This window comes from Lactococcus cremoris subsp. cremoris NBRC 100676 (assembly GCF_001591705.1).
Lineage (GTDB): Bacteria > Bacillota > Bacilli > Lactobacillales > Streptococcaceae > Lactococcus > Lactococcus cremoris.
This window is the reverse complement of the sequence record NZ_BCVK01000003.1, coordinates 1-57671: the sequence shown is the minus strand read 5'-3', so window position 1 is coordinate 57671 and position 57671 is coordinate 1. Positions and strand designations below refer to the sequence as shown.

Below are 57671 nucleotides of genomic sequence, written 5' to 3'. Positions count from 1 at the left end.
TTCACAGATTATACACAACCAAATACAGCCTTGAAAAATGGTGATATTGATTTGAATGCTTTTCAACATTATGCTTTCTTAAAAGCATGGAATAAAGCAAATAATGGTGATTTGGTGGCCATTGGTGATACTGTAATTTCGCCAATCAGTGTCTATTCTAAGAGTCTTAAGACTTTGTCTGATATCAAAGAGGGCGGAACTATTGCAGTACCAAATGATGCGTCAAATGAAAGTCGTGCGCTTTATGTCTTGAAGTCTGCCGGCTTGATTAAATTGGATGTTTCTGGTCAAACGCTCGCGACAGTCAAAGATATCACTTCAAATCCGAAAAATTTGGTTATTAAAGAACTTGATGCTTCACAAACTGCGCGTGCTTTAGATTCAGTTGACGCCGCAGTTATCAATAATAATTATGCCGTTACTGCAGGTTTAAAGAAAGCTGATGCAATTTTCACTGAGCCTGTCAACAAAGATAGTCAACAATGGATTAATATAATTGTTGCTAACAAAAAAGATGCAAATAGTAGCGTTTATAAAGATGTTGTCAAAGCTTATGAATCAGAAGCAACCAAAAAAGCCATCGCAAAAGCATATCCGGATAAGAGCACCATTCCTGCTTGGGGCTTGAAATTAAAATAATTTCTTTTGCACTTAATTGTTTATCAGCATCACAGGAAGTTAGAGTTACTGACGAAATTTCCTATTTTCTGATGAATGGATGAGTTTTCCTGAGAAGTAAATGAAAGTTCTCTGACAGCTTTGTCAGTAGAAATTGGAGAAAATTTTGAATCCTAAAAATCGAAATATTATCATTGCTGTTGCTGTTCTTATTCTTGTTGCGCTGGTTGCCTTCTTTAGTTTGAACCATCAAGGCGGAGTGAAAGCATCTGCTGGCGAAAAAACAGTCAAAGTTGGAATTATGAGTGGCGACAAACAAGATCAGGAAGTTTGGAAATCAGTAGCTAAAACCGCTAAAGAAAAATACGATTTGAAGCTGAAATTTGTTTATTTTTCTGATTATAATCAGCCAAATGAAGCTCTTCTGTCAGGAGATATTGATATCAACGCTTTTCAGTCTTATAATTATGTAAAAACATGGAATAAGGCGCACAAGAGTGATATTGTTGCCGTAGGGAATACTTATATCACACCTATGCATATTTATTCAAAAGAAATTAGCAAATTGTCAGATTTAAAAGAGGGTTCAACGGTTGCTATTCCTAATGATGCTTCAAATGAAAGTCGGGCATTGTTTGTACTCCAAAGTGCAGGTTTGCTTAAATTGACAACTAGTGATTCAAGTAAACTGGTGGGCTTACCAGATATCACAGAAAATCCTCATCAATTGAAATTCAAAGAAGTGGATGCAAGTCAAACACCACGTGCTCTTGATTCAGTTGCTCTTTCGGTGGTTAATTATAATTATGCGACAGCCGCTAGTTTGCCAAAATCTGAATCAGTCTTCATGGAGCCACTTAATAAAACTTCTGCTCAATACATCAACTTTATTGCTGCGACAAGTAAAGAAAAAAATAATAAAGTTTATAAAGAAGTTGCCAAAGCCTATGCTTCAAAAGCAACAGAAAAAGCAATCAAAGAACAGTATCCTGATGGTGGAGAATTGCCCGCTTGGGACTTGAAACTTTGAATAAATACTCTTCAGCAGCTGAGGACAAAAAATTATTAAGCTCCTAGAAATTGTGAAAGAAGAAAAATATGGGGAAATTAGCGATTGTAACGGGAAGCGGACAAGGTTTTGGGGAAGGTATTGTCTATCGGTTAGCAAAAGATGGATTTGCGGTTGCCGTAGCAGATATTAATCCTCAAACAGCAAAAAATGTTGCAAAAACTTTGATAGATAAAGGATTTGAAGCTAAAGCTTACGTGCTTGATGTTGCGAACCGTTCGGCAGTTTTTCAGCTTATTGAACAAGCGGTGAGTGATTTTGGTGAACTTGCTGTATTTGTTAATAATGCTGGGGTTGCTTTTATTGATAGCATTATAGATTCTGATTCAGAAAGGGTTGAACGACTATTTGATGTCAATATCAAAGGTACTTATTGGGGAATACAAGCAGCAGCTACCCAATTTAAAAAACAAGGTCATGGCGGACGAATTATCAATGCGTCTTCGCTTGCAAGTGTTGAAGGTTCTGCCTTGCAAAGTGCTTATTCTGCTTCAAAATTTGCAATACGTGGATTGACACAGTCGGCAGCGAAAGAACTTGCAAAAGACCATATCACAGTGAATGCTTATAATCCTGGAATTGTACGTACCGCTATGCGAGATGAGATTGATAAAAAACGGCTCAAATCAAAGGAATTAGCATTGAACAGCAACGACAGAATTGTTTGAATGAAATCTACCTCGGACGTGAAGGAAGACCAGAAGATGTTGCAGAAGTTGTGGCCTGGTTCGCTTCAGATGCAGCAGAATATATTACAGGACAATCTATCTTAGTGGATGGCGGGATGAGATTCCATTAGCAAGAAGGAAAAAATATGAATGTAAAAAATCGAAGAATATTAATTACGATTATTATTCTTGTATTCATTATTATAGTAGGCGGGATTTTTGCCTTTTCTCACAGTGGTAATAAATCAAAAGTTTCTTCAAAAATTGTAAAAATTGGATTGATGCCTGGTGGTAAACAAGAAGATGTCATTTGGAAACAAGTTCAAAAAAATGCTAAAGACCAATTTGGGATTACATTGAAATTTGTCAATTTTACTGATGGAGATGAGCCTAATAAGGCTTTGGTCAACCATGAAGTAGACCTCAACGCCTTTCAACATTATGCTTATTTGAAATCATGGAATAAAGCTAATAATGGAAATATTGTGTCAATTGGTGATACAATTATTACGCCGATTCATTTATACTCAACGAAATACAAAAAGGTCGATGAAATTCCTGATAAAAGTACGATTGCCATTCCAAATGATGTCACAAATGAAAGCCGCGCACTTTATGTTTTAAAAAATGCGGGACTCATTAAACTAGACACCTCTAGAGGAGTATTAGCAACGGTCAAAGATATCAGAGAGAATCCCAAAGGATTAATTATCAAAGAAATTGATGCCAGTCAAACACCACGTGCGCTTGATTCTGTTGCTGCAGCAGTCATTAATTATAATTTTGCTATTTCGGCAAAAATTTCTGATAAAGAATCAATTTATCAAGAACCATTAAATGAAGATTCGGCTCAATGGATTAATTTTATTGCAGCAAATCAGTCTGATAAAAATAATAAAGTTTATAAAGAAGTCGTCAAGGCTTATGAACAAAAAAATATCGCTGATATCATCAAAAAAGAATATCCAGATGGAAGAGAACTCCCCGCTTGGAATTTAAAATTGTAAATAAGAAAACTCGTCTTTGACGAGATTTTCTGTCAGTATTAACAAAGCTGAATTTTACTGACGAAAGTTAAGGAAAAGCTTTGTCAGCACTGACAGAGAATGAAAAAGATAAAGGAAGTAAGTATGACAGCAATTATTGAATTAAATAATCTTTCTGTGCAATTTCATCAGAAAGGACGATTAGTCACAGCAGTTAAAAACGCCACTTTACACATTGAAAAAGGGGATATTTATGGTGTGATTGGTTATTCTGGAGCTGGGAAATCAACTTTGGTTAGAACCATCAATCTGCTTCAAAAACCAACCGAAGGTCAAATTGTGATTAATGGTGAGAAGATTTTTGATAGTGCAAATCCCGTGAAGTTTACAGGTGCAAAATTACGTGAATTTCGTCAAAAAATTGGGATGATTTTTCAACACTTTAATCTTCTGAGTGAGAAAACTGTTTTTAATAATGTGGCTTTTGCTTTGCAACATAGTCAAATCGAGGATAAAAACGGGAAAAAACGTTATCTCACAAAGAAAGAAAAGAACGATAAAGTCACTGAATTATTAAAATTGGTTGATTTAGCAGACCTTTCTGATAAATATCCGGCACAGCTTTCTGGAGGCCAAAAACAAAGAGTAGCGATTGCGCGTGCTTTGACTAATGACCCCGAAATTTTGATTTCAGATGAAGGAACCTCAGCCCTCGACCCGAAAACAACCAATCAAATCTTGGATTTGCTCAAATCCCTTCATGAAAAATTGGGAATTACAGTGGTTTTGATTACTCATGAGATGCAAGTGGTTAAGGAAATTGCTAATAAAGTAGCCGTTATGCAAAATGGTGAAATCATTGAACAAAATTCTTTAATTGATATTTTTGCGCAACCTAAAGAAGCTTTGACCAAACAATTTATTGAAACAACAAGTTCGGTCAATCGATTTATTGCCAGTCTTTCTAAGACAGAACTTCTGGCTCAATTAGCAGATGATGAAGAATTAATTCACTTAGATTATTCAGGTTCAGAACTTGAAGACCCAGTGGTTTCTGATATTACGAAAAAATTTGATGTAACGACTAATATTTTCTATGGGAATGTTGAATTACTTCAAGGTCAACCTTTTGGCTCATTAGTCTTGACCTTAAAAGGTTCAAGTGAACATCGAGCTGCCGCAAAGGCATATTTTGTTGAAAGACATTTGAAATTTGAAGTTTTAGGTAAAATTGAAAGGACGGTAGACTAATGGCAGAATGGTTTGCACATACATTTCCTAATGTAGTTTATTTAGGATGGACGGGCGAGACAGGTTGGTGGACAGCAATTGTTCAAACGCTTTATATGACATTTATTTCGGCACTTATTGGTGGCTTATTGGGATTGATTTTCGGAATTGGGGTTGTTGTGACTGCTGAAGATGGAATTACACCCAATCGACCATTATTCTGGATTTTAGATAAGATTGTCTCTATCGGACGCGCTTTTCCCTTTATTATCTTATTGGCAGCCATTGCGCCCTTGACTAAAATATTAGTGGGAACGCAAATTGGTGTAACAGCAGCCTTGGTTCCCTTGGCCTTTGGAGTTGCTCCTTTCTACGCTAGGCAAGTTCAAGCATCACTTGAGTCTGTTGACCACGGGAAAGTAGAGGCAGCTCAGACGGTGGGGGCAGATTTCCTTGACATCGTCTTTACTGTTTATCTTCGTGAAGAACTGGCAAGTTTGATACGGGTTTCAACGGTTACCTTAATTTCCTTGATTGGTTTGACCGCAATGGCCGGTGCGATTGGGGCTGGTGGACTTGGAAATACTGCTATCTCTTATGGTTACAACCGATTTGCCAATGATGTCACTTGGTTTGCTACGATTTTGATTTTGATTTTTGTTTTATTGGTTCAACTTGTCGGGGATTTCTTGGCAAGACGCGTTTCACATCGATAATTAAATAAATAGACTTAAGTCTATTTGATTAAAGGAGAAACAATGAAAAATAATTCTGTAAAAATTGTTGTTGCGACTGGAATTGGTGCCGCTCTATTTGTAATTATTGGCTGGTTGATTAACATTCCTACGCCAATTCCAAATACTAGTATCCAATTACAATATGCTGTACTTGCCCTATTTTCGGCCTTGTTTGGCCCTCTTGCTGGCTTTCTAATTGGATTTATTGGTCATGCCCTCAAAGATTCATTTCTTTATGGGGCTCCTTGGTGGACTTGGGTTTTAGGCTCAGGTTTGATGGGACTATTTCTAGGCTTTGGAGTAAAAAGAGAAAGTTTGACTCAAGGGATTTTTGGAAATAAAGAAATTATTCATTTTAATATTGTCCAATTTTTGGCAAATGTAGTCGTGTGGGGTCTAATTGCTCCCATTGGGGATATTCTGGTTTATAGTGAACCGGCTAATAAAGTCTTTACACAGGGAGTAGTTGCAGGTTTAGTTAATGCCTTAACGATTGCTGTAGCCGGTACTTTATTGCTCAAACTTTATGCTGCGACACGAACAAAATCAGGAACGCTTGATAAGGAATAAATATTTTTAACATCAGATGTGCTAGAATAAAAGCAGCAAATACTTGCTGCTTTTGCGCTTGTATCCTTAGAGTGAGACCATTGTCTAAGAATGTTTGTAATTAATAAGAAGGGTGAAAATGGAACCATTAATCTCGTTCAAAGATTTTACATTTAAATATGATTTGCAAAAAAATCCAACATTAAAAAAGATAAATTTAGAAATTTTTCCTGGCGAAAAAGTACTGATTGTTGGACCATCTGGTTCAGGAAAATCAACCATTGGCTCATGTCTGAATGGAATATTGCCTCATTTGTACAAAGGGGAAGCAAGCGGGGAATTATCAATTGCTGGCTTACCTTTTGGGACTTCAATTACTGAACTATCAGAAAGAGTATCCACTGTGCTCCAAGATACTGATGGACAATTTATTGGCCTAAGCGTAGCTGAGGATATTGCTTTTGCTTTAGAAAATGACGGTCTGATTCATGATGAAATGGTCAGCAAAGTTGCCTAGTGGTCAGAGAAAACCGAAAGCAAGAGCCTTTTGAATCATCGTCCTCAAGACCTGTCAGATGGACAAAAACAAAGAGTTTCTTTGGCGGGAGTTTTAATTGATGAATCACCAATTTTACTGTTTGATGAGCCTTTAGCCAATTTGGAACCACAAACTTGTGGAGAAACAATAGCTTTAATTAAAAATATTCATGAAGAAAAGAATGTGACGACAATTATCATTGAACATAGAATTGAGGAAGTTCTATCACTCGGAATCGATAAAATTGTGGTTGTCAATGAGGGTGAAATTGTTGCGATTGGTAGCCCTGATGAGTTATTGAAAACAGAAGTTTTCAGAGAAAATTCTTTACGTGAACCCCTTTATTTATCAGCATTAAAGGCTGTAAAAGTGGCTGACTCACTGACAAATTTTTCTGATTTGAAAACGTTAGATGCCCCAAATCTAAAAAAAATACTGACAGATTTTACAAGCTCTTATAAAGTGACTGACAAAGCTGTCAGTAAAAATAATATCCTGTCAGTAAAAAATTTGACGGTAAATTTTGGTAAACATGAAGTTCTAAAAGGAATAAATTTAGAGATTCAAGAAGGAGAAAAAATTTCGATTGTTGGGAAAAATGGCGTTGGGAAATCGACCTTTGCGAATGCGCTCTGCCATTTTGTCGAAGCCAGTGGTGAAATTTTGTATCGTGGGCAATCAATTGTTAATGATTCTATTTCGGAACGTGCAGCAAAAATTGGTTATATTATGCAAAATCCAAACCTTATGATTTCGCAAAATATTGTCAGTGATGAGGTGGCCTCTGGTTTGAGACTTCGTGGGTTTGATGAAGGAGTCATTAGTGAAAAAGTTGAAGAAATTTTACAGGTTTGCGGACTTTATCCATTTAGAAATTGGCCAATTTCTTCTTTGAGTTATGGGCAGAAAAAAAGAGTAACGATTGCCAGTATTTTAATTTTGGAGCCAGAAATTTTGGTTCTTGATGAGCCAACTGCTGCTCAAGATTTAAAAGCTTATCGTGAAATCATGGATTTTCTTGACCAACTTAATCATCGTCTTCATTTGACAATGATTATGATTACGCACGATATGTATTTGATTACAGAATATACAGATCGGACTCTAGTTTTTGCTGACGGGAAAATTGTTGCTGACGAAAGTCCATTTGAAATTTTAGAAAATGAAAATTTTGTTAAGATGGGAAATCTGAGACAACCCAGTCTTTATCAACTTGCGAGAAAAGCTGATATTAGTCCAATTTCACTGACAAAAGCTTTTATTAATTTTCAAAATCAGGAGAGATTAAAGCATGAATAATCAACTTAAAGTCTTAGGCTATCAAGCCGGAAGTGGTTTTATTTATCAACTCAATGCGACTGCCAAGCTCTTGTTTTTTCTTTTGATTTCCATCAGTAGTATGGTCACTTATGATACAAGATATCTGGCTTTTGTGGCTCTCTTTTCTATGCTCCTCTTTTACTTTTCGAAGATTCCTTTTTCGTCAGTCAAACGAGTCGCTCAGTTTGCCGCCCTTTTTGCTTTCTTAAATCTCCTATTTGTGTTTGTTTTTGACCTCGGCTATGGTGTAAGACTCTATGATTCTAAAACGATTATTTGGGGGCCTTTAACTTTAGAAGAACTTTTTTATCTCTTTAACCTCGTCTTGAAATATTTTTCGACCATTCCACTTGCCTTATTGTTTATTTTAACGACTAATCCGAGTCAATTTGCTAGTAGTCTGAACAAAATTGGTCTTCCTTATCGTTCCTCATATTCGGTATCATTGGCTTTGCGCTATATTCCTGACATGCAAGAAAAGTTTTTAGCTATTCGTAATGCTGGGCAAGCTAGAGGAATGGATTTATCAAAAAAGTAGGTCTTTTTTCTCGAATAAAACTAAATGTTCAATTGTTATTGCCTTTGATTTTTTCTAGCTTGGAGCAAATTGATACCATTTCAACAGCAATGGAATTACGACGATTTGGGAAAAAGAAAAAAAGAAGTTGGTATTCATATCAACCCTTAAAAGTAAAAGACTACTTTGTTATCTTACTCGCACTTTTAGGAGTGGCTCTTGTAATCCTTTTGTTTTTTGTTAATCAAGGGCGATTTTTTAATCCCTTTCATTAAAAAAGCCTGCACAAGTTATCCTTTGTAAGTCTAATAGCGAATCTGGAGTCCATATTAGCTATTTTTATCGTATTTTACTAAAAGTCTTCTTTCCGCTCAAAAATTCAAAACTCCCTTCTCAAACTTTGAAAAGGGAGTTTACCTTTGTTCTGAGGCAAGTTTTTTGCTTTTTGTTATCTTGCAAAAATGAGTGGAAAATGGCATAATAGGACTTGTAAAAAACTTTTGACAAGCCGATTGTTTGCAAAAGCTTATAAAATTTGAATTAAATCTATAACAAAGAACTTCCAAAAGAATTAGAAGGGAAAAACATGGAAAATAAAATACGTGAATTGCGTCGTTTGTCTCATCTTTCACAAGAGGATGTTGCTCATATCGCACATGTCTCGCGGCAGACGATTAATGCAATCGAAAATGACAAATACGACCCTGAGTTGACTCTTGCTTTCAAACTTGCCGAAACCTTAGGGACAACCGTTGATGAGCTTTTTAACTATCAACCAACCGTTGTGAAAAGGAAAGAAAACGATGTATTTTGGTGCGAAAAATATCAATGTGTCTTATGGAAAAGAGCAGGTATTGAAAAACGTAACGCTGTCGATTGAAAAAGGAAAAACGACAGCTATTATTGGAGTCAATGGTTCTGGAAAATCAACGATATTAAAAGCCCTAGGGCGCTTGATTAAAGCAGAAGGTCAGGTTATTTTTGATAATCAGCCCTTAAGCAATCATTCAAATCGGGAGATTGCTCGCATTTTAGCCCTATTGCCTCAATCAATTACTGCTCCCGCAGATATTACAGTCTATGAGCTTGTTAGTCTAGGACGTTTCCCACATCAAAAACTGATGCAACAACGTTTATCAAAAGAAGATATTACTTTTATTGAGGAATTAATGAGGGAAACAAATGTTTGGGATATTCGTGAAAGTAAAGTATCAGAACTTTCTGGTGGGCAAAAACAAAGAGTATTTATCACAATGATTTTAGCCCAAGATAGTGAGATTATTTTACTAGATGAACCCACAACATATTTGGATTTAGCTCATCAGTTGGATATTTTGTGTCTGCTTAAAGATTTAGCGACAAAGCGAAATAAAACCATTGTTTACGTTATTCATGACTTGAACCATGCCGCTCGTTTTGCCGACAACCTAGTTCTCGTCAAAAATGGGAAAGTGGTCGAGCAAGGGACTGTTGATGACTTATTTACTCAAAAAACATTGAAAGAATGCTTTGGATTGGACGTTACTTTAGGATGTGATACCTTTACCAAAAAATTAATGATTACTGGGGTGAAAGATGCCTAAAAAACATTTTCTGACAATCTTTTTTGCCCTAGTTTTTTCTTTACTTTTTTTGTCAGTTCTTTATCTGATGCTAGGAAACAAAAATGTTCCACTGACAGAGTTATCCACAAATAAAATAGTTTTACAATTACGCTTACCACGATTGATAAGTCTTTTTCTAACCGGATTTCTCCTGTCGGTCAGTGGATTTCTAGTTCAAATTATGACCAGAAATCCAATTGCCGAAATGTCTACTCTAGGAATTTCTGGTGGTTCAAGTCTGGCTTTATCTCTTTTGTTGACTTTGGATTGGTCGACAAATGATGGAATTTCAGTCATGGTTTCATCACTAGGAGCATTTATTGCTCTAGCCGTCGTCATGCTTTTGACTGCCAGGACACATTTTCAGCCCTTAAAAGTTGTTTTAGTTGGAACATCAGTCGGACTTTTTGCAACGAGTTTAGCGAGCTCAATGACTTTTGCTAGTCATGATACGCAGGCTTATTTTCGCTGGATTGTCGGTTCTTTTTCTGGTATAACCAATACTAAAGTTCTTTTAATGGCAGTCGTGAGTCTGTTTTTTCTCCTACTCTTGCTCCTATTCTCTAAACAAATTTATTTATTAAACTTTGGAGACGAGCTGGCCCAATCTTTTGGAGTTTCCGTAAATTTTGTCCGTCTACTCATTATGTTTTTAGTTGCTCTTGCTTCGGGTGTGACCGTTGCCTCAGTTGGAGTGGTTAGCTTTGTTGGTCTGATAGCTCCACATATTGCCAAGAAAATTGTTAGAACGAATTTTTGGCAAAATGTGATTTTGTCCGTGCTGACAGGGATGGTTTTGCTTGTTTTGGCAGATTTGGCGGCTAGGAATTTATTTAAACCATACGAATTTCCAGCAGGAAGTTTAACCATGCTTCTGGGGGCTCCTTTCTTTTTGTGGGTCATTACAAAGGAGGCGAAATAAATGAAAAGAAAATTCACTTTACTTTTTGTCCTTCTTTTGGTTTTGATTGTGGCTGATTTGACACAATTTTCGACTAATTCTCAAATCCTATCTATTTTGATTCCTAATTTCCGTTTACCAAGATTAATAACTATTTTGTCAGCAGGGATTGCCCTTTCATTATCCGGTTATATCATTCAAAATATCACAGAGAACCCTCTTGCTGATAGTGGAACAATTGGGATAACTTCTGGTGCATCAGCAGGAAGCGTCGCCTTTTTATTAATTGCTGATCATTTTAAATTGACGGGCATTTGGAATTTTTCTTATCCCCTATTCGCCTTAATTGGTGCCCTTCTTTCTTTTGCTTTAATTTATATTTTTGCTCTGAGAAAGCAAGTGAGCTCTGTCCGAGTACTCTTGACAGGGATTGCAATTACAGCTTTTTTCCAAGCCCTGATTACGATTGGTCAACTTTCTGTCAATGCATTTGATTTTCAGAAAGTGGCAGTTTGGCTGTCAGGAGATATTTGGCAAACGGGAACCACTTATCTGATAATTTGTATTTTATTATTAGTCATCGGATTGATAATTCTCCCTTTTTTCCTCAAAAAACTTGAAATTTTATCCTTGGGAGAAGAAATGGCGACGGTTTTGGGACTTGATGTTCCCAAAACTAAAATCTATCTATACTTGCTGGCTTTACTTTTTGCAGCTGTTGGTGTTTTATTGGTTGGTGGATTAGCCTTTGTTGGTTTGATTGCTCCGCACATTGCACGTGAAATTGTTGGATTTAAATCACGGAAAAGCCTAATCGCAACAGCTCTTTCAGGGATGATTATATTATCTTTTGCTGATATTATCTCCCAAATGATTATAGCTCCATCAAGTTTACCTTTAGGCTTTGTTGTCGCCTTTATTGGGGCTCCATATTATATTTATCTTATTCAAAAAGTTTAAGAAATTAATTTACTTTTGTAAATTTCTTATAAAAAAATAATGGTTTATTTCTATAAAATGACCTAAAAATAGAGGAGATTCTTTTGAAAAAAGTACTCACAACCCTAATTGCTGCAGGAGCTTTACTTACTTTAGCTGCCTGTTCTCCAAATTCATCATCAAAAAAATCAACATCGAGTGAAGACAAAGTGACCTTTCACGCTTTGAATGGTGATGTTAAAGTTCCTAAAGATCCAAAACGTATTGCCGTTCAAAATTACCCAGATGAAGTGGCTTCATTAGGTGCAAATGTTGTTGGAACAGACTCATGGGCTTTCCCAAATACCTTCTTATCGAAAGAACAAAAAAAGAATATGGTTGATTTGGGAGCACCAAAATTCAATATGGAAAAATTGATTGCTCAAAATCCTGATTTGATTATTACAGTTGATAAAGACCAAGTGGCTGACTATCAAAAAGTGGCACCAACTGTTCTCGTTAATTATAAAGATCTTTCAGGAATGAATAAATCACTTGATTACTTTGCTAAACTTCTTAATCGTGAAGATGAAAAAGCAAGTTTCCTTAAAAACTTTAAAAAAGAAGCTGATAAACAAAAAGAAAAATTGGCTAAGGTTGATGTTAAACCAGCTAAAAATACCATTTCACTTCTTGAACTTCAAGGAGATAAGGTTTATGCCTTTGGAGATAATTTTGCTCGTGGAGGACAAGCCTTAACAACTGGTTTAGGCTTTAAAGAATCAAGCAAAATGTCCGAACTCTCAAAAGGGGTGGGTTATGCCGAAGTAAATACAGAAAGCTTGGGCGAATTTGATGCAGACTATATCTTTATTGATTTTGCAGAGAAAGATAAAGAACAATATGCTGCTCTAAAAAATAATCCGGTTTGGCAAAATCTTAAAGCGGTTAAAGAAGGACATGTCATCACAATGGACTACGACAAAGTTTACTTCTTTGGCGGACCAACAGCGGCTAAAAAAGAGCTGTCACTCTACACTGACGCTATCATTAAAGCTACAAAATAAAAAGAAAAAGTGTATAATCAACTTATACACTTTTTTTGTGAAAAATTAAGGACTTTATGACATGAATATTAAACAATTACGGTACGTCGTCGCCATTGCTAATAGTGGAACTTTTCGTGAAGCCTCAGAGCAACTCTTTGTTAGTCAACCCTCAATGTCAATTGCAGTAAAAGATTTAGAACAAGAACTTGGCTTTCAAATTTTTGAAAGAACAAATACAGGCGCAACTTTGACTATTGAAGGCGAACGATTTTATGAACAAGCACAAACTGTTTTACGTAATTTCGAAAGCTTTGAATCGAAATATTCTAAACCTAAAGAATCAGACAAAACATTTTCAGTTGCTAGCCAACATTATGATTTTTTAGCACCGGTCGCCGTTGAATTTGAGAAGAAAAATCCCGAAATAAAGAATTTTAGAATTTTTGAATCTACCACTTATAATATTTTACAAGAAGTTGCACAAGGGCATAGCGAACTTGGGGTAGTTTATCTGAATAAACAAAACCGCTCAGGGATTTTAAGAATGCTCAATAAACTTGAATTAGATTATGAAGAGATTTTCTTATCGCAAACGCATATTTATATTCGCAAAGGACATCCACTCGCTCAGCGCGAGACGATTTCAGATGATGACTTAAAACCGCTAGATCGTGTTCGATTTACCCAAGAAAATGAACAGTTTCTTTACTATTCAGAAGATTTGGTTGAAACTTTTGAAAATACATTGATTTATAATGTTACTGACCGAGCTAGTTTAAACGGTATTTTAGAACGAACAGACGCTTATGCGACAGGTCTTGGCTTTATCGATAAAGCAAGTGTTCACAACGTGACTGTTGTTCCTATGCAAGGGGATAATGGAAATAGTTTGATTTTAGTCAAACACCGTGGACATTTACTTTCAAATGCGGCAACTTCTTATAAACGCAGCCTTGAAGTTTATTTTGAAAACTATGAATTCTAAAATAAAAATACTCTCTGATTTATTTATCAGAGAGTATTTTTATTAGGATTACTACCCGAATTGCTAGTTGATTATTTAGCCATGACTTGATACCCGATAGAATATCTTAAAGTCTCTGGTTCCAGTGATTTAGCTGATTTTAACAGTAAAGAATACGCTAAAAGTATCATCTCTAATTTCAATTGAAAACCTTGAGGCGAACGACTTTTACAACGCTCAGCTCCTAGATTTGTCAAAAAAGAGAAAACTCGCTCAATCACTTTTCTACGTTTTTAAAAATTAGGGAAAAGGATTTTCTTTTGCTTCATGTTCTTCCTGACAGGTGTCATTAGATCAATTCCTTCTAATTCCAGCCTATCATGCAGTGACTGACCTAGATATCCCATATCTCCAAGGACTGTTGGTGTCCCAAATTGACTCAACACTTCCTCGGTCATTGAACTATCAGCCATTGAAGCAGGAGTAATTGTGTAGTCTATGACATAGCCTGATTCACTGACTAAAGCATGACATTTACATCCATAGAAGTACTGCCCCTTTGTAGCATTGTAGCCAACATTTGCATAATCTCCAAGAACTTTGCTTCTGAAATTACGAATAGGCTGACACAAAGGAATGGGGAAGCTGTCAATAATGGATACACTCATTCCTTCAACCTCTTTAAAGACGATTGCTTGGCGAATGACTTGGATACTCGGTAAGAGGGCATTACAACGGCGGACAAAGCGAGAATATTCTAGGAAATTAGGAAATAAACTTTGAGCCAATTGGTGCTTAGCTTTAAGCGTTTCACTAAAATGCAGTACGCCCCAGAGGTAACAAGCGATAACTAAGCAATCTGATGTTGCGAGATGGACGTTCTTTCGGTTTTGAACCTCAAGGGGAACACTCGTTTGATAAAGCGTCTCAATGGTTGTCAGTAAATAAACAAAAACTTTTGGAAGTGTGCTATTATAAGTCATATAAGTCGTGCGCTTTCTAATGCTTAGTGGTTTAAGATTAGGATAGCACGACTTATTTATTTTCCAATGAACTTAACTAGCAATTCGGGTAGGATTACTAAAACTTCTTACTGAGCTTTTTGTTTTTGGGCTATGCCAATGAGAATCATTGCAAGCAAGATGATAACAATTCCTCCGATAGGCGTAAAGACAACACTAGAGGTTTTGGAAATTTGGCCTCCTACAAAAGAACCAAGAGTAATTCCAATGTTAAAGGCTGCAATATTGAATGCAGAAACCAGAGTAATATCTTTTGGAGTGAATTTTTCGGCCAGTTGAACAACATATAATTGTAAACCAGGAACATTCATAAAAGCAAAGAGTCCCAAGAGTAATGTTGCAATCAATCCCAAAGGTTGAGAAGCTAAGCTTGTACTGATAAAAAGAAAGAGTAAGCTTAAGGCAAGAGCCGCAAACATTTTTTGCAAAGCAGGAAGGATATTTTTATTTGCTAGATGTCCACCTAGTGAATTACCAATGGCAACCATCACACCAAAGGCAACTAAAATAATAACGACTGTACTTGCTGAAAATCTAAAAGTCCCTTCAAGTATGGGGCTAAGATAAGTGTAAGCAGCGAAAGTTCCACCATATCCAAAAGCAGTGATAAAGAAGGACATCATAATTGATTTATTCGTGAAAATTCGTGCAAGTCCACTCAAGTTGATTTTTCCAGGGATTGGAAGACCTTTAGGAACAAGAATACTTGTAGCTATCAGTCCAATCAATCCAATGACAACAATGAAAATAAATGACATGTGCCAAGTAGAGTGTTGACCAATGAAAGTTCCCAAAGGAACACCGATAACTGTAGCAACTGTAAGTCCTGTAAACATTAAGGCAATCGCTGAAGCTCTTTTTTCAGGACGAACAACATCAGCGGCAATAACTGTGGAAATGGACATGAAGATCCCATGGGCAAGTGAAGCTAGCACCCGTCCAACTAAAAGTAAAATAAAAGTTGGGGCAAAGGCTGAGAGTAAATTACCAAGGATAAACAAAATCATAATGGCAACCATCAAAGTTTTTCGATTCCAAGTTCCTGTGAGAATAGTTAGTAATGGTGCACCAACCGTTACACCTAGCGCATAAAGAGAGACTGTTAAACCGGCTTGCGATAAACTAATATTAAAAGTGTTCACAATCATTGGCATTAAACCAACGCTGATAAATTCGGTTGAACCAATTGCAAAAGCATTAATCGCTAAAGCAAGAAGTGTAAGACTAGGAGAGATTTTTTTCATTATATTTCTTTCTTAAAAATTAAAAGTATCTGGGTTAGGGCCAACACGAAGGGCTTCATTTAATGAGTTTAGGGCCTTCATATCTTCTTGGTCAAGTGCAAAATCAAATATTTGTCGATTAGCAATCATTCGCTCACTCTTGATTGATTTGACATTGACTAAAATCTCTTGCTGAATATCCCAACGAAGAATAATTTGGGCAACAGATTTTCCATGTTTGTCAGCAATTTTTTTGAGCATTTCATTGTCTAATAGTTGACCTTGCATCAAAGGAGACCAAGCTTGGACCTTAATATCATGAAGTTTCAAAAATTCACGAAGTTCTTTTTGTGAAAGCTTAGGGTGAAGTTCAATTTGATTTAATACTGGTTTTATTTCAGCATAGCTAAGAAGTTCTTCTAAATGATGTTTTTGAAAGTTGCTGACACCAATCGCTTTAACTTTTCCCGCTTTATATAAATCTTCCATTGCTTTCCAAGCTTCTTTGTAAGCATAATTAGTGCCAGGCCAGTGGATAAGATATAAATCAAGATAATCCAAATCTAATTTTTTCAAACTTTCTTCAAAGCTTTGAATTGTTTCTTTATAAGAATGATTGTCTCCCCAAAGTTTTGATGTGACAAAGAGATCTTCACGAGTAAGCCCTGTCGAGGTCAAACCTTCTTTTATTCCTTGACCAGTCCCTTCTTCATTTTCATAAATTTTAGCTGTATCAATTAAACGATATCCATTGATAATTCCGTTCTTTACCACTTCAGCAGTTTCTTCATTCGGAATTTGAAAGACTCCTAAACCGAGTTCTGGAATTTCAATTTGATTATTAAGTTTCATTTTTTGCTCCTCATCTATTTTGTTTTGGCAGAAAATTAGTATATAATAAATAAAACCTCTTGAACAGTACCTACTTTTTTGTGTCATACGTACTAAAAAGTAATAATTGGATAGAATAAGGAATTAGAAAGGAAATTAATTTTGAAAAAAATTTATAATATAGGTGTGGAAGCGACAATGGATGTTATTGGTGGAAAATGGAAACCAATTATTTTGTGTAATTTAAGACATCATCCAAGTCGTCCAGGAGAATTGAGAAGACTAATTCCAGGAATCAGTCAAAAAATGCTGACCCAGCAATTAAGAGAATTAGAAATTGATAATATTATCGTGCGTAAGGTTTATAATCAGGTCCCACCTAAGGTTGAATATTCACTAAGTCCTTATGGGGAAACTTTAAATGGCTTACTAGATATTCTTTGTTCATGGGGCGAAGGCCATGTCCAAACTTTAAAAAGTAAAGGTGAAGAAGTTCAAATTTTAGAATAATCTAGTGAATAATGAGTAGCTGATAGGTAAGAGGAGTTAGGAAATGTATCAACCAAGATTCAACAAAATTCATCATATTGCAATCATCGCCGACGATTATGAAAAAGCTCGTCATTTCTATGTTGATATTTTAGGATTTTCAATTATTCGAGAAAATCATCGGCCAGAAAAAGAGGATGTTAAACTTGATTTAAGACTGAATGATGAAACAGAACTTGAATTATTTATTAAATCAGGAGCGCCCGAACGTTTAACTTATCCAGAAGCAAAAGGATACCGACATCTCGCTTTAACAACAACAAATATTGAAGAAGATCGAAATTATTTGATAAGCCAAGGGGTAAAAGTAGAGGAAATTCGGCAGGATGAGATTACTGACAAAAAAATGCTCTTCTTTTATGACCCAGATGATTTACCAATAGAACTTCATGAGTAATTTTTTGAAAAAATCAGATGAAGGAAAGATTTTTATTTTTGCTGACGCTTCTGTCAGTAAATAAAAGGGCTTACAGAAAATAAAAGCTAGAAAAAAAAGAAAAAATGTAGTAAAATTAACTTTGTAAATGAACGAACTAAATGTCGTTCAAGTAAAAAATAAACGGAGAATACACAAAATGCCAAAATTAGTATTTGCACGTCACGGTGAATCTGAATGGAATCTTGCTAACCTTTTCACAGGTTGGGCTGACGTTGACCTTTCTGAAAACGGAACTAAACAAGCGATTGAAGCTGGTAAATTGATTAAAGAAGCTGGAATCGAATTTGATATTGCATACACTTCAGTATTGAAACGTGCGATCAAAACAACTAACCTTGCTCTTGAATTTTCAGATCAACTTTGGGTACCAGTTGTTAAATCATGGCGCTTGAACGAACGTCACTACGGTGGTTTGACAGGTTTGAACAAAGCTGACGCTGCTGCAAAACATGGTGATGAACAAGTTCACATCTGGCGTCGTTCATATGATGTATTGCCACCTGCAATGGATCATGATGATAAATATACAGCTCACGGAGACCGTCGTTATGCTGGTCTTGAAGATTCATTGATTCCTGATGCTGAAAACCTCAAAGTTACTTTGGAACGCGCTCTTCCATTCTGGGAAGACCAAATCGCTCCAGCTTTGAAAGAAGGAAAAAATGTCTTCGTTGGTGCTCACGGTAACTCAATTCGCGCCCTCGTTAAACAAATCAAAAAACTTTCTGATGACGAAATTATGGATGTTGAAATCCCTAACTTCCCACCACTTGTTTTCGAATTTGATGACAATTTGAACGTTCAAAATGAATACTATTTGGCTCCAAAAAAAGCTTAAACATAATTGAATAAGCCATATAATGCTCTGATTTGTCAGTGGAATTTCTACTGATAAATCGGAGCTTTTTTGTATTCAATTTAATAGTTTGTGAGTTTTTAGACAAATTAATTGATTCTTCATTTTTTTCTTGAGATAATTTAATAGTAAAGTTTTAAACAAAAAAAGGAGAACATCATGTCACTAATTGGTAAAAAAATAGAAGAATTTTCAACAGATGCTTATCTTGGTGGGAAATTTATTAAAGTTTCTGACAAAGATTTTTATGGGAAATGGAATGTACTTTGTTTCTATCCAGCGGACTTTTCATTTGTTTGTCCGACAGAGTTAGAAGATTTGGAAGAAACATATCCTGAATTGAAAAAACTCGGAGTAGAAGTTTACTCTGCTTCAACAGATACTCATTTTGTTCATGCTGCATGGCATGACCATAGCGATGCAATTTCTAAGATTACTTATCCTATGCTTGCGGACCCTTCACAAAAAATTTCACGGGCTTTTGATGTTCTTGATGAAGAAGCTGGACTTGCTCAACGTGGAACATTTATTATTGACCCTGATGATGTGATTCAAGCTTTTGAAATTACAGCAGATGGAATTGGGCGAGATGCCAGTCAGTTAATTGATAAAATTAAGGCAGCCCAATATGTCCGCAATCATCCAGGTGAAGTTTGTCCCGCTAAGTGGAAAGAAGATGGGGAAAGCCTTCATGTAGGAATTGACCTTGTAGGAAAAATTTAAAATAAATAAGTGAGTCTTGACTCACTTTATTTGTCTTGAAAAATTTAATGACAGAAAGGTTTAATATGATTTTAGATGAAAATCTGCGTTCTCAGTTACTGCCGTATATGGATTTATTAGAAAATCCAATTATTTTAAAAGTGGACGCAAACGATAGTGAAAATGGACAAAAAATAAATGAATTTACAGATGAACTGGCAAGTTTATCAGACTTGATTTCAAAAGAGAAAACAAATCTGAATCATAAACCGGCTTTTTCAATTGAAAGAGAAGGTGTTTCAGGGGTTGCTTTTTCAGGTCTTCCTTTGGGTCATGAGTTAAATTCATTGGTTTTGGCCCTTGTGCAAGTGAGTGGTCGACCACCACGTATTGAACAAGAATTAATTGAACAAATTAAGGCTATTAAAACTTCACTTCATTTTGATACTTATGTCAGTTTAACTTGTCATAATTGTCCAGATGTGGTTCAAGCTTTAAATACAATGACCATTCTCAACCCTAACATTAGTCATACCATGATTGAGGGAGGCATGTTCCAAGCAGAAGTAGAAGCAAAAGGAATTATGGCTGTTCCTGCTGTCTTTAAAAATGCCGAAGAATTTCATAGTGGACGAGCAAGTCTTGAAGAATTGTTGGAAAAAATTACAGGTCCAGAAAGTTCGGATAGTTTCGCAGAAAAAGAACCTTATGATGTTTTGGTAGTAGGAGGGGGGCCAGCTGGTGCGAGTGCAGCTATTTATGCGGCACGTAAGGGAATCAGGACAGGATTGATTGCCGAGCGCTTTGGAGGCCAACCTTTAGAAACTTTAGGGATTGAAAATCTGATTGGAACACCCTATATAGAGGGTGTTCAGCTTGGGCGTCAGCTTGAAGAACACGTGAAAAAATATCCAGTAGATTTGATGAATCTGCAAAAAGCAGTTAAACTTGAGAAAAAAGATTTAATTGAAGTAAGTCTTGAAAATGGTGCAACCTTGAAGAGTAAAGCTGTTATTCTCTCAACTGGCGCTCGTTGGCGGGATTTAGGAATCCCAGGAGAACAACGCTTTAAGAATAAAGGAGTGGCTTATTGTCCTCATTGTGATGGTCCGCTTTTCTCTGGTAAAGATGTGGCAGTTATTGGTGGAGGAAATTCAGGGATTGAAGCAGGGATAGACTTAGCTGGTTTGGTCAACCATGTCACTGTTCTTGAATTTTTACCAGAACTTAAAGCAGATAAAATCTTACAAAAAAAACTTGCTAGTCTAACTAATGTTACTGTTTTGACCAATGTGGAAACTAAAGAGATTTTAGGAGATGAGCAAGTCACGGGGTTGAATTATCAAGTTCGAGGCTCTAAAGAAACGATTCATTTAGAGCTTGCCGGTGTCTTTGTTTTGATTGGTTTAGTTCCCAATACTCAGTGGTTGGAAGGGACAATTGATTTGACAGATCGTCATGAAATTGTGACTGATAAGGTTGGAGCAACAAATATTCCGGGTGTCTTTGCAGCAGGAGATTGCACAGATACTGTTTATAAACAAATTATTGTGTCAATGGGAAGTGGAGCGACTGCTTCCTTAGGTGCCTTTGATTATTTGATAAGAAATTAAGTTGTTTTTCTTAAAAAGGAAGCTTGTCTGAGTTTCCTTTTTTAGTCTTTTCATTTTTCTTGATTAAGTTGCGTTTCTCGATTAAACTAGAACTAATCAAAATTGTAAGGAAAACTTTTCATAAATGTGGTAAAATGTTTAAGTACAAATTTTGAATTAAAAAATTATTTATAAAACTCATTCTTGGAGTCCAAATGTCAGTTAATAAAAGAAAAAACGATAAGCGCAATAAAGTCGATCAGTCTAAAAAAACAAATAAAGAAACAAAAGTATTAAAAGATCCAACAAAATTAATCCCAAAACGCATTAATCTTCTATTTTTCGTTATTTTTGTTCTGTTTATGATTTTAATCGGAAAACTTTTTCACATGCAAGTTTTGAATTCTCATTTCTATGCCGAAAAATCAATTAGCGCCGGTGGCGATGTTCAGATTATCGAAGGAGCTCCGAGGGGAAATATTTACGATGCAAGTGGTAAAGCTTTAGCAACAACAATCCCTGTCCAAGCCGTTGAATTCACACGTAGTCAAAATGCGACAGCAGATGAAATGTATCAGGTGGCAAATAAGCTAGCAACTATTTTATCTAATGATATTGATGTTGCTGATTTGACAACTCGTGACAAAAAAGATTATTTCTTGGCTAATGCTAAAAATTTGGAAAAAATCGCAAACAAGCTAACTGATAAAGAAAAGAAAGATAAACAAGGCAATGATTTAACTGGCTCACAAATCTATGAGATTGAGCTAAGTAAAGTTAAAGATAGTGACTTGAACTTTACGGCGGAACAAACTTTTGCCGCAAAATTATTCAAAGAAATGAATAGTACAAGTACTTTTAATACTACTAAAATTGCAACTGGAAGTATTACGGCAGAGCAACAAGCGACAATTGCGGAGCAAGAAGGAGATTTTCCAGGAATTACGATTGGAACTTCTTGGGATCGCTCTTATGCTCAAAATTCGCTAACTCCATTAATGGGGACTATTACTTCACAGAAATCGGGGATTCCGGCGGAAGATTTAGATGCCTATCTTAAAAAAGGTTATCAACGTAATGACCGTGTGGGAACTGGACTTCTTGAGAAAGGCTACGAAAGTGAACTTCAAGGAACGCACAGTATTAGCAAAGTCAAATTTGATAAAAATGGTGATGTTTCTGGAACAAAAACAATTCAAAAAGGAAAACGTGGGGATGATTTAAAATTAACGATTAACCTAGATTTCCAAAATGCTGTCAACGATTTGGTTAAAACACAATTGGACCAATTAATTGCCCAAGGTTATGGTCAGTATAACAGAGGGGCTTATGCTGTTGTTCTCAATGTTAAAACAGGTGCAGTACTAGCCCTATCTGGATATAACCGTGACCCTAATACAGGAGTAATTACGGATAATACACTTGGAACTTTCCAAAGCGTCTTTACGCCAGGGTCTGTTGTGAAAATGGGAACATTGACTGCTGCTTGGAATGCAGGGGTGATTTCGGGAAATGACACTTTAACTGCGCAGTCTATTCAATTTAAAGGTTCACCTCCTATCAATGACTGGTGGGGAGATGCTTCACCAATGGCTTTAACGGCTGTTGAAGCCCTGCAATATTCATCAAATACTTATATGATGCAGTTAGCAATGAGAATGTTAGGGGCTCCTTATACTGGTGCTGGACAATATCTCAATGATAGTAACCGGGTTAAAGTCTATGAGCAGCTACGAAGCGCATTTGCTTCTTACAGTTTAGGGACTTCAACAGGATTCGATATTCCGGGAGAGTCCACAGGATTTATTCCTTCAGCAAAATCTAAAGATGCTTCTGGGGTTAATGTATTGTATGAATCATTTGGTCAGTATGATAACTATACTCCACTTCAATTGGCAGTTTATGCTGCAACTTTAGGAAATAATGGAACGCGCTTAGCGCCACACATCGTCCAAGGGATTTATGAGGGCGGAAATGATCGACAACCAGGAACCTTAATTAAAAATATTACGCCTAAAATTATGGATAAGGTTAATATTACTCCAGACAATATGGATGTTCTTCATCAAGGGATGTATGCTGTTGTTCATGGTGCAGGTGGTTTGACTACTGGTAAGCCAATGAGCGCTGCAACGGTTTCTATTTCTGGTAAAACGGGTACTTCCGAAAGTACGAAAATATTAGGAGATGGTAGTCAAGTTATCGTAACAGCAAATAATGCAGTTGCTTTTGCTCCGTCAGACAATCCAGAGATTGCGATTGGAGTTGTGTTGCCAGATAATACTGAAAGTGATGCTTCTAGTGGTACGAAGGCAAACCAAAGCATTGTCACTGGAATTACCGATTTATACTACTCAAACGAAGCTTTTCGAACAAATTAAAATAAAAAAGCCCTCTTGAATGAGGGTTTTTCTTTTAAAAATCTTGTCGCATTTCCTTTTCATTTTAAGCCTTTTATAGTAAAATTAATAAATTGAATAAAATATTTACAAGTGAAGAATTGGTGAAATATGTATTATCCAGAACCTATTGCTCGCCTGATTGAGTCATTTTCAAAATTACCCGGAATTGGGAAGAAAACGGCGACACGGCTAGCTTTTTATACGATTGGCATGGAAGATCAAGATGTCAATGAATTTGCGAAAAATCTCTTGTCAGCAAAACGAGATTTACGCTTTTGCTCTATTTGTGGGAATTTAACAGAAAGTGATCCTTGTGCTATTTGTACTGATCCCACACGTGATAGAACAACGATATTGGTTGTCGAAGAATCTAAAGATGTTCTTGCCATGGAAAAAATCCGCGAATATCGTGGACTCTATCATGTCTTACATGGAACAATTAGTCCAATGAACGGAATCTCTCCTGATGAAATTAATGTTAAATCTTTGATTACAAGGTTAATGGACTCAGAAGTTAAAGAAGTGATTATTGCGACCAATGCGACATCGGATGGTGAAGCAACCGCTATGTATCTGGCTCGAATGATTAAACCTGCGGGAATTAAAGTGACACGACTGGCTCGTGGATTAGCTGTAGGGTCTGATATAGAATACGCTGATGAGGTTACCTTATCAAAAGCCGTGGAGAATCGGTTGGAAATTTGATTTTTTCTGTGGTAAAATAAAAAAGACAATTATTGACGTTTTGTATTATAAAGAAATCTTAAAAATGGTCAGTAAAAAAGAAGCGACTGACAAGGCAGTCAGTAAAAAAGGAAGAAATATGTCAAAAGAAACATTAATTTTGTTGTATGGTGGTCGTTCTGCTGAGCGAGAAGTATCAGTTTTATCAGCAGAATCAGTGATGAGAGCTGTCAATTATTCTCGTTTTATTGTGAAAACTTACTTTATCACTAAGGGTGGTGAATTCATAAAAACACAAGAATTTACTGACACACCTGCTGAAGAAGAAAAATTACTGACAAACGATTTGGCAGAGTCTTATCCAAAGATTTCACCTGCGGCAATTTATGAAAAAGATGCTGTTGTATTTCCAGTTCTACATGGTCCAATGGGTGAAGACGGCTCTATTCAAGGATTTTTAGAAATTTTGCGTTTGGCATATGTCGGACCGAATATTTTATCTGCCTCAAGTACAATGGATAAATTATTAGCAAAACATGTTTTTGAAGCTGTTGGTGTGCCACAAGTTCCTTATATTGCCGCTTTTGCTGACGAAAATCAAGCGGAGATTGCTCAAGAAGTCGTCGAAAAATTAGAATTTCCAGTTTTTGTTAAACCTGCTAATATGGGTTCTAGTGTGGGGATTTCAAAAGTTGATGATTTAGCAGATCTTCAACCAGCCCTGAGTGAAGCTTACAAATATGATAACCGTGTGGTCATTGAACAAGGGGTGGATGCGCGTGAAATCGAGTGTGCTGTCTTGGGAAATAATAGTGACGTTTCTGCAACACTTCCAGGAGAAGTCGTGAAAGATGTTGGATTTTATGATTACAACTCAAAATATATTGATAATAAAATCCAAATGGACATTCCTGCAAAAGTTTCAGCAGATTTAGCTCAAAAAATTCAAGAATATGCCAAGAAAGCTTATAAAGCAGTTAATGGAGCTGGTTTGTCACGTTGTGATTTCTTTGTGACTAAAGATGGAAATGTGTATCTTAATGAAGTCAATGCCATCCCTGGTTTCACTCAATGGTCAATGTATCCATTGCTTTGGGAAAATATGGGCTTGTCTTACTCTGATTTAATTGAAAAATTAGTTGATTTAGCTAAAGAAACTTTTGAAACACGCGAAAATCATCTCTTATAAAAAATACGAATCTGTCAGTAAATTAATTGCTGACAGATTTTTTCATCAGTAAAAAGGGCAAAAAGTACCACTGCTTATGGGCTGTGTTACTTTTTTCTATAATTCAGAGTAAAAAGTTTAAGTTGATAAGGAGGCCGGATGTAAGAAATTATCATTCTAAGGTATAACCGCAGATAGGGTTGGTTTCATTCGGTCCTAATAAATTGAAAGCCAGTCACACGAAACGTGTTTCATCTGGCTGGCTGTGTTATAATGGAGTCACTATGAAACTCACAATTCACGAAATCGCTCAAGTCGTTGGCGCAAAAAATGATTGGTCGCAACTGGCAGATTTGTCAGTAAATAAAATTGAATTTGACAGCCGTTTAATTGAAAAAGGAGATATCTTTTTGCCACTCAAAGGGGCACGAGATGGTCATGATTTCATCGAGATTGCTTTTGACAATGGAGCAATAATTAGCTTTTCAGAAAAAGAAGTTGAACAAGCTCATCTTTTGGTTGATGATAATCTAGCAGCTTTCCAAACATTAGCAAAATATTATCTGGAAAAAACAAAAGTTCCAGTTATTGCGGTGACAGGCTCAAATGGTAAAACAACCACCAAGGATATGATTGCTGCTGTTTTATCTAAAAAATATAAAACCTATAAAACACAAGGAAATCATAATAACGAAATTGGATTGCCTTACACAATTTTACACATGCCAGAGGATACTGAAAAATTAGTATTAGAAATGGGAATGGACCACCCTGGCGATATTGATTTTCTCTCACAACTAGCTCAACCTGAACTAGCTCTTATTACCTTAATTGGTGAAGCTCATCTTGAATTTATGGGTAGTCGTGAAAATATTGCAAAAGGTAAAATGGGTATTACTGCTGGTCTACATGGTGAATTAATTGCCCCTGCTGACCCAATTATTAATGCTTTTATTCCAGAAAATCAAAAAATCAGTCGTTTTGGTTTGCCCGGTGAAGATTTATTCATTACAAAATTAATTGAGCACAAAGAAAGATTGACTTTTGAAACTAATTTTTTAGATGAATCAATAACGATTCCAGTTCCTGGTAAATATAATGCAACGAATGCTATGTTAGCTGCTTATGTTGGCTTACATTATGGGTTGACAGAAGCTGAAATCAAAAATGCTTTGAAAGAAGTTGAACTGACCAGAAATCGGACAGAGTGGAAAAAATCTAAAAATGGAGCTGACCTTTTAAGCGACGTCTATAATGCCAATCCAACAGCTATGCGCCTGATTTTGGAAACTTTCCAAGCCATTCCTAAAAATGAAAATGGTCGAAAAATCGCAGTTCTTGCTGACATGTTAGAACTCGGGCCAACTGCTGCTCAACTTCATAAAGAGGTGCTGAAATCGATTGATTTCACAAAAATTGATAAAGTCTATCTTTATGGCGAAATGATGAAAAATTTGGCAGATATTTCGACTGACAAACCTGTCAGCTATTTTACAGATTTGGATTTACTGACAGAAAGTCTGTCAGCAGATTTGAAACCAGCAGACCAAGTTTTATTCAAGGGTTCAAACAGCATGAAACTTTCAGAAGTTGTTGAAAAATTATAATGACAAAAAAGTACTGACAAGAGTCGGTACTTTTTAGTTTTGTTAAATTGTCAGAAAAATACAATAATATTCTTGACATTAGATTTTTGAAGAAGTATAATAGGTCCACGTTTAATTTTCAGAATAATTAGAAAATTCGATAGTACTTTTAGGATTTGGAGAAACCAGATGAAACAAGCAAAAATTATTGGGCTCACCACCGTCATTGCTCTGTCAGGAATTATTTTAGTGGCCTGTGGTTCAAAAACAAGTGAGCAAAAAAACATTCAATTTTCAATTCCCACTGATGTGGCCTCGCTGGATACCACAATTTTAACTGACCAGTATTCTTATGATGTTTGCAGGAAATGTTGAAGAAGGATTGACACGCGTTGACTCTAAAGGAAATGCTGCCTTGGCTCTTGCAAAATCAATTGACGTTTCAAAAGACGGCTTGACCTATACGGTCACCCTTAAAGATAATTTGAAATGGTCAAACGGTGACAAATTGACCGCTAAAGATTTTGTTTATTCATGGAAAAGAGCAGTGGACCCTAAAACGGGTTCAGAATATGCCTATTTGATGGGAGCAGTTTCTGGAGCTAATGATATTATTTCTGGTAAATCATCACTTGATAGTCTAGGAATTAAAGCTGAGTCAGATACAGAATTTACAGTCACCTTGGCACAACCAACACCATATTTCAAATTCCTTTTGTCAGAACCCGTTTATTATCCACTTGATCAAAAAGTCGTTGATAAATATGGTAAACAATATGGGACATCCTCAGATAAAACCGTCTATAATGGCCCATTCATGTTCAAATCAGATAAAGCTTGGACTGGAACAAATAAGAATTTTTCAATTTATGCCAATCCAAATTATTATGATAAATCAGCAGTCAAGTCTAAACAAATTGATTTTCAAGTCATTTCAAATGCTAATACAGGAGCTCAACTCTATAAACAAGGAAAACTCGACTTTACACTCCTTTCAACAACTGATTTGATTAATGCCAATAAAAAAACAGAGGGTTATACAGTCTTTAAACAAGCACGGACAGACTATATTGAATACAATCAGTCTGGAAAAAATGCCTCAAGTCCTGATGCTCAAAAAGCTTTAGCAAATCAAGACATCCGTCAGGCTTTAAACTTAGCAACAAATCGAGCAGAGGTTGTCAAAACAGCCCTCCCAGGCTCGACCGTTGCGACAAGTTTCATACCAGTGGGGATGAGTAAGACCTCAACGGGAGAAGATTTTGCAACTTATGCCAAACAAGATTATAGTTATGACCCGACAAAAGCAAAGGAACTTTGGGCAAACGGATTAAAAGAACTTGGTTTGACCAAACTCAGTCTTAGCCTTGAAGCTGCTGGAGATTTGGCACCATCAGAAGCAACGGCTAACTTCTTGCAAACGGCTTATCAACAAAATCTGCCAGGATTGACGGTTAATTTAAAACTCGTTCCATTCAAACAAAGACTGAATGATGCGCAAAATGGAAATTTTGACATGGTGCTCTCAGGTTGGGGTGGAGATTATGCTGAACCCTCTACCTTCTTGCAACTCTTTACAACAGGTCAATCCTATAATGACGGAAAATTCTCAAGTAAAACCTATGATGATGCTTTTAAAGCAGCAACAACAACACCAGATGTTCTTGAGCCAGCCAAAGTAGACGAACATTATAAAGCGGCAGAAGCAGCTCTTTATGAAGGATCATATATCAATCCAATTGATTTTCAAGCCAATCCAGCTTTAATGAATCCTAAAATCACAGGCTTAGAATTTCATTCAACAGGTCTAGCTTACGACTTAAAATCGGCTTATATTAAATAATTAAAACATAAAGATAAATTTTCTGAAAATTTATCTTTTTTATTGAATATTCTTACTGGTTGAAATAGAATACAAATACATACTCAAACATCATTATTGGTAACACCAATGCAGGTTTGACACGTGTGGACAAAGATGGTAAAGCACAGCCAGAATTGGCAAAATCTGTTGATGTATCAAAAGATGGCTTGACTTATACTTTCCATCTTCGTGATGGCTTGAAATGGTCAAACGGTGATGCTTTGACAGCTAAAGACTTCGTTTATTCTTGGCAACGTGCGGTTGATCCAGCGACTGCTTCAGAATACGGATACCTCCTTGGCCCAGTTAAAAACGCCAACGAGATTAATGGTGGTAAAGCTGATAAATCAACACTTGGTGTTAAAGCAACTGATGACAAAACATTTGTTGTTACCCTTGCACAACCAACACCATACTTTGAATTCTTGACAGCTAACTCTGTTTATTACCCACTCAATCAAAAAGTGGTTGAAAAATATGGAAAACAATATGGAACATCATCAGAAAAGATGGTTTACTCAGGACCATATAAATTCGAAAAATCAAAAGGTTGGAACGGTTCAAACCAAACATTCTCAATCGTGAAGAATGATGATTATTGGGATAAGAGTGCAGTTAAAACTAAAGAAATCGACTTCCAAGTTGTTCAAGACCCTAAAACTTCATTTAACCTTTATAAACAAGGTAAGATTGTCCAAGCAAGTATTGGTGACCCAGACCTTTTCAAAGCAAATAAAAATAATAAAGATGTCGTATCTTTGGATGAAGCAACAACAGCTTACATTCAATATAATCAATCTGGGAAAAATAAAGCTCTTGCTAACAAGAACATTCGTGAAGCCTTCAACCTCGCTACCGACCGCCAACAATATGTTGATACAGTAATGCCTGCTTCTAATCCTGCGACAGGATTAACACCAGCGGGTATGGCTAAAACAAATACTGGTGAAGACTTCGCTAAGTATGCAGCACAACCATACAAATACGATGCTACAGCAGCAAAAGCAGCTTGGGCTAAAGGATTGAGTGAAATTGGCGAAACTAAACTTACGTTGACTTTAACAACTGATGATACATCAGCTTCAAAAGATTCAGCAACTTTCCTTAAACAAGCATGGGAAAAACAACTTCCAGGATTGACGCTTAATATCAAATCAGTACCATTTAAACAACGTTTGAATGACTCAACAACTGGTAACTTTGATATGGTCATCTCTCTTTGGGGTGGTGACTATGCTGAACCATCAACTTTCCTTGACCTATTTGTAAAAGATGGACCAAACAACAATGGTAAAATCAACAATGTTACTTATGATAAAGCCATTAAAGCTGCCGAAGTAACAGATGCCCTTGATCCTGAAAAGCATTTTGCAGATTATAAAGCGGCTGAAGAAGCACTTTATACAGAATCAAATCTCAATCCACTGTACTTCCGTACAACTCCAGTCCTGCGTAATCCTAACCTTAAGGATGTACGATTCGGTTCAACTGGTTTAATGTATGACTTCAAAACAGCTTACCTCAAATAATAATAGAGTTTTAGAGCAAGAAAGTTAGGATTGGCAGATTGCCAACCCTATCTTTTCGCTTAGATTAGGAAATTTTTTATGGTTAAATATATTCTTAAACGTTTGGGACTTTTGCTTCTGACTTTGTTCCTGATTGTGACATTGACTTTCTTTATGATGCAAGTCATGCCCGGAACACCTTTCTCAAATCCCAAACTAACGCCAGATCAACTGGAAATTTTAAAACATACCTATGGTTTAGATAAACCGCTTTGGCAACAATACTTTATCTATGTTGGACATATGTTCACAGGTAATTTTGGTACATCATTTGTTTATACAAATCAACCGGTTATTACAATGATCGCTCAACGTTTACCAGTTTCAATGCAACTTGGGGTCCAAGCACTTATTCTTGGAACAGTTCTTGGAGCCTTCATGGAAAAAGCTTCCGCTCGTCGTAAAAATGGATTGCTTGATGGAATTTTTGGTTTTGTCTCAGTCCTAGGGATTTCCGTTCCTTCATTCGTAATTGGTACCTTAATCCTTCTTTACTTAGGGTTCAATTTGAATCTTTTCCCAATTTCTGGTTGGGGAACCTTCTCACAGACAATTATGCCAACAATAGCTCTATCTTTCGCTCCAATGGCTGTGGTAACCCGTTTTGTTCGTTCTGAAATGATTGAGTCTTTATCTTCTGACTACATCTTGTTAGCTCGTGCTAAAGGACTTTCTGAAAAAGAAGTGGTCAATAAACATGCATTGCGTAATTCATTGATTCCGATGTTGACTTTGATTGGGCCAATGGCTGCCAATCTTTTGACAGGTTCGGTCTTGATTGAAAAAATCTTTTCAATCCCCGGGATTGGTTCACAATTTGTTGATTCAATTCCAGCCAAAGACTTCCCAGTTATTATGGCAACAACAATTGTCTATGCAGTAATCTTGATGTTATTTATCTTAGTTACAGATATTCTGACTGCAATTGTTGATCCACGAGTTCGTCTCTAGAAAGGGTTTGTCGAAATGGAAAATTTAAATAAAGACTTCACCCTTGTTGGTTCAAAGGGTTCAGATTCAACAGAAAAAATTGCGAAACCTGCCTTGAGTTTTTTCCAAGATGCTTGGCGTCGTTTTAAGAAAAATAAAGCAGCTTTGGTTGCCATGTGGATTATTGCGATTACATTGGTTTTCTCAGTGATTTCAGCATTTGTTGTACCACAATCAAAGGCAAATTACTTTAATCCAAATAAATCACAAGTTTATGGAAATCTTCCGCCAAAACTATCAGGTGATTTACCATTTTGGAATGGTGAATTTAAAGCACCGGGTTCTACTGAAAGAACAGATGTCTATAAATCACAAGATGTTCCAAGCAAAGACAAATATGTCTTCGGGACTGATAAATATGGTCGTTCATTAGCTAAACGAACAGTTGTTGGTTTGCGTATTTCATTGATTATTGCCCTTGCTGCGGCTCTAATTGACTTAGTAATTGGGGTGACCTACGGGATTATTTCCGGCTGGATGGGCGGAAAAGTCGATATGGTCATGCAACGGATTATTGAAATTATCCAATCTGTACCAAACTTAGTTGTGGTAACCATGCTTGCCCTCTTATTGGGACAAGGGATTTCATCAATTATCATTGCCATTGGGCTCTTTGCCTGGACCGGAATGGCCCGGCAAGTCAGGAATATGGTGCTCTCCTATAAAGAGCGTGACTTTGTCTTAGCTTCAAAAACTTTAGGACAATCTACTTGGAAAATTGCAGTAAAACATTTGTTGCCAAACGTTTCAGGGGTTATTGTTGTCCAAATCATGTTTGATATTCCAAGTATGATTATGTATGAGGCTGTTTTATCAGCGATTAACCTTGGGGTTAAACCGCCAACGTCTTCTTTGGGGACTTTGATTAATGATGGGATTGCAAGTTTGCAATTCTATCCATTCCAATTGATTATTCCAGCAGTAGTATTGTCTGTGCTTTCACTCACATTTATCTTCTTTGGAGATGGTTTGCGTGATGCATTTGACCCTAGAGCAAGTGAGGATTAGAAATGGCAGAAGAAAAAGTATTAGAAGTTAAAAATTTGCATGTCAATTTCCACACCTATGCTGGAGATGTTAAAGCGATTCGTGATGTTTCTTTTGATTTAGAAAAAGGACAGACCCTAGCGATTGTTGGTGAGTCTGGTTCTGGTAAATCAGTAACAACAAAAACTTTGATGGGCTTGAATGCGAAAAATGCGGTAATACCGCAAGGTGAATTATTATTTAAAGGGCGTAACCTTCTTGATTTAAAAGAAGAAGAATGGCAAAAAATTCGTGGAAATGAAATTTCAATGATTTTCCAAGACCCAATGACTTCTCTTGACCCAACCATGCGTATTGGAAAACAGATTGCTGAACCTTTGTTGAAACACAATAAAGGCATGAGTAAAGCCGATGCCATGAAACGGGCCCTTGAATTGATGCAACAAGTAGGGATTCCTGATGCCGAAGTACATATCAATGATTATCCACACCAATGGTCAGGTGGGATGCGTCAACGGGCGGTTATCGCCATTGCCTTGGCTGCTGACCCTGAAATATTGATTGCAGATGAACCTACAACTGCGCTTGACGTTACTATTCAAGCACAAATCATGCACATGATGGCCGAATTGCAAGAGCGTATTAATTCATCTATTGTCTTTATCACCCATGATTTAGGGGTTGTTGCTGGATTTGCACATAAAGTTGCAGTAATGTATGCGGGAGAAATCGTTGAATATGGGACAGTTGAAGAAATTTTCTATAACCCACAACATCCTTACACTTGGGGACTTTTGGATTCAATGCCAACAGTTGATTCAAGTGTAGACCGCTTGGTTTCAATTCCAGGAACTCCTCCTGACTTGTTGAATCCGCCAAAAGGGGATGCCTTTGCGGCACGTAATAAATTTGCCCTAGCAATTGACTTTGAAGAAGAACCTCCATACTTTGAAGTTTCTCCAACTCATTTTGCTAAAACTTGGCTTTTAGATCCACGAGCACCAAAAGTAACGCCTTCCGATAATATCTTGGCACGTTGGAAACGCTGGGAAGAATTGAAAGGGGATAAATGATGACAGATCCTAAAAAAGTGGTTGAAATAAAAAACCTTGATTTGACTTTTAATAAAGGAAAAAAAGGGGCAAATAAAGCAATTAATAATGTTTCTTTAGATATTTATGAAGGAGAAACATTTGGACTTGTTGGAGAATCAGGTTCTGGTAAAACAACGATTGGTCGAGCAATTCTTAAACTTTACGATAATTTTATTACTGGTGGAGAAATTCTCTTTGAAGGTAAAGATGTTCGTAATCTAAAAGGCTCAGAGTTGCGAGAATATCGTTCAGAAGCACAAATGATTTTCCAAGATCCACAAGCTTCATTGAATGGGCGGATGCGCGTTAAAGATATTGTTGCTGAAGGACTTGACGCTAACGGTTTAGTAAAAACTAAAGCTGAACGTGATGCTCGTGTATTGGAACTTTTGCGTCTGGTTGGATTGAATGATGACCATTTGACACGTTATCCCCATGAGTTTTCTGGTGGACAACGTCAACGGATTGGGATTGCACGTGCACTTGCTGTAAAACCAAAATTTGTCGTTGCCGATGAACCTATCTCGGCACTAGATGTATCAATTCAGGCCCAAGTCGTTAACTTGATGAGAGATATTCAAGCAAAAGAAAATTTGACTTACTTATTTATCGCTCATGATTTGTCAATGGTTAAATACATTTCAGACCGCATTGGTGTGATGCATTGGGGGAAAATTTTGGAAGTTGGAACTTCTGAGCAAGTTTACAATCATCCAATTCATCCTTACACTAAGAGTTTGCTAAGTTCGATTCCGTCACCAGACCCTATCTCTGAACGTCAGCGGACCCCAATTGTTTATGACCCAACAGCAGAATTGGATGGACAAGAACGTGAGATGCGTGAAATTACGCCTGGACATTTTGTCTTTTCAACAGAAGCTGAAGCGGAAGTGTATAAGAAAAATGCCACTCTATAAGTAAAAAATAATGATAAAACAATTAGTTCTACTGATTGTTTTTTCTATTGTTTTCTTACTGCCCGAATAAATTTTTCACTCTTTAATCCATCAGTAAGTGTAAAAAAATCAGCTATAAAATTATGGCAAATTTTGGTATAATTGAGTTCGTCCTCCTAGAAACTAGGAAAGTAGAAAAATCGGAACCTGCACAAGTGCAGAACCACGATTCCCTACCTTACGTTGTCCGCTCTCGCTATGTCGTTGAAGCGACAAGTCGAGCCGCAATTTTCTACGTTTCTTGCAGTCGGCCTCGCATCTTGATATAATTAAAAGAACTATTTTTTTTGAGGTTTAGCCAATGTAAATTAAATTAAAAGTATAAATGAATAATTAAAGAAAATGAGAGTATAAATGACTTTACAAGAAGAAATAAAAAAACGTCGGACTTTTGCCATTATCAGTCACCCGGATGCCGGTAAGACGACGATTACAGAACAACTATTGAAATTTGGGGGTGCCATCCGTGAAGCTGGTACTGTAAAAGCACGTAAAACAGGAAATTTTGCCAAATCAGACTGGATGGACATTGAAAAAGAACGTGGAATTTCTGTAACGAGTTCTGTCATGCAGTTTGACTATGCGGGAAAACGGGTTAATATCTTGGACACGCCAGGGCATGAGGATTTCTCAGAAGATACTTATCGAACGTTGATGGCAGTTGATGCGGCAGTCATGGTTATTGATAGTGCTAAAGGGATTGAAGCACAGACGAAAAAACTTTTCCAAGTTGTCAAACGTCGTGGAATTCCAGTTTTCACTTTCATCAATAAACTTGACCGTGATGGACGTGAACCACTTGATTTGCTTTCTGAATTGGAAGAAATTCTTGGAATTGCCAGTGTACCAATGAATTGGCCAATCGGCATGGGGAAAAATTTCCAAGGGCTTTATGATTTTACGCATGGGCGCGTAGAAGTTTATCAACCAGAAGATGGAAAACGTTTTGTTGAATTTGATGAAAATGGGGAAGTACCAACAAGTCATCCTTTAACGAAAAATCCATTTTTCACGCAAGCTTTAGAAGATGCTGAATTACTTTTGGATGCAGGAAATCAATTTTCAGAAGACGAAGTAGTTGCTGGGCAATTGACACCAGTTTTCTTTGGGTCAGCTTTGACCAGTTTTGGGGTGGAAACTTTCCTCGAAACATTTTTAGAATACGCACCAGAACCTCATTCACACAAAACGGTTGATGAAGAAGAAATTGAACCTTTAAATCCTGATTTTTCTGGTTTCATTTTCAAAATTCAAGCGAATATGGACCCTCGTCACCGTGACCGAATTGCTTTTGTCCGTATTGTTTCTGGCGAATTTGAGCGTGGAATGGATGTTAATCTTGTCCGCACGGGTAAAAAAGTAAAATTATCTAATGTGACACAGTTCATGGCTGAATCACGAGAAAATGTCGAAAATGCTGTCGCTGGTGATATTATTGGGGTTTATGATACCGGAACTTATCAAGTTGGTGATACTTTGACAACTGGTAAATTAAAGAAATCATTTGAGCCACTTCCAACGTTTACACCGGAACTTTTCATGCGTGTGCAAGCGAAAAATGTCATGAAACAAAAATCATTCCAAAAAGGAATTGACCAATTGGTTCAAGAGGGAGCCATTCAGCTCTACAAATCTTATACGACTGGCGATATCATGCTTGGTGCGGTTGGACAACTTCAATTTGAAGTCTTTAAAGACCGGATGGAGCGCGAATATAATTCGGAAACAATCATGACACCGATGGGCTCAAAAACAGTGCGTTGGATTAAAGAAGAAGATTTAGATGAAAAAATGTCAAGTTCGCGAAACATCTTGGCGCGAGACCGTTTTGACCATCCATTGTTCTTATTTGAAAATGAATTTGCCATGCGCTGGTTCAAAGATAAATATCCAGATGTTGAATTAATGGAACAATTTTCAGTATAAGTTTTATAAATTTACTGACAGAATGTTTATTTTTAATAAAAATTTCCATTAAAAAAATGATATATTTTAAAATTACTGACAAAAATTTGTGGATAGTGTAGTTGTAAAATTACCGATAATTATCCTTTGAAAAACTGTCAGTAATTTTTTTATGAAAATATTTTTAAAAAAGTAAAGGGCGTAAGCATTTTCAGTCAAAAAATTATGCTATAATAGATAAGTTACGTCAGGCGAGTCACATAAATTTCGCCTGTAGCAAGGGTTTCGTACCCTGTAATAAAAATTTTGGCGTGGGAACATGCAGTAGAAATATAGGTAAAAAATGAAATTTAGTGAACTCGGCCTGTCAGAAGGAATCGTAAAAACACTTACAGAGATTGGTTATGAACAACCTACACCAATCCAAGAAGAAACAATTAAATTGGCGCTTGAAGGCCGTGACGTTCTTGGTCAAGCGCAAACAGGGACTGGTAAAACAGCGGCATTTGGTCTTCCTACTATTGAGAAAATCAATGCTGAAAATCCAGCCATTCAAGCACTTGTTATTGCTCCAACCCGTGAACTTGCAGTTCAAGGACAAGAAGAACTTTTCCGTTTTGGTAAATCAAAAGGACTTAAAGTTCGTACTGTATTCGGTGGTTCAAGTATTGAAAAACAAATCAAAGGACTTAAAGCTGGCGCACATATCGTTGTGGGAACACCAGGTCGTTTGGTTGACTTGATTAAACGTAAAGCAATCAAACTTGACCAACTTGAAACTTTGATTCTTGATGAAGCAGATGAAATGCTTAACATGGGATTTTTGGAAGACATTCATTTTATTATTGAAAAAACACCAGAAAATCGTCAAACATTGCTTTTCTCAGCAACAATGCCTGCTGATATCAAAAAAATTGGTGTGAAATTCATGAAGAATCCTGAACACATCAAAATTGCAGCCAAAGAAATGACTGCTGACCGTATTGACCAATACTTTGTGAAAACAAAAGAATTTGAAAAATTTGATGTTTTGACTCGTTTGCTTGATGTTGAACGTCCACAACTTGCAATTGTTTTCGGTCGTACAAAACGCCGCGTTGACGAATTGATTCGTGGTCTTAAATTGCGCGGATATCGTGCTGAAGGAATGCACGGAGATTTGGACCAAAACAAACGTTTGGCCGTTTTGCGTGATTTCAAAGCTGGACATATTGATGTCTTAGTTGCTACTGACGTTGCCGCTCGGGGGCTTGACGTATCAGGTGTAACACACGTTTACAACTACGATATTACCCAAGACCAAGAAAGCTATGTTCACCGTATCGGACGTACAGGTCGTGCTGGTAAATCAGGCCGCTCAGTAACTTTTGTTTCATACAATGAAATGGGCTACCTTCGTGCCATTGAAAAATTGACAAACAAAGAAATGAAAGGCTTGAAACCACCAACAAAAGAAGAAGCTTACCAAGCGTCACTTTCTGTTGCGATGGATGATGTTCTTCGTGATTTGTCTGATGAATCAGGTAAAGCAAAATTAGCAAAATTTGACAAACAAGCAGCAAGCTTACTTGAAAAATTTGATGCTAAAGAATTGGTTGCCTTACTTCTCCAAGGACGTGTTAAAGACCCGGATAACCAAGAAGAAGTTAAAATTACAGCCGAACGTCCATTACCATACAATGGTGAAGGAAAAGGATTCAAGAAAAAAGGTAAAGGTGGCGGCGGACGCTACAAAGGCCGTGGAAATGGCGACCGTGATGGTAATCGTGACGGAAACCGTGGAGGCTACCGTGGTAATCGTGATTCTAAAGATGGCGAACGCGGTGGAGATCGTAAACGTAACTGGAAAGACCGTGATGATAATCGTGGAGGTTACCGTGGAAAACGTGATGACCGTCGCTTTGACGACCGTAAACAAGGTGAAAAAACTCCTCGTAAACGTACCACAGGAACTGAAAAATCAGCTGGCTTCGTAATGCGTAGCCGTGGCGATAAATAAAATAAGTTATAAAAATTACTGAAATGAGCGGCTTAATGAGCTTTAAATCGGTAAATAAAGGAATCATCAGTTATCTGATGATTTTTTCTTTTGTCAGCTGTCAGTATTTTTTATATTAGTCATAAGTCTGTCAGTTTAATCTGATTGAGTAGAGGCATTAATTCTGTGGATAAAGAATTTGTCAGTTTTACTGATGCATCTGTCAGCAAAATATTCTTCCGCAAAAGGCTGATTTTATGATATAAATATCACTGCTTATAACGCGCAGACGGAAGTTGCTATGACGCATTTACTGCCATTTCATCTTGCCAGCTTTGCTGGCTTAGAGCGAGCCTTTTTGCCCAATGTTTTAGCGTTGATAGCAAAACGGACAGCCGTGCTATGTACAACGTAGTGAAACGAAGTAGATACCTTATCAATCACTCTGGTGAAAATACTAGCATATTCGTAAGTCAGCATCTACGCGATTACGCGCTACGCTGTCCATTTTGTCTATCCGCTAAAGCGAATGATAAAACGGACAGCTGACAACGACTATCCTAAGTGGAAAATTATCGTTTCTGGGAGGGACAACCAGCATATCTGTAAGCCACTAAAGTGGCGACAGCTATCCTACGCTTCTCTATAGCATAATTAATAATGAGGACCAGTAATACGAAACCTTGTTTCGTCCCACTGGCTGTGATATAATAGCGCTATGACAAATAAAAAATTTAAATCAGGATTTGTGGCAATTTTAGGTCGTCCAAATGTTGGAAAATCAACATTTATGAATCACGTGATGGGTCAAAAAATTGCCATCATGTCAGATAAACCTCAAACAACAAGAAATAAAATTCAAGGAATTTATACTACAGAAAATGAACAAATTGTCTTCATTGATACACCAGGGATTCACAAACCACACAATGCTTTAGGCGATTTTATGGTTCAATCTGCTTATTCTACTTTGCGTGAATGTGATGTCGTTTTATTTATGGTTGCAGCTGATGAACCTCGTTCAACTGGTGAAAATATGATTATTGAACGCTTGAAAAAAGCAGAAGTTCCAGTCATTTTGGTTGTCAATAAAATTGATAAAATTCATCCTGACCGTCTTTTTGAAATTGTAGCTGATTACACTTCACAAATGGAATTTTCAGAAGTCGTTCCAATTTCAGCTAAACAAGGAAATAACACCGAAAGATTAATTGATACACTCTCTGAAAAATTGGATGAAGGGCCTCAATATTTCCCAGAAGACCAAATTACTGACCATCCAGAACGTTTCCTCGTTTCAGAAATGATTCGTGAAAAAATCTTGTTGTTGACTCGCGAAGAAGTTCCGCATTCTATTGCGGTTACTACTGACCAAATGACTCGAGATGAAGAAACGGGTAAAATTCATATCATGGCAACAATTATTGTCGAACGCAAGAGCCAAAAAGGAATTATTCTTGGTAAAGGTGGCGATATGATTCGTAAAATCGGGAAAATGGCTCGTCGTGATATTGAAATCATGCTTGGTGACAAGGTTTACCTTGAAACTTGGGTTAAAATTAAAAATGATTGGCGCGACCGTAAAATGGATTTAGCTGACTTTGGCTACAATCGTGATGATTATATGTAATGAAAATAGCGAATTATCGCTATTTTTTGTTTTATTATGAAATTTCCAGACAATTGTGATATAATATTGAAAATTATAATTATTATTGGGGGAAATTATGTGCGGTTTTTTATTTATGGAAACATCTGACTTAACGATAGAAGAGTTTAAAAGCAATTTGGAACTGATTGAACATCGAGGACCAGACGACCAACAACATGTTCGTGATACTTTGGGAAATGATTTTGGTTTTTGCCGACTTTCAATCATGGATTTGTCAGACTTGGGGCGTCAGCCCTTTGGACTGAACGGTAAAAGAGTCATGTGTAATGGTGAAATTTATAACTTTTTAAGCCTTCGTAAGTTCTTGGAAACTAAGGGATATAAATTTACAGGAGATTCTGATTGTGAAGTGCTTTTACCTCTTTTTGAAACCACAGGAATCGAAACAATGGTCAAAATGCTTGATGCTGAATTTGCTTTTGTCCTAGTTGATGAAAATACTGGTGAGATTTTTGCGGCTCGTGACCCCTTTGGAATTCGTCCACTTTTTTATGGTTATAATAAAGTTACGGGAAAAATTTCTTTCTCTTCTGAAGCTAAGGCCCTTATTTCAACCTGTAAAGATGTGACGCCTTTTCCACCAGGTTATTATTATACGGGTGGTGAATTTTATGTTTATAATGATATTGCGGAAGTTTCAACGATTGTTGAAGAACCTTTGGCTGAAATTTCAGGACATATCCGTCGCAAATTGGAACGTGCAGTAAAAAAACGTCTTCATGCAGATGCTCCAATGGGTTATCTCTTGTCAGGCGGTTTAGATTCATCATTGGTCTGTGCCATTGCAGCTAAAGAATTAGAAAGTCCAATCAAGACCTTTGCGATTGGAATGGAAACAGACCCGATTGATTTGAAATATGCTCGGGAAGTAGCAGATTTCTTACGGACTGACCATACCGAAATTTTGATGACAAAAGAAGACGTACTTTCAGCAGTTCGTGAAGTGATTTGGCATTTGGAAACTTGGGATATCACGACGATTCGGGCTTCTATTGGGATGTATTTAATCTGTAAGTATATTCATGAGAATACAGAGCTGAAAGTTTTGATGACCGGTGAGGTTTCCGATGAAATGTTCGGCTATAAATATACTGACTTTGCTCCATCAGCTGGGGCCTTTCAAAAAGAAGCACAAAAGCGAGTACATGAACTATATATGTATGATGTCCTGCGGGCTGACCGTTGCTTAGCGGCTCATTCTCTTGAAGCTCGCGTTCCATTTGCTGACTTGGACTTTGCGACTTATGTCATGTCCATCAATCCGAGTAGAAAGCTGAATACTTATGGCAAAGGAAAATATCTCTTACGCCATGCTTTTGAAGGAACGGAGCTATTGCCAGACGAGATTTTATTTAGAGAAAAAGCGGCTTTTTCTGATGCTGTTGGTCATTCCATGGTCGACTATTTAAAAGAATTTGCTGACGAAAAATATTCTGATGAAGATTTAGCAAAGGCTAGTGAAAAGTATCCAAAACATACACCATTTACCAAAGAATCCTTGATGTATCGGGAAATTTTTTCAGAATTTTACCCAGGTTATGAAGATTGGATTATTGATTTTTGGATGCCAAACCCTGATTGGGTGGGAGCAGATGTTAAAGATCCATCAGCACGCGTCTTGTCAAATTATGGTGATTCCGGAAAATAAATTTTGAAATCTTTATCATAAAAAAATGAATAAGAAATGTTAAAATAGTCACTGATAAAACTTATCTGATGATAAATTGTCAGTGATTTTTTATGTTGAAATTTAGTACAGAATGAAAATAGAAAGCTGTCAGTAAAATAAAAGAACTGACTGGAAAGTCTGTCAGTAAATTTTGTGATAAGAGGGAAAAATGCCAGAATTACCAGAAGTTGAAACCGTTAGAAGAGAACTTGAAAAAAGAATTGTTGGACAAAAAATTATATCTATAGAAGCCACTTATCCAAGAATGGTCTTAACTGGTTTTGAGCAATTGAAAAAAGAATTGACAGGAAAAATCATTCAGGGCATCTTGCGGCGAGGGAAATATTTAATTTTTGAAATTGGAGATGACTTTCGCTTGATTTCTCATTTACGAATGGAAGGGAAATATCGCTTAGCAACACTTGATGCACCAAGAGAAAAGCATGACCATTTGACAATGAAATTTTCTGATGGGCAGTTAATCTATGCCGATGTAAGGAAATTTGGAACTTGGGAATTGATTTCTACTGACCAAGTGATTCCCTATTTTCTGAACAAAAAAATTGGACCAGAACCGACCTATGAAGATTTTGATGAAAAGCTTTTTCGAGAGAAATTAAGAAAATCAACAAAGAAAATAAAACCTTATTTACTTGAGCAAACCCTTGTTGCTGGGCTTGGCAATATTTATGTTGATGAAGTGCTCTGGTTAGCAAAAATTCATCCAGAAAAAGAGGCTAATCAGCTGACAGAAAGTTCCATCCACCTTTTGCACGACTCAATTATTGAAATTTTGCAAAAAGCGATTAAGCTTGGTGGTTCAAGTATTAGAACTTATAGTGCCTTAGGATCAACTGGTAAAATGCAAAATGAGTTGCAAGTTTATGGTAAAACGGGTGAAAAATGTTCCCGTTGTGGTGCAGAGATTCAAAAAATAAAAGTTGCTGGTCGAGGCACTCATTTTTGCCCAGTTTGTCAGCAAAAATAAGTGAAGAATATTTACTGACAGACAAGGTAAATTAACTAAAAAAGTCAGTGACAAAGTTCATAAAAAAACGTATAGATATAATATAGGGGCTTATAAAAAATCCTGAAAAATGCTATAATTAAACCATAAATAAAGAATAACGGAGATAAAATTTGGCAACAAAGAAAAAAACAAATTTTGATGATATTACCAAAAAATATGGCGCTGAGCGTGATAAAGCATTGGCTGATGCTCTTGCTCTGATTGAAAAAGACTTTGGGAAAGGTTCACTCATGCGTCTTGGTGAAGCAGCTAACCAAAAAGTATCAGTTGTAAGTTCAGGTTCTCTTGCGCTTGATATTGCACTTGGTGCAGGTGGTTACCCTAAAGGTCGTATCGTTGAAATCTACGGACCAGAATCTTCTGGTAAAACAACAGTCGCTCTTCATGCCGTTGCAGCGGTTCAAAAAGAAGGTGGAATTGCAGCCTTTATCGATGCTGAAAATGCTCTTGACCCAGAATATGCAAAAGCACTCGGTGTAAATATTGATGAACTTTTGCTCTCACAACCTGACTATGGTGAACAAGGACTTCAAATTGCTGAAAAATTGATTACTTCTGGAGCGGTTGACTTGGTCGTTATTGACTCAGTTGCAGCCTTGGTACCAAAGTCCGAAATTGATGGCGAAATCGGAGACAGTTCAGTTGGTCTTCAAGCACGTATGATGTCACAAGCTATGCGTAAACTTGCAGGACATATCAACAAAACAAAAACAACAGCGATTTTCATCAACCAATTGCGTGAAAAAGTTGGAGTGATGTTTGGTTCACCAGAAACAACTCCTGGTGGTCGTGCCTTGAAATTTTACGCCTCAGTTCGTCTTGACGTACGTGGTTCAACAAAAATTGAAGAAGGTTCTGGAGATAACAAAACTCAAATTGGTAAAATCACCAAAATCAAAGTCGTTAAAAATAAAGTTGCACCACCATTTAAGGTTGCGCTTGTTGATATCATGTTTGGTGAAGGAATTTCAAGTACAGGTGAGCTTTTAAATATTGCTGTTGAAGAAGGCATTATTAAGAAATCTGGTGCTTGGTTTGCTTATAATGATGAGAAGATTGGTCAAGGGGCAGAAAAAGCTAAAAACTACCTCAAAGAGCATCAAGATGTTTTTGATGAAATAGACCACAAAGTTCGGGCAGCTCATGGACTTCTTGATGATTCAGAAGTAGCAGAAACTGAAGAAGAAACTACAGCTTCAAAAACTAAAGCAAAAGCTAAAAAAGAAGAAAAAGCAGTAGAAACAGAAGAAATCGAACTTGAACTTGAAGATTAAAAAAAGCAGCTGAATTAATCAGCTGTTTTTATTTTTCTAAAGAAGGTAAATAATCCAAAGATAAGAACCCAAATCACAGAACCAATGGCCGGAATAATTGTATCTTTAAAGCAGAAAAGTGAAATAAAGATTAATACAAATCCAGCAATAGCTAATGGAATAAAGATATGAGCCGCTGGTAAAGTAAAGCCACTTGGATCAAAATCTTTTGATTTGCGATATTTTAGATAAGTGATTAAAGTCATCAGATAGACGACTAGAAAAAGATTTGTTGCGACACTGGTAATAAAGACAAAGGAATTAGAGATTGCTGGAATCATTGAAATAAATGGAGTAAATAAAATCAATAGTGATGTGAAAAGTAACGCATTTACGGGGACACCAGCTTTTGAGAATTTTGTAAATGGCTTAAGAATTTTATCATCATTAAGTTGTGATAATGAGTAGAGATTTCGCGTGATTGAAAAGAGAGCGGAGTTCAAGGCAGAAGCAGCAGAGGTTAAAACAACGAAATTAACCAAAGCGGCAGCCCATTTGATACCAATTAATTGGAAAATGGTGACAAATGGAGATTTATCAGCAGGAATATCTCGCCATTGATAAATACTCATAATGGCAAGAAGAGCCCCAATATAAAAGAGTACAATTCTAATTGGAATTTGATTAATAGCTTTTTTCAAAGTAGGCCTTGGATTGTCCGTTTCAGCCGCAGTCATCCCTATGAATTCCATAGAAACAAAGGCAAACATTACCATTTGAAAGCTTTCAAAGAAACTAGAGACGCCGTTAGGGAAGAACTCAAAGCCTTTAGTGATGTTCGTTAAACTAACTGTGTCAGTTCCCGTATGATAGTGGCTAAAAATTAAAATAATTGCAGTTAATATCAAACCAATGATGGCAACAATTTTAATCATTCCAAACCAAAATTCTGTTTCACCGAAGAATTTAGGATTTAAAGTATTTAATAGTGTTAAAAGAACTAAAACAAAAACCTCAGTCATCCAAATCGGTAAATCTGGCAACCAAAAATTAATATAAGTTCCGATGGCAATTAGTTCGGCCATCGCGACAAAAACAACGACTAGCAAATAAGACCACTGAATAAAGTATCCAGGTTTGGCTCCCATATATCGTGAGACAAAGTTCAAAAAGGAATGCTGACTAGGATCTTGATAAAGCATCTCTCCAATTGCTCTTAATAGGATGTACATCAGAGCTCCGATAATCAAATAAACAAAAATAATCGAAGGACCAGTAAGATGAATTGATTTTCCGGCTCCAAGGAAAAGTCCGGTACCGATTGTTCCCGCAATCGCAATCAGTTGAATATGCCTATTTTTTAAACCACGTTGAGAAGGCTGTTTTTCTATGTTTTCATCATTTTGATTTGTATTCATAATATAATATTATACGCTTTTTCATTAAGATTTTCAGAGACTGCTCTATTTTATAAAGGAGTGAACCTGAATTAGATTTTTTTGAAATGGGAGTAAAGCCCAAAGATAAGAGTCCAAACAATCGCTCCTAAAGCAGGATAAAATGTATCGGCATTGAAGAACAAGGAAGCAAAAACGATGGCAAAGATAATCGCAATAAATGGTACGGCAATAGCGGGTTTAGGAGTCAAAAAGCCATTAGGATTATAATCATCAGACTTACGATATTGCCAGTAGGTATACAAAGTAATAAAATAAACTACCAAAAATAAATTGGTCGTACAAGAGGCGGCAAAGTTAAAAGCATTTTTTATTTGAGGAATTAAAGTTAGGACAGGGGCTAAAAGAGAAAGAGCCGTTGCCATATAAAGGGCATTAATCGGGATGCCTGCTTTAGAAAGTTTTGTAAAAGCGGTCAATCTCCCCTTGTCATGCTGTTTGGCAAGAGAGTACATATTGCGTGTTGCTGAGAAGAGAGAGCTATTGAGAGCCGAAGCAGCAGAAGTTAATACCACGAAGTTAATGAGAGCTGCAGCCCATTTGATTCCAATGAGTTGGAAAACAATAACGAATGGTGATTTGTCTGCTGGAATATAGTGCCAATTAAAAATTGCCATAATTGCCAGAAGTGCTCCGACGTAGAAAAGCAAGATACGGACGGGAATTTGATTAATAGCTTTTGGTAGACTCTTTTTAGGGTTAACTGTTTCTGCGGCGGTCATTCCGATAAATTCCATCGAAGTGAAAGCAAACATTACCATTTGTAGGGCTCCGACAAAATTCCAAGCACCATGTGGGAAAAGTTGAAAACCGTCAAAAATATTATTTAGCGAAGCCGTATCATTAACCGTTTTACCACTTAAGACTGTGGTGTAGTGGAAATTACTTGCTACGAGAATGATGGCAGTTACAATCATTCCAAGAATTGCTGCCACTTTAATCATAGCAAACCAAAATTCAGTTTCACCAAAAAAACGAGAATTTAAGGTATTGAGACCAAAAAGAAGTGCGAGCATCACAATTTCAATCAACCATAAAGGAAGATGAGGAAGCCAAAATTGAATATAAGTTCCAATGGCCGTCAATTCAGAGATACAGACAAAAATAATAACTAACCAATAAGACCACTGAGTGAAGTAACCTGTTCTGATTCCTGAATATTTGGTAACAAAATTTAAAAATGAATGCTGACTAGGGTCATTATAGAGCATTTCCCCGATAGTTCTAAGGAAAAAGAACATAGCAATCCCAATTAAAATATAAGCAAAAATGACACTTGGTCCAGTCATTTGAATTGTTTTTCCGGCACCGAGAAAAAGTCCAGTACCAATTGTGCCGGCAATTGCAATGAGTTGAATATGCCGGTTTTGTAAGCCCCTTTGGGCTTCATGATTCTTTTGAATATCTTCCAAAAGTTTTTCCTCCTTAAATTATCAGATGATTCCGATAATGTGTTAATTATTATACCAAATTAATAAAATTGTATCAAGAGTCATATTCTATTTTGCTAAAGATAACAGTAAAGTGTATCATTTCATATTTATGATATAATAAATTTATGTTAATTATCGATGAAAATCTAGTGGAAATAGATGATTTGTTAGAAAAAATTATGGATAGTTTCTTGGAATTTCCTGAAATCAAGCTTTATCAAAAAGCAAAAGCTGATTTTATGGCAGATGAAACTTTGCAAAACCAATTGAAAGTTTTAAATGATAATTCTGACTACATTTCTTTTCGTCCAGAATTAAAAACGTTACAGCATGAAATTAATACGAATGAGAAAGTTTATGCCTTACGTTTGGCAGAAAATGACGTTCAGCAAATTTTAACAGATTTGACTAAAAAAATTACAAAGAGTATTTCTGAACAGATTTATGTTGATGAAAATTTACCATTGAAAGGAGGGCAGCATGGACGACATCATGGAAAACATTGAAAAAAAAGAAATTCGCCCCCTTTATATAAGAGAGCGTGTGGCGGTTTATGTTTATTGTTACTCTTATAAAGGAACTAGACAACTTAGTCGTTTTGGTGATATTGTTTATAGTAGCCAGAAATCGCACTATAGCTTACTTTATGTGAATAATGATGAAGTTGCCGATTTATTAAATAAATTAAAAGAGTTGAGATTTGTCAAAAAGGTACGTGTGGGTCATATTAAAGAACTCGACCAAAACTTTTCGGAAGCTTTTATTCAGACAAATCTTGAAGTGAAAGAAGAACTTGAACACTGATAGGTGACTAGGGAAGTTTGTGCTCACTAGAAAATAAACTTGTATATTGTTTGAGTGGGCAGGCATTTTTTGATAAGATAGTAAAAAAAGAGAGGAGTCTTGGTAGAGTTGTAGGACTTCATATAGAAGTCAAAGAAATCTGTGAAATTGATGTATTCTATAAATTGCTTTATATTTCTTTTTCTAAAAATATGAAAAATAGACCAGAGCCAAGGAAAAAAACTATGTTGGAGACTCATTATTACTTCACTCCCATTTTAGACCATTTGGAAGAATTTGATCATAATGATTGGCATTTATATCCAATTGTTACGTTACCTGCTGCTAAGCAATTACGTGATGAGGAAGATTTGCCTAAAACTATTAGCTCACTAAATGCTTGCTATGACCGCTTGCAAAAAGTATCGCTTGATTATCTAACTGTTAATTTATATGGACGTAAACAGGGCCGTTTGTTTCTCCTTTTACTTCAAGATTTTTTGGAAGAAACAACTATCTTGGACTATACAGCTCAAATTCGTCAGCAAATTTTACAAGAAATTGGGGTTTCTACACTCAACTTTCTGGAATATCGCTCTTTTGCCAAAAAACATCTTGCTTTAATTTTAAAAGACTTTCGAAAAAACAATTTCCAAACTTCACCAGCCAGTTTAATTTTAACTGACAAAGAATGTTTGAGAGTGGAAAATTGTTCTCATGCACTCTTACAACAATATTTAGAACAAATTGAAAAAACTGCCTGATAGAATCAGACATTTTTTTTATAAAAAAATACTGACAGAATGCTGTCAGTAAATATTTAAAAATTATTTTCGTAAATGTCTTAAACAGTCTAAGAATCGAACTACTTTTGATTTTGAAAATCGATATTCAACACGATTTTTATCTAAGAAATCGAAGAAGTCTTTTTTACCTTGTTTACTGTCATCAACTTCAAGTTCAAGTTCATAATCGGTATGACCTAAGTAATCATTTTTATCTAAAGCAGCAAGACCAATCGGAAGGTGTTGCTCATAACGAATGGTTGTTAAACTTCCAATCAAGGTAATTTCCTCAAGATTGATATCGCGTGCCGTCAATAATTCACATATTTCACTTAAATCAGTAGCCCCACAAACAATATTTCGTTCACCAAGAAGTTGTTGAGCTTCTTCAAGGCTGAGATCAATGTTATACTCGATATTTCCAACTTCTTGTGGAACCTTTAAAGTCATTTCGGCGGACTTATCAAAAGTTCTAATTCGCAAAGCTAATTTTTTCTTGCGCAATTTAAAATCTTTTGAATCTAAGTAGTGGTTAGTTTGTCTAACAGGGGTTACGTGAGTAAAGAGTTTTTTGAGCTGGTCATACTCAGCCAGCGACAATAGCGACTTATACTCAATCTCCAAGTTCGTACTCATTAATTAATTTTTAAGATTATTTTCAAAAGAAAACATCTTTCCTTTCAATAGGTTTAAACGATATATTAATTAAAAGTATATCAAAAGGCTGACTATAAGTAAAGTTCTGCCCCGCTTATAACGACAGTCAAATCCCTCTCAAAGCAGATAAATAAAGGGAAAAATCCCCAAAATTTAAGGAGCTTAGCTAAAAAATGAAAATATGATAGAATTGTTTTTATGAGAAAAGTAAATGAGAAGTACCGCTTGAAAGATTTCTGGGATTTCGGTTTAAAACAATTTCGGTCAGCAATTTTTGGAATTACGATTATTTTGTCATTAATTGTGACCACCTTTATAAAGATTCCACATCTTGCTCGTTATGATACGTTATTGATTTGTGTTTTGGTCATTCAAGTTATTTTGTTGGTCAGTAAATATGAGCGTGTATATGATTTAATCCCGATAATGGTTTTTCATATTTTAGGAATGATTTTAGAAATTTTTAAAGTCAGACATGGAAGTTGGTCTTATCCAGATGCTGGTATATTCAAAATTATGGATGTTCCTCTCTATAGTGCCTTTATGTATTCAGCAATTGGCTCTTATATTGTTCGGGCGATAAAAGAATTTGATTTGGAAGTCATTCATTGGCCAAAATGGTTTATTTCAATTGGGATATCTTCAATCATTTATTTGAATTTTTTTAGCGGAACCTTTGGTTTTGACTTTAGAAATTTATTTTATCTCTTTATTTTGATTATTTTCTGGAAAACAAAATTTACTTTTGTCTTAAGGACAAAGCGTTATCAAATGCCAGCTATTTTAAGCTTCTTTTTAATTGGTCTTTTCATTTATTTCGCAGAAAATATTGGCTCTTATTTCAGCGCTTGGACCTATTCTTACCAGCTGAAAGCTTGGAAATTCGTTGACTTAGGGAAAATTTCTTCTTGGACCTTATTGATTATTGTTTCAATTATTATTGTAATTGAACTACAGAGATATTTTTCACAAAAGATAAAAATAAAAAATATTATTAATGACTAAAAGAAGCAAAAAGTTTGCTTCTTTTTTGTAAAAAGCTCAATCCATTTAAGTAACAATAATGTGAATAATAGAAACTTATGTTAAAATATTAGATGTGATTCTAATAAAAAAGAAGTCAGAAAACGTTTTAATATTTAAATACATCAGAAAGGAGTATGTGAGGGCGATTGCTTTTACAAGGTGAAAAAATGTTTAATTGGGAAGAATTTCTGGACCCCTACGTCCAAACTGTCGGAGAATTAAAAATAAAATTTCGTGGTGTTCGTAAACAATATCTCAAGAAAGGCTTGTATTCTCCAATTGAGTTTGTTACAGGGCGCGTGAAGCGTCGAGAATCAATCAGAAATAAAGCAAAACTCCGTGGTTATACCCGAGAAAATTTATCTGAAATGGAAGATATTGCCGGCGTTCGGGTAATGGTTCAGTTCGTTGATGATGTCTGGGATGTGCTAGAGCTTTTACGTAAACGTAAAGATTTTAAAATAATTGAAGAACGGGATTATATTAATAATCAAAAAGCTTCAGGTTATCGTTCTTATCATGTCATTATTGAATATCCGATTGATACGATTGATGGCTTCCAAATTGTTAATGCTGAGATTCAGATTAGAACTTTGGCCATGAACTTTTGGGCAACGATTGAACATTCTCTTAATTATAAATATGGAGGATTAATTCCTCAGGATGTCAAAGCTAGATTGACAAATGCGGCGCGTGAAGCTGCACAGCTTGATTCTGAAATGGGCGAAATTCGGGAAGATATTCAAGAAGCACAGTTACTTTTTGATAGCCCTCAGCAAAAACAAGACTTTAAAAAAGAAAATGGTGAAGAAAATGAACTTTGGTAAAAAAGTCTGGCTAATTGGAAATTCAAGTGAGAAGTCTAAAAAAATACTCAATAAATTGAGCAAGATTTTGAAAGCTGAACATTTTGTTTTTGATGATATTAATCCTGAAATTGTGATTTCAGTTGGAGGAGATGGAACGCTTCTACGGGCCATGCATATGTACGAGTATCAACTAGACCGGGTACGTTTTTTAGGTGTTCATACGGGACATTTGGGCTTTTATACAGATTTTACTGATGAAGATTTATTTGAAGTCGTTGAAGCACTTTATGACGAAAATCCAGCTCAAGCCATTCACTATCCACTAATTCGTGTTCAAGTTAGTTTTACTGATGGCTATCAAATTGTTCGTCATGTCCTTAATGAAGCAACCATTCGACGTGCAAGTAAAACAATGGTGGGTGATGTCAGAATTTCTGATTATCTTTTTGAACGCTTCCGGGGAGATGGTTTATCTATTTCTACACCAACTGGTTCAACGGCTTATAATAAATCAATTGGGGGGGCAGTAGTCCATCCACGTGTGAAGGCCATGCAAATTGCTGAAATTGCGAGTTTGAATAATGTTGTTTATCGGACTTTAGGTTCACCAATGATTGTGGCTGAGAAAGATACAATTACGGTTTGTCCTGCGCCAGAAGATGATTATAGTTTAACTTTTGACCAATTAACTTTTGAATATAAAAATATTAAGTCAATTGAGTTTTCTTTAGATGGAACAACGATTTCTTTTGCTAATTGCGCCCATACACCATTTTGGGAACGGGTCAGTAAATCCTTCATCGGGGAGGTTGAATAATGCAGTTTGCTTTTAGAAACGAGATTGAAGGAAGCATGGTCAAATCAATGCTAGGCCGTCATGGTATTTCTAGGAGATTACTGACAAAAGTTAAATTTGATGGTGGAAAAATTATGGTGAATGGTATTGAAAAAACTGCTATTTACCGTCTGGAAAAAGGTGATTTAGTTACGATTACGGTACCTGATGAACCAGATAACGAAAAATTAATTCCTGACGATGTTCCACTTAATGTTTTGTTTGAAGATGACCACTATCTGGTTGTTGAAAAGCCAGCGGGAAAGGCTTCAATCACAGGGTCTCTTCATCCGACAGGGGCAATGTCCAATGCTGTCAAAGGATATATTTCTAGAAAAAATTATCCCAATCAAACCGTGCATATTATTACTAGATTAGATCGTGATACCAGTGGAATTATGTTTCTAGCCAAGCATCGCTATGCTCATGCGTTAATGGTTCAGCATAAGTTTCGAGAGACTTTAGAAAAACGATATTACGCCATTATTAATGATGGAGATTTGCCGGATTCTGGTCAAATTGATTTACCGATTGGACGCCGTGATGATTCGATTATAGAGCGGCAAGTGCGTTTTGATGAAAAATCAAAAAATGCACTGACGTCTTATGTTGTGACTGAGCGAAAAAATGATTTAGCGCTTCTTGATATTATTTTACATACAGGTCGAACGCATCAAATTCGTGTCCATTTTTCTCATCTTGGCTATCCTTTAGTTGGTGATGATTTATACGGTGAAAATCATGATTTGATTTCACGTCAAGCCCTTCATTGTCATCATTTACAATTTTTAAATCCGTTTACTGACGAAATGGTTCATGTGGAATTAGACATGCCAGATGATATGAAAAACTTATTGAAATAAAAAAAAGTTACTGACAGAAAAGCTGTCAGTAACTTTTTATTGATTAAAATTTCCAGTCTTTAAGGATTTTAACGGATTTAATTTTTACAGGGTCAATCGGTGCTGAGGATTCCCCAGAAGAATTTGTTTTTACATCGGCTTTAGCAATTTTATCAACAACATCCATTCCTGAAATGACTTGGCCAAAGACAGTGTAACTTCCATCTAAACTAGGATATCCTCCCTTTTTATAAGCATCAATAATTTTTTGAGGATATTTGCTCTTATCTTGGATTTGACTAGTCATATCCTGAGGGTTTTGGACAATGAAAAATTGTGAACTGCTAGAGCTTGCTTGCCCTGTATTTGCTAAAGCAAGTGCTCCACGGATATTATAGAGTTGATTTGAAATCTCTGTATCAAATGTTTTCCCACCGAAGATTGAAGCTGTTCCAGTTCCTTTGTTTGAAGGGTCACCAGATTGAATCATGAAATCTTTAATGACACGGAAGAACTCATTGTTTTTGTAGTAACCATTTTTGGCAAGAACAAGGAAATTTTGAACGGCATTTGGAGCTAATTTAGGGAAAAGTTTAATGTTGATATTTCCAGCACTTGTTTTGATTTGAACTTCAGCTTCGTCTTCACCAACAGTTGTTGAAAGTTGGGGTAAAGTTAAATCATTAAGGGCAGTACTTGAATTTTTTACTGCAGCATTTAAGGTATAATTTGTTGGATAGTTAACTTTTTGACTTGAAGAAGAAGTATTTGTACTACTTGCTGAACTATCATCTGTTTTTGGGCGATTTGCAAAGAAAACTAAGAGCCCAACGACAACAATTAGGACAATCCCAAAGATTGTAAAAAGAATGGTGTTATTTTTTTTATTCGTATTCATAGGAATATTTTATCATAAAAACGAGTAATTATAAATTTTTATTAAATTAATTCTTGCAATTTCAAAAAAAAAGGTATAGAATATAGAAAAATCACGAAAGGAGAATCACGAAATGAATAACTTCTCATTGCGCCATCATCATTTGCATAGATAAGAGTTGTGTCATACAGTAGGTATAGATACAGCTTTAGAGTACGCTCAAGTATCTATGCCGGTGATTCTCAAGAGACCGGTTGTAAAGACAACTGGTCTTTTTATTTGCTCGTGCTCTGGTTTGTAAAAAAAACAAGAGATTAGAAAGTAAAGATTATGGAAAATCAAAATCAGGTCAAGCGCAACCTTAAACAGCGCCACATTACTATGATTGCTTTAGGGGGAACCATTGGAACAGGTTTGTTTTTAACCTCAGGAGCAACAATTAGTCAAGCGGGTCCTTGGGGAGCAGTCCTTGCTTATTGTTTTATTGGAATCATGGTTTATTTTGTAATGACTTCACTGGGAGAGATGGCGACTTATCTGCCTACCTCTGGTTCATTTTCTGACTATGGTGGACGTTATGTTGACCCTGCCTTTGGATTTGCACTAGGTTGGAATTATTGGCTAAATGGAGCCATTACGATTGCCGTGGATTTAACGACGGCTGGATTGATTACTCAGTTTTGGTTCCCACACCTTCCTTCCTGGATTTTTTCAGGAATTGCGACAGTTCTAATTTTTATTATTAATGTTATGGCAGTTGGTGCTTTTGGAGAAACTGAGTATTGGCTATCAACGATTAAAGTGATTACGATTATTCTCTTCTTAGCCATTGGACTACTAACAATTTTTGAAGTCTTGGGACAAGGAAATGTTGATGTTGTTGCCAATTTGACAGCAGGAAATCATGGCTTTGTTGGTGGAATTTCAGGTTTTGTTGGTGTTTTACTCATTGCAGGCTTCTCTTTCCAAGGAACTGAAATGTTAGGAATTACAGCAGGAGAATCTGAAGACCCAGGGAAAACGATTCCTAAAGCAATGAATTCTATTTTCTGGCGAATCTTACTCTTTTACATCTTTTCAATTATTGTCATAGCAGCTATTATTAATTTCAAAGACCCTCGCTTGTTGAACCCAAGCTCAACAGCTGTCATGAGTCCATTTACCATAGTCTTTAAAAATATTGGATTCGCTGTAGCAGCCTCAGTGATGAATGCGGTCATTCTGACCTCTGTCATTTCGTCAGCAAATTCAGTGATGTACGCTTCAACTCGGATTCTTTATTCTTTAGGTCAAGAAAAGGGAGCACCAAAATTCTTTGGCCGCACGGCTAAAAATGGAATTCCTTTTTATGCGCTTCTAGCAACGACAATCATTTGTTTCATTGCTTTCTTAACGGGAATATTTGGAACGCAAATCTATCTTTTCTTGGTTGATTTGTCTTCACTGACAGGATTTCTTGCTTGGCTTGGAATTTCTGTCAGCCACATTAGTTTTAGAAGAGCTTATATTGCTCAAGGAAAAAAATTGGAAGATCTTCCTTACAAAGCAAAATGGTTCCCATTTGGACCAATTGTGGCGCTCTTGATGACTGCAGCCATCGCAATTAATCTTGACCCAGCCATGCTCTTTAGTGAGCACTGGGGTGAAGGCTTAGCTTTATATGCGGCTATTCCGATTTTCATTGTTCTTTATTTTGGTTATAAATGGAAGTATAATACAAAAATTATTCCACTTGAAGAAGTCGATTTAAGTCGAGAAAAATAATATCTGAATCACAATTCTTATAGAGTTGTGATTTTTTATTTATAATATAAAGAGCAGTAAGTCGAAATAGACATCAATATAGTATAAAGGCTACTATTAATAAAGAATAAAATATAGAATACACTTACAGAATACTTATCAATTGAAAGAGGAAATGGGATGAAATTTATCGCCATTGTAGGGACCAATGCTAGTTTTTCATATAATCGAAAACTGCTTTGGTATATGAAAAAACATTTCAAAAATCAAGCACAAATAGATGTAGTGGAAATTACAGATGTTCCACTATTTTCTGAGGATACAAAAGTATTTCCTGAATCAGTAAAGAAAATTGCTCTGGCGATAAAAGATGCCGACGGGGTAATTTTTTCCACACCTGAATATGACCATGCCATCACTGCTGCTTTGAAATCCTTAGTTGAATGGCTCTCTTGGGGGAAAAATCAGCCATTGAACAATAGACCAGTCATGATTGTTGGGGCCTCGTTAGGAAATATGGGAACCGTTTTTGCTCAAGAAAATCTTCGCCAAATCTTAAGTTCACCAGGTCTTGATGCTTTTGTTTTGCCTTCAAATCAATTTCTCTTGGGGCGTGCCACCGAAGCTTTTGATCATCAGGATAACCTGATTGATGAGCATACGATTAGCTGGTTAGAGCATTGTTTTAGTAATTTTATGCTTTATAGTAAGACAATAAAACCGATGCGCTTGGAGATTCAAGATGAAAAAGAAGTTGAAAAAAAATCGAAAGCTAAAGAGGAAAAACAAGCTGCTGCTGATGATGAAGATTGGTGGATTGAAGACACGAGTCTTGGTTTTCCTCTCCTTTCAGATGCAGATACGGGAGCTACCGAAAATGAAGAAGTGAATGAGCCTGAAATATCAGCCTATACTCAATTTCTTGAGGAAGATTTGTGGCCCGATGATATTATGGACTCAAAAGGGACTTTTGAAAACGAATGAAATCTTTAGAAAAAAAAGCGGCAAACAAAATTACAAAATCTTATCGAGCATTAGGAACAGTTATTGATTTAACAATCTATGGTTGCCAAGACGAAGGAATTTTAGACCAAAGTTATCAATTAATCAAATATTATGAAGATATTTTTACTGTAAATCGAGAAAAATCTGAATTAATGACTGTTAATCAGATGGCAGGAATAGAAAGTGTACAAGTTACTGAACCTGTCTATCAACTGACAAAAATTTCCTTAGAAAAAAGTAAAGAACATTTCGGATTTAATGCAGCAATTGGGCCTTTAGTTAAACTTTGGCACATTGGTTTTTCAGATGCTAAAGTACCAAGCCAAGCAGAAATCTCTGAAAAACTAAAACTTATCAATCCTGATGAGATTGTTTTAAAGGATGAAGAATTTTCAATATTTCTTCCTAAAAAAGGAATGGAAATTGATCTAGGGGCAATAGCAAAAGGTTATATTGCTGATCGGATCAAGGATTTTTGGAGGGCTTATGGCGTCTCGTCAGGCATCATTAATCTAGGCGGAAATCTTCTATTAATGGGTGAAGCACCCCATCAGACAAATAAAAAATGGCGTGTTGGAGTTAAAAATCCACTAAGTAGTCGCAAAGAACCTATTTTACAGATTTTGACTGAGGAAAGTTCAGTAGTAACCTCAGGAATTACTGAGCGTTATTTAAAAGTCAATAATAAAAGTTATCATCATATTATTGACCCAGAAACAGGTTATCCTCACCCCAATTCACTTGCAAGTGTCACGGTCTTATCGAGAAAATCCATTGATGGAGAGATTGAAACGAGTAGATTATTTTTTGCTGACGGACCAATTGAAAATTGGCTGACAGAGCATCCAGAAGTTTATGGAGCAATCTTTATTAGTAAGAATAAAAAGATAAAAACCGTTGGTATTCCTAAAAATCAAATATATATTGCTGATAAAAGTTTTGAATTTGAATAAGAAAACAAGAGCCTGTCAGTAATTTTGAAGATATATATTTACTGACAGAAATAAAAAAACCGCCAAATGATGTGCACCCCAAAAGTTAGACTTTTTATCCAAGTAGAAATACTTGGATTTTTTTAATTGTTTTGGTAATTCAAGCGAAATTGAATTGGACTCATCCAGTTCAATTTTTGTTTGATTCGTTTTGTATTATAGTACCTAATCCAGATTACAATAACCTGTTCAAGTTCTTCGAAAGACGAGAAGATATGTCCGTAGTAAATTTCTTGTTTAAGTAGCCCAAAGAAATTCTCCATAACTGAATTATCATGACAGTTTCCTTTACGGCTCATAGACTGAAAAATTCTATGAGATTTTAATTTAGAAACATAGTCTCTCATTTGGTATCCCCATCCTTGATCTGAGTGGAAAGTACGTCGATAAGGACAATCAGATGTCACAGCTAAGGCTTGATTTAGAGCAATATCAATTGATTGATAAGAGGGTTGTTTAGAGATATGATAACTAATCACCTCGCTATTAAATAAATCAATGTAAGGATTGAGATAACACTTTTTCTGAATTCCATCTTCATAATATTTGAATTCTGTCGTATCTGTTGTGATTTTTTGATGAGGAATGGAAGTTCTGAAGCGTCTGTGCAATTTATTTTTAGCTACCGTCCCTACTTTTCCTTTATATGAATTATATTTATTACGTGATTTGTGCCAATAAGACGTCACACGAAGCCCTAGCTTCTTCATTAAGCGCTGTACCTTCTTGTGGTTGACGT

48 protein-coding genes and 6 pseudogenes (1 of these 54 running past the window's edge) are annotated in these 57671 nt (G+C 36.2%); 46 read left to right on the top strand and 8 right to left on the bottom strand.

Annotated features, from left to right (window positions below):
- From LLA01S_RS00870 to LLA01S_RS00800, 15 genes and pseudogenes are all read left to right on the top strand, one after another.
- Positions 1 to 639, top strand: partial view of a MetQ/NlpA family ABC transporter substrate-binding protein gene (locus LLA01S_RS00870; RefSeq protein WP_021165860.1) — the 3' portion only. Its footprint begins 222 nt before the window's first position; 639 of the gene's 861 nt are visible here — the last part of the coding sequence; its start codon lies beyond the left edge, outside the window; its stop codon occupies positions 637 to 639.
- Between the two features lie 145 nt (positions 640 to 784).
- Positions 785 to 1648, top strand: a complete 864-nt coding sequence (locus LLA01S_RS00865; protein ID WP_021165861.1) for a MetQ/NlpA family ABC transporter substrate-binding protein — start codon at positions 785 to 787, stop codon at positions 1646 to 1648.
- Positions 1649 to 1716: 68 nt separating this feature from the next.
- A pseudogene (locus tag LLA01S_RS00860) lies at positions 1717 to 2486 on the top strand (acetoin reductase).
- Between the two features lie 15 nt (positions 2487 to 2501).
- Positions 2502 to 3362: a MetQ/NlpA family ABC transporter substrate-binding protein gene (locus LLA01S_RS00855; protein ID WP_011675379.1), complete on the top strand. Its 861-nt coding sequence runs from the start codon at positions 2502 to 2504 to the stop codon at positions 3360 to 3362.
- A 123-nt stretch (positions 3363 to 3485) separates the two neighbouring features.
- The gene (locus LLA01S_RS00850) at positions 3486 to 4592 is read left to right on the top strand and encodes a methionine ABC transporter ATP-binding protein (protein WP_011675380.1); all 1107 of its coding nucleotides are present in this window, start codon (positions 3486 to 3488) and stop codon (positions 4590 to 4592) included.
- Positions 4592 to 5287 carry a methionine ABC transporter permease gene (locus LLA01S_RS00845; RefSeq protein WP_061777684.1) on the top strand — a complete coding sequence of 232 codons (696 nt, stop codon included), beginning with the start codon at positions 4592 to 4594 and terminating at the stop codon, positions 5285 to 5287. The genes LLA01S_RS00850 and LLA01S_RS00845 overlap by 1 nt, the downstream gene beginning before the upstream one ends.
- Positions 5288 to 5329: 42 nt before the next feature.
- Entirely contained in the window at positions 5330 to 5878 is a 549-nt protein-coding gene (locus LLA01S_RS00840) for an ECF-type riboflavin transporter substrate-binding protein (protein ID WP_021165864.1), read from the top strand.
- Positions 5879 to 5996: 118 nt separating this feature from the next.
- A pseudogene (locus LLA01S_RS00835) lies at positions 5997 to 7694 on the top strand (ABC transporter ATP-binding protein).
- A pseudogene (locus LLA01S_RS00830) lies at positions 7687 to 8507 on the top strand (energy-coupling factor transporter transmembrane component T family protein). Before LLA01S_RS00835 ends, LLA01S_RS00830 begins: the two co-directional pseudogenes overlap by 8 nt.
- Positions 8508 to 8818: 311 nt before the next feature.
- The gene (locus LLA01S_RS00825; RefSeq protein WP_010905285.1) at positions 8819 to 9112 is read left to right on the top strand and encodes a helix-turn-helix transcriptional regulator; all 294 of its coding nucleotides are present in this window, start codon (positions 8819 to 8821) and stop codon (positions 9110 to 9112) included.
- Positions 9036 to 9815: an ABC transporter ATP-binding protein gene (locus LLA01S_RS00820; RefSeq protein ID WP_031287783.1), complete on the top strand. Its 780-nt coding sequence runs from the start codon at positions 9036 to 9038 to the stop codon at positions 9813 to 9815. Before LLA01S_RS00825 ends, LLA01S_RS00820 begins: the two co-directional genes overlap by 77 nt.
- Positions 9808 to 10758 (top strand): iron ABC transporter permease, encoded by a 951-nt coding sequence (locus tag LLA01S_RS00815; protein ID WP_061777683.1) that lies wholly within the window; start codon positions 9808 to 9810, stop codon positions 10756 to 10758. The genes LLA01S_RS00820 and LLA01S_RS00815 overlap by 8 nt, the downstream gene beginning before the upstream one ends.
- Entirely contained in the window at positions 10759 to 11697 is a 939-nt protein-coding gene (locus LLA01S_RS00810) for a FecCD family ABC transporter permease (RefSeq protein WP_015082007.1), read from the top strand.
- 83 nt (positions 11698 to 11780) lie between these two features.
- A complete protein-coding gene (locus LLA01S_RS00805) occupies positions 11781 to 12722 on the top strand; it encodes an iron-hydroxamate ABC transporter substrate-binding protein (RefSeq protein ID WP_021165869.1) in 942 nt (313 codons plus the stop codon).
- A gap of 61 nt (positions 12723 to 12783) precedes the next feature.
- Positions 12784 to 13689: a LysR family transcriptional regulator gene (locus LLA01S_RS00800; protein ID WP_021165870.1), complete on the top strand. Its 906-nt coding sequence runs from the start codon at positions 12784 to 12786 to the stop codon at positions 13687 to 13689.
- Between the two features lie 71 nt (positions 13690 to 13760).
- On the opposite strand, the pseudogene LLA01S_RS12055 reads toward LLA01S_RS00800, so the two are convergent.
- From LLA01S_RS12055 to LLA01S_RS00785, 3 genes and pseudogenes are all read right to left on the bottom strand, one after another.
- Positions 13761 to 14651: pseudogene (locus tag LLA01S_RS12055) on the bottom strand (IS982-like element ISLll1 family transposase).
- 107 nt (positions 14652 to 14758) lie between these two features.
- Positions 14759 to 15934, bottom strand: coding sequence for an MFS transporter (locus tag LLA01S_RS00790; protein WP_061777682.1), 1176 nt, complete (start codon positions 15932 to 15934; stop codon positions 14759 to 14761).
- A gap of 12 nt (positions 15935 to 15946) precedes the next feature.
- Positions 15947 to 16765: an aldo/keto reductase gene (locus LLA01S_RS00785; RefSeq protein WP_011675391.1), complete on the bottom strand. Its 819-nt coding sequence runs from the start codon at positions 16763 to 16765 to the stop codon at positions 15947 to 15949.
- Positions 16766 to 16906: 141 nt separating this feature from the next.
- On the opposite strand from LLA01S_RS00785, the gene LLA01S_RS00780 reads away from it, so the two are divergent.
- The 21 genes and pseudogenes from LLA01S_RS00780 to recA all read left to right on the top strand — a co-directional run bounded on the left by LLA01S_RS00780 (position 16907) and on the right by recA (position 43709).
- Entirely contained in the window at positions 16907 to 17254 is a 348-nt protein-coding gene (locus tag LLA01S_RS00780) for a winged helix-turn-helix transcriptional regulator (protein WP_011675392.1), read from the top strand.
- A 43-nt stretch (positions 17255 to 17297) separates the two neighbouring features.
- Positions 17298 to 17690, top strand: a complete 393-nt coding sequence (gene gloA2, locus LLA01S_RS00775; protein WP_011675393.1) for an SMU1112c/YaeR family gloxylase I-like metalloprotein — start codon at positions 17298 to 17300, stop codon at positions 17688 to 17690.
- Positions 17691 to 17868: 178 nt separating this feature from the next.
- Positions 17869 to 18570, top strand: a complete 702-nt coding sequence (locus tag LLA01S_RS00770; RefSeq protein WP_011675395.1) for a phosphoglycerate mutase — start codon at positions 17869 to 17871, stop codon at positions 18568 to 18570.
- Between the two features lie 177 nt (positions 18571 to 18747).
- Positions 18748 to 19311, top strand: coding sequence for an alkyl hydroperoxide reductase subunit C (gene ahpC, locus LLA01S_RS00765; protein WP_061777681.1), 564 nt, complete (start codon positions 18748 to 18750; stop codon positions 19309 to 19311).
- A gap of 65 nt (positions 19312 to 19376) precedes the next feature.
- Complete coding sequence (gene ahpF / locus LLA01S_RS00760; RefSeq protein ID WP_061777680.1) at positions 19377 to 20903, top strand: alkyl hydroperoxide reductase subunit F; 1527 nt, start codon at positions 19377 to 19379, stop codon at positions 20901 to 20903.
- Between the two features lie 194 nt (positions 20904 to 21097).
- A complete protein-coding gene (locus LLA01S_RS00755) occupies positions 21098 to 23263 on the top strand; it encodes a penicillin-binding transpeptidase domain-containing protein (protein ID WP_061777679.1) in 2166 nt (721 codons plus the stop codon).
- A gap of 129 nt (positions 23264 to 23392) precedes the next feature.
- The gene (recR, locus tag LLA01S_RS00750; RefSeq protein ID WP_061777678.1) at positions 23393 to 23989 is read left to right on the top strand and encodes a recombination mediator RecR; all 597 of its coding nucleotides are present in this window, start codon (positions 23393 to 23395) and stop codon (positions 23987 to 23989) included.
- 118 nt (positions 23990 to 24107) lie between these two features.
- On the top strand, positions 24108 to 25157 hold the full coding sequence (locus LLA01S_RS00745; RefSeq protein WP_031286612.1) for a D-alanine--D-alanine ligase: 1050 nt from the start codon (positions 24108 to 24110) through the stop codon (positions 25155 to 25157).
- A gap of 263 nt (positions 25158 to 25420) precedes the next feature.
- A complete protein-coding gene (locus tag LLA01S_RS00740; RefSeq protein ID WP_021165876.1) occupies positions 25421 to 26743 on the top strand; it encodes a UDP-N-acetylmuramoyl-tripeptide--D-alanyl-D-alanine ligase in 1323 nt (440 codons plus the stop codon).
- Between the two features lie 168 nt (positions 26744 to 26911).
- Positions 26912 to 28565, top strand: a pseudogene (locus LLA01S_RS00735) (peptide ABC transporter substrate-binding protein).
- A gap of 125 nt (positions 28566 to 28690) precedes the next feature.
- Entirely contained in the window at positions 28691 to 30115 is a 1425-nt protein-coding gene (locus tag LLA01S_RS00730) for a peptide ABC transporter substrate-binding protein (protein WP_255209960.1), read from the top strand.
- A 78-nt stretch (positions 30116 to 30193) separates the two neighbouring features.
- A complete protein-coding gene (locus LLA01S_RS00725) occupies positions 30194 to 31105 on the top strand; it encodes an ABC transporter permease (RefSeq protein ID WP_061777677.1) in 912 nt (303 codons plus the stop codon).
- 15 nt (positions 31106 to 31120) lie between these two features.
- Positions 31121 to 32152: an ABC transporter permease gene (locus LLA01S_RS00720; RefSeq protein ID WP_061777676.1), complete on the top strand. Its 1032-nt coding sequence runs from the start codon at positions 31121 to 31123 to the stop codon at positions 32150 to 32152.
- A 2-nt stretch (positions 32153 to 32154) separates the two neighbouring features.
- A complete protein-coding gene (locus tag LLA01S_RS00715; RefSeq protein WP_003131637.1) occupies positions 32155 to 33204 on the top strand; it encodes an ABC transporter ATP-binding protein in 1050 nt (349 codons plus the stop codon).
- Positions 33201 to 34142 (top strand): ABC transporter ATP-binding protein, encoded by a 942-nt coding sequence (locus LLA01S_RS00710; protein WP_061777675.1) that lies wholly within the window; start codon positions 33201 to 33203, stop codon positions 34140 to 34142. The genes LLA01S_RS00715 and LLA01S_RS00710 overlap by 4 nt, the downstream gene beginning before the upstream one ends.
- 393 nt (positions 34143 to 34535) lie before the next feature.
- On the top strand, positions 34536 to 36107 hold the full coding sequence (locus LLA01S_RS00705; protein ID WP_015082021.1) for a peptide chain release factor 3: 1572 nt from the start codon (positions 34536 to 34538) through the stop codon (positions 36105 to 36107).
- Between the two features lie 322 nt (positions 36108 to 36429).
- A complete protein-coding gene (gene cshA / locus LLA01S_RS00700; protein WP_011675409.1) occupies positions 36430 to 38085 on the top strand; it encodes a degradosome RNA helicase CshA in 1656 nt (551 codons plus the stop codon).
- Between the two features lie 697 nt (positions 38086 to 38782).
- Positions 38783 to 39694 (top strand): GTPase Era, encoded by a 912-nt coding sequence (gene era, locus LLA01S_RS00695; protein WP_011675410.1) that lies wholly within the window; start codon positions 38783 to 38785, stop codon positions 39692 to 39694.
- 97 nt (positions 39695 to 39791) lie between these two features.
- Positions 39792 to 41384, top strand: a complete 1593-nt coding sequence (asnB, locus tag LLA01S_RS00690; RefSeq protein WP_011675411.1) for an asparagine synthase B — start codon at positions 39792 to 39794, stop codon at positions 41382 to 41384.
- Positions 41385 to 41574: 190 nt separating this feature from the next.
- Positions 41575 to 42393: a DNA-formamidopyrimidine glycosylase gene (gene mutM, locus LLA01S_RS00685; protein ID WP_011675412.1), complete on the top strand. Its 819-nt coding sequence runs from the start codon at positions 41575 to 41577 to the stop codon at positions 42391 to 42393.
- A gap of 152 nt (positions 42394 to 42545) precedes the next feature.
- Entirely contained in the window at positions 42546 to 43709 is a 1164-nt protein-coding gene (gene recA / locus LLA01S_RS00680) for a recombinase RecA (protein ID WP_061777674.1), read from the top strand.
- A 14-nt stretch (positions 43710 to 43723) separates the two neighbouring features.
- Here the strand turns inward: recA and LLA01S_RS00675 are convergent, their stop codons facing one another.
- On the bottom strand, positions 43724 to 45106 hold the full coding sequence (locus LLA01S_RS00675; RefSeq protein WP_011675414.1) for an amino acid permease: 1383 nt from the start codon (positions 45104 to 45106) through the stop codon (positions 43724 to 43726).
- A 71-nt stretch (positions 45107 to 45177) separates the two neighbouring features.
- A complete protein-coding gene (locus tag LLA01S_RS00670) occupies positions 45178 to 46557 on the bottom strand; it encodes an amino acid permease (protein WP_011675415.1) in 1380 nt (459 codons plus the stop codon).
- A 146-nt stretch (positions 46558 to 46703) separates the two neighbouring features.
- Between LLA01S_RS00670 and LLA01S_RS00665 the strand changes: the two genes are divergently transcribed.
- The 3 genes from LLA01S_RS00665 to LLA01S_RS00655 are packed head-to-tail and all read left to right on the top strand — an operon-like array spanning position 46704 to position 48125.
- Complete coding sequence (locus tag LLA01S_RS00665) at positions 46704 to 47084, top strand: YlbF family regulator (RefSeq protein WP_011675416.1); 381 nt, start codon at positions 46704 to 46706, stop codon at positions 47082 to 47084.
- Positions 47071 to 47382 carry a DUF2129 domain-containing protein gene (locus tag LLA01S_RS00660; RefSeq protein WP_011675417.1) on the top strand — a complete coding sequence of 104 codons (312 nt, stop codon included), beginning with the start codon at positions 47071 to 47073 and terminating at the stop codon, positions 47380 to 47382. Before LLA01S_RS00665 ends, LLA01S_RS00660 begins: the two co-directional genes overlap by 14 nt.
- Before the next feature lie 17 nt (positions 47383 to 47399).
- Entirely contained in the window at positions 47400 to 48125 is a 726-nt protein-coding gene (locus LLA01S_RS00655) for a hypothetical protein (RefSeq protein WP_011675418.1), read from the top strand.
- Positions 48126 to 48188: 63 nt separating this feature from the next.
- Here the strand turns inward: LLA01S_RS00655 and LLA01S_RS00650 are convergent, their stop codons facing one another.
- Complete coding sequence (locus tag LLA01S_RS00650; protein WP_011834433.1) at positions 48189 to 48782, bottom strand: CYTH domain-containing protein; 594 nt, start codon at positions 48780 to 48782, stop codon at positions 48189 to 48191.
- Positions 48783 to 49001: 219 nt separating this feature from the next.
- Between LLA01S_RS00650 and LLA01S_RS00645 the strand changes: the two genes are divergently transcribed.
- The 4 genes from LLA01S_RS00645 to LLA01S_RS00630 all read left to right on the top strand — a co-directional run bounded on the left by LLA01S_RS00645 (position 49002) and on the right by LLA01S_RS00630 (position 52336).
- Positions 49002 to 49808 carry a DUF817 domain-containing protein gene (locus LLA01S_RS00645; protein ID WP_011834434.1) on the top strand — a complete coding sequence of 269 codons (807 nt, stop codon included), beginning with the start codon at positions 49002 to 49004 and terminating at the stop codon, positions 49806 to 49808.
- 188 nt (positions 49809 to 49996) lie between these two features.
- Entirely contained in the window at positions 49997 to 50656 is a 660-nt protein-coding gene (locus LLA01S_RS00640; RefSeq protein WP_021165882.1) for a GTP pyrophosphokinase, read from the top strand.
- Positions 50643 to 51455, top strand: coding sequence for an NAD kinase (locus LLA01S_RS00635; RefSeq protein WP_011675422.1), 813 nt, complete (start codon positions 50643 to 50645; stop codon positions 51453 to 51455). Before LLA01S_RS00640 ends, LLA01S_RS00635 begins: the two co-directional genes overlap by 14 nt.
- Entirely contained in the window at positions 51455 to 52336 is an 882-nt protein-coding gene (locus tag LLA01S_RS00630) for an RluA family pseudouridine synthase (protein WP_015082027.1), read from the top strand. Before LLA01S_RS00635 ends, LLA01S_RS00630 begins: the two co-directional genes overlap by 1 nt.
- Before the next feature lie 43 nt (positions 52337 to 52379).
- Here the strand turns inward: LLA01S_RS00630 and LLA01S_RS00625 are convergent, their stop codons facing one another.
- Positions 52380 to 53213, bottom strand: a complete 834-nt coding sequence (locus LLA01S_RS00625; RefSeq protein WP_011675439.1) for a peptidylprolyl isomerase — start codon at positions 53211 to 53213, stop codon at positions 52380 to 52382.
- A 309-nt stretch (positions 53214 to 53522) separates the two neighbouring features.
- On the opposite strand from LLA01S_RS00625, the gene LLA01S_RS00620 reads away from it, so the two are divergent.
- The 3 genes from LLA01S_RS00620 (at position 53523) to LLA01S_RS00610 (ending at position 56893) form a co-directional block, all read left to right on the top strand.
- Positions 53523 to 54956, top strand: coding sequence for an amino acid permease (locus tag LLA01S_RS00620; protein WP_061777673.1), 1434 nt, complete (start codon positions 53523 to 53525; stop codon positions 54954 to 54956).
- Between the two features lie 159 nt (positions 54957 to 55115).
- A complete protein-coding gene (locus LLA01S_RS00615; RefSeq protein ID WP_011675441.1) occupies positions 55116 to 55919 on the top strand; it encodes an NADPH-dependent FMN reductase in 804 nt (267 codons plus the stop codon).
- Positions 55916 to 56893, top strand: a complete 978-nt coding sequence (locus LLA01S_RS00610) for an FAD:protein FMN transferase (RefSeq protein ID WP_021165888.1) — start codon at positions 55916 to 55918, stop codon at positions 56891 to 56893. Before LLA01S_RS00615 ends, LLA01S_RS00610 begins: the two co-directional genes overlap by 4 nt.
- A gap of 122 nt (positions 56894 to 57015) precedes the next feature.
- Here LLA01S_RS00610 and LLA01S_RS00605 read toward each other — a convergent pair.
- Positions 57016 to 57671, bottom strand: a pseudogene (locus tag LLA01S_RS00605) (IS3-like element ISLla3 family transposase); the annotation flags it as partial.

Bases quoted from the DNA above. Each gene is read 5' to 3' on its own strand.
- LLA01S_RS00855 (WP_011675379.1), top strand. From the start codon at position 2,502: ATGAATGTAAAAAATCGAAGAATATTAATTACGATTATTATTCTTGTA.
- ahpC (WP_061777681.1), top strand. From the start codon at position 18,748: ATGTCACTAATTGGTAAAAAAATAGAAGAATTTTCAACAGATGCTTAT.
- cshA (WP_011675409.1), top strand. From the start codon at position 36,430: ATGAAATTTAGTGAACTCGGCCTGTCAGAAGGAATCGTAAAAACACTT.
- gloA2 (WP_011675393.1), top strand. From the start codon at position 17,298: ATGTATCAACCAAGATTCAACAAAATTCATCATATTGCAATCATCGCC.
- LLA01S_RS00740 (WP_021165876.1), top strand. From the start codon at position 25,421: ATGAAACTCACAATTCACGAAATCGCTCAAGTCGTTGGCGCAAAAAAT.
- LLA01S_RS00800 (WP_021165870.1), top strand. From the start codon at position 12,784: ATGAATATTAAACAATTACGGTACGTCGTCGCCATTGCTAATAGTGGA.
- LLA01S_RS00665 (WP_011675416.1), top strand. From the start codon at position 46,704: ATGTTAATTATCGATGAAAATCTAGTGGAAATAGATGATTTGTTAGAA.
- LLA01S_RS00810 (WP_015082007.1), top strand. From the start codon at position 10,759: ATGAAAAGAAAATTCACTTTACTTTTTGTCCTTCTTTTGGTTTTGATT.
- LLA01S_RS00815 (WP_061777683.1), top strand. From the start codon at position 9,808: ATGCCTAAAAAACATTTTCTGACAATCTTTTTTGCCCTAGTTTTTTCT.
- LLA01S_RS00615 (WP_011675441.1), top strand. From the start codon at position 55,116: ATGAAATTTATCGCCATTGTAGGGACCAATGCTAGTTTTTCATATAAT.
- LLA01S_RS00650 (WP_011834433.1), bottom strand. From the start codon at position 48,782: ATGAGTACGAACTTGGAGATTGAGTATAAGTCGCTATTGTCGCTGGCT.
- ahpF (WP_061777680.1), top strand. From the start codon at position 19,377: ATGATTTTAGATGAAAATCTGCGTTCTCAGTTACTGCCGTATATGGAT.
- LLA01S_RS00785 (WP_011675391.1), bottom strand. From the start codon at position 16,765: ATGAAACTTAATAATCAAATTGAAATTCCAGAACTCGGTTTAGGAGTC.
- LLA01S_RS00705 (WP_015082021.1), top strand. From the start codon at position 34,536: ATGACTTTACAAGAAGAAATAAAAAAACGTCGGACTTTTGCCATTATC.
- LLA01S_RS00845 (WP_061777684.1), top strand. From the start codon at position 4,592: ATGGCAGAATGGTTTGCACATACATTTCCTAATGTAGTTTATTTAGGA.
- LLA01S_RS00825 (WP_010905285.1), top strand. From the start codon at position 8,819: ATGGAAAATAAAATACGTGAATTGCGTCGTTTGTCTCATCTTTCACAA.
- LLA01S_RS00675 (WP_011675414.1), bottom strand. From the start codon at position 45,106: ATGAATACAAATCAAAATGATGAAAACATAGAAAAACAGCCTTCTCAA.
- LLA01S_RS00715 (WP_003131637.1), top strand. From the start codon at position 32,155: ATGGCAGAAGAAAAAGTATTAGAAGTTAAAAATTTGCATGTCAATTTC.
- LLA01S_RS00790 (WP_061777682.1), bottom strand. From the start codon at position 15,934: ATGAAAAAAATCTCTCCTAGTCTTACACTTCTTGCTTTAGCGATTAAT.
- LLA01S_RS00625 (WP_011675439.1), bottom strand. From the start codon at position 53,213: ATGAATACGAATAAAAAAAATAACACCATTCTTTTTACAATCTTTGGG.
- LLA01S_RS00720 (WP_061777676.1), top strand. From the start codon at position 31,121: ATGGAAAATTTAAATAAAGACTTCACCCTTGTTGGTTCAAAGGGTTCA.
- LLA01S_RS00645 (WP_011834434.1), top strand. From the start codon at position 49,002: ATGAGAAAAGTAAATGAGAAGTACCGCTTGAAAGATTTCTGGGATTTC.
- era (WP_011675410.1), top strand. From the start codon at position 38,783: ATGACAAATAAAAAATTTAAATCAGGATTTGTGGCAATTTTAGGTCGT.
- LLA01S_RS00745 (WP_031286612.1), top strand. From the start codon at position 24,108: ATGTCAAAAGAAACATTAATTTTGTTGTATGGTGGTCGTTCTGCTGAG.
- mutM (WP_011675412.1), top strand. From the start codon at position 41,575: ATGCCAGAATTACCAGAAGTTGAAACCGTTAGAAGAGAACTTGAAAAA.
- LLA01S_RS00710 (WP_061777675.1), top strand. From the start codon at position 33,201: ATGATGACAGATCCTAAAAAAGTGGTTGAAATAAAAAACCTTGATTTG.
- LLA01S_RS00610 (WP_021165888.1), top strand. From the start codon at position 55,916: ATGAAATCTTTAGAAAAAAAAGCGGCAAACAAAATTACAAAATCTTAT.
- LLA01S_RS00755 (WP_061777679.1), top strand. From the start codon at position 21,098: ATGTCAGTTAATAAAAGAAAAAACGATAAGCGCAATAAAGTCGATCAG.
- LLA01S_RS00770 (WP_011675395.1), top strand. From the start codon at position 17,869: ATGCCAAAATTAGTATTTGCACGTCACGGTGAATCTGAATGGAATCTT.
- LLA01S_RS00850 (WP_011675380.1), top strand. From the start codon at position 3,486: ATGACAGCAATTATTGAATTAAATAATCTTTCTGTGCAATTTCATCAG.
- LLA01S_RS00840 (WP_021165864.1), top strand. From the start codon at position 5,330: ATGAAAAATAATTCTGTAAAAATTGTTGTTGCGACTGGAATTGGTGCC.
- LLA01S_RS00620 (WP_061777673.1), top strand. From the start codon at position 53,523: ATGGAAAATCAAAATCAGGTCAAGCGCAACCTTAAACAGCGCCACATT.
- LLA01S_RS00630 (WP_015082027.1), top strand. From the start codon at position 51,455: ATGCAGTTTGCTTTTAGAAACGAGATTGAAGGAAGCATGGTCAAATCA.
- LLA01S_RS00640 (WP_021165882.1), top strand. From the start codon at position 49,997: ATGTTTAATTGGGAAGAATTTCTGGACCCCTACGTCCAAACTGTCGGA.
- LLA01S_RS00725 (WP_061777677.1), top strand. From the start codon at position 30,194: ATGGTTAAATATATTCTTAAACGTTTGGGACTTTTGCTTCTGACTTTG.
- asnB (WP_011675411.1), top strand. From the start codon at position 39,792: ATGTGCGGTTTTTTATTTATGGAAACATCTGACTTAACGATAGAAGAG.
- LLA01S_RS00660 (WP_011675417.1), top strand. From the start codon at position 47,071: ATGGAAAACATTGAAAAAAAAGAAATTCGCCCCCTTTATATAAGAGAG.
- recR (WP_061777678.1), top strand. From the start codon at position 23,393: ATGTATTATCCAGAACCTATTGCTCGCCTGATTGAGTCATTTTCAAAA.
- LLA01S_RS00820 (WP_031287783.1), top strand. From the start codon at position 9,036: ATGTATTTTGGTGCGAAAAATATCAATGTGTCTTATGGAAAAGAGCAG.
- LLA01S_RS00635 (WP_011675422.1), top strand. From the start codon at position 50,643: ATGAACTTTGGTAAAAAAGTCTGGCTAATTGGAAATTCAAGTGAGAAG.